Below are 54,833 nucleotides of genomic sequence, written 5' to 3'. Positions count from 1 at the left end.
GCCGGAGCGCGTCCGGGTCCAGCGAGACGGCCTCATTCACTGGATCGGGGGGTGATGGGAGGGAGGGACGTTACTGCGGTCACCGGTGTGTAGTGATGCCGATACTTTCTGTGATGACCAGTCGGCTCGACCAAACAGGGGTTATCGATGAGGAAGTTCGCTACGGCGGTGGTGGCCGCGGGGCTGTTCTTCGGGGGGATGGGGGTGGCGGTGGCGAGTTCAACCCACAAATTGGTCATGCGGACGCCAGGCGTTGCGTTCGTCGGCACGTATGCCTGGCAGCCCACGACCAAGGTGCCGAGCGGCCTTCACGTAAAGGGCGAGCTGCGGGACGAGAAGGACAACGATGGCCACAACGTCTACCTCCGCGTCAAGGTTGAGGAATACCCCTGGGGCGACCTGAAGGGCATCCAGAGGGCTGACATGAAAGTCGACAAGGTCTTCACCGACGGCGCCGTCCTGAAAACCAAGGAAGTGCGCATGCAAGTTTGCCTCGACCGGGGCTCCTTGCGGCCTGACTACTGCTCTCGAGAGCGGCTGTTCTCACGTAACTAGTCAAGGTTCTGGGGCCGCGGACCACGCGGCCCCCCATCCTCCTGGAGCGCACCACGTTGGAAACCATCCTCCGCGCCGATGGCGTGGATCTCTTCTACGGCACAGAGCAGGCCGTCAGTAGCGCAGATTTCATGCTCAAGCGCGGCGAGGTAGCCACCATCATGGGCAGCAGCGGGTCGGGGAAGTCATCGCTGCTGTATTGCCTCGCGGGGGTTCTGCCACCGACCAACGGCACCGTGACCTTCGATGGAATCCCGCTCTCGAGCCTTCCTGACGGCGAGCTGAGCGCCCTGCGTCGCACCCGACTCGGGTTCGTCTTTCAATACGGGGAGCTGCTGCCCGAACTGACCGTCGAGGAAAACGCAGCCCTCCCGCTTCGGCTCGCCGGCATCAGCAAGGCCCATGCCCACGCCGTCGCTGCGCAGGTGCTGGGGCGACTCGGTATGGGGGATCTGCTGCGGCGCAGGACCTCAAAGCTGTCCGGGGGCCAGAGCCAACGCGTTGCGGTCGCACGCGCTCTTGTCCATCGGCCAGACGTGGTGTTCGCGGACGAGCCAACCGGGGCACTCGACAGCGCTAACGCGACTGCCGTGTTGGATGAGTTCCTTCAACTGGCACGGAGGCAGAAAACCGCCGTGATCATCGTGACGCACGACGCCGACGTGGCCACAAGAGCCGATACGCAGTACACGATGTCGGATGGTGTTTTGGCCCAGCGGGTGGCGGTGTGAACCCGTTCGCCCTCGGATTGCGCCTGTTGTGGGGAAGCGGGCGCCGGGGGCGGGTTCGCTTCCTCCTGATGGCGCTGGGCTCGGCGCTCGGAGTGGCGTGCCTTGCCGCAGTCCTCACCATTCCATCGATCCTCGCCGCTCATGACGCCCGCACGGCTGCCCGTGAACCACGGCCAGGCGCGAGTAACGTCCTCTACCAGGAACTTCGCGGGCCATATGGCTCACAGCCCCTCCATAGGGTCTTTGTCGCACGAACGGGTCCTGGGCCAACTCCTTTGCCTCCGGGAATCGACAAACTTCCCAATGCCGGTGAGGCGATCGTTTCGCCGAAGCTAGGCGAGATCCTGGCCGCCTATCCACGCACGGCGGGCCTTGTCCCGGGCCAAGTGACGGGCGTCATCACGCCAGAGGGATTGGGCGATAGCAACGACCTGTACGCCTATGTTGGAACCACTCCAGCCGAGTTGACCGAATCGGAAGAGTTGGGTGGCTTCGGAATCGGGCGGTCCTGGCGGCAGATCGTAGAACCGTCGACCCTCAACATCCTGCGCTTCACCCTCGGGTGCATCGTTCTGCTCCCGCTCGTCATCTTCCTCTCCGTCTGCGCCCGACTCTCCGGAGAATCGCGTGCTCGACGGCTCGCCGCCCTCCGGCTCGTCGGGCTCAGTTTGAAGGACACCCTGAGGGTCAATGCCGGGGAGAGTGCCGCCGCCGCATCGGTCGGGGCTGTGATCGGGGTCGTGGGGTATCTCGGGGTCAACGAGATCACGGCTCGGGTCGGACTACCTGGCTTGCACTGGTACCCCGCGGATGGCCGGCCGTCCGGGACGACCCTTGCCATGTGTGTTCTGGGATGCCCGGCGCTCGCATGGTTCGTAGGGCAGTTCAGCGCACGGCGGGCTGCCATGTCCCCCATCACTGTGCGACGAACTGGGGACCACAAGCCTCCGAGGAAGTTCGGGACGCTGCTCCTGGTGCCAGGACTGGGCATCATCGGTGGCTACTGCTTGCTCAGTGTCACGGGACGGGACCCATCCGGGGGATCGGCCAGCTCGCTGTTGGTGCCAGGTGCCGTCCTGTTGACCGGTGCCGGGCTCGTTTTCGGGCTGGCACCCATCACAGCGTGGATGGCGCGGCAACTGGCCAAGGCAGCGAAATCGCTGCCGATGGCCTTGGCGATGCGACGGACCGAGGTCGACCCCGGGTCCTCGCTGAGAGTCGTCACCGGGCTGGTGTTGCTGGTATTCGGTGCCTCTCTGACCCAGGGCGTGCTCATTGAGCTGGACCAGGTCAGTCGACTGACTGCACCTCTTCAGGAGTACAACATCCGTCTGGACCAACTCAAGCCGGAGCAACGAAAGGCCCTGGCCGGTGTGCCAGGTGTGCGAACACAGGTGATCTCATACAGCTCCTGGGATCCGTTGGACGGCACCGACGTACCCCATGCCGACCTCGTAGTCTCCACCTGCGCTCAGCTCGCCGTGTCCACACAGCGAGCCACGGGATGCGTGGACGACAAGGTCATGTCGCTACGGGACCAACGCGCTCCACTCAGATACGACCCGAAGGCCGGAGAGCGCTATCCCTTCGTGATGAAGAGCGGTCAGAGAGACGTGTTCACCGTGCCTCACGAGCAGATTGACGTGCGTCCCTGGGACCTTTCTGTCTTCGACTCAGGCACTCTGATCGTCCCCCCTTCCCTTCTTCCCTCCCCCCTCGCCGACTCCTCCGGCACCCTCACCCTCGTCAGTGACTCCGACCCCGCCACCATCCGCTCCGTTCTCGACGGCATCGGGGCCATCGCGCCCACCGCCCCCGTCGAGCCCGTCGGGATCGTCATCGACTCGCTCGCCCAGCTCGCCGTCATTCGCAGTCTGCTGGCCGTCGGGATGGTGCTCGGGCTTGTCATCGGGGTGGCCGCGTTCGTCGTGTCCGTGGCCGATCGGGCCATGGAGCGGCGGGCGCAGGTGACTGCGCTGGCGCTTTTGGGGGCTCGGGCAGGGACGTTGCGGGGGGTGCAGGTTCTGCAGGTGTTGTTGCCGCTCGCGGTGGGGCTGGGGGGTGCCATCGTTGCCGGGTGGCTGGCCGAGTCCAGTTACCTGATCACCGGTGGTGGCGCCGTGCACTGGGACTGGGAGGGGCTGCCCCTGCTGTTCGCCTGTGCGCTCGGCGTGCTGCTCGTCGCCGCGCTCGCCTCCGTCCCCATGGTGCGGCGGCACATCGACCCCGAGCACATCCGGCGAGATTGATCGAGCGGAGACCGATGAGTTCTCGGTGGGGTGGGAGTCCTCCTGCTGTCCGCAGTCGTCCGCCCCAACACCTTGGAGTCTCCCGTGGCCGAGAACGTCGTCAAAGGTCCCGCCAGTTACTTCCCCTCCATCGAGAAGAAGCACGGCCGGCCGATCTCCGAGTGGCAGGACCTCATCCGTTCCTCGCCGCTCACCAAGCACATGGAGCTCGTCTCCTGGCTGAAGGCCGAACACGGGCTGGGCCACGGGCACGCCAACGCGCTCGTGGCCCACACCCTTGCCGAGGGGAAGTAGCCCCCGGTCTCACGCAGCCAGGTCGTGGGCCGCGCGGGCGTTCACCCTCGTCGTCAGCGCCGCCGTCGCCACCGCCGCGGCAGTGCCCGCCACCAGGGCCGTCCACCACAGCACCGACGGGCCCAGCGTCGTGTACATCGCCACTCCCAGCGTGAGTGCCGCGAACCGCGCCAGCCCCCACGTCCAGCTGAACGCGCCCTGGTAGCGGCCCCGTGCGTGTGCCGGGGCCAGGTTGGCGACCACGCCCGCGGCGATGCCCGCCACCACCACCTCGCCCAGGGACCAGACGACGACCGACACCGTGTAGCCCGCGACCCCGTCCGCCAGTCCGGTCAGCGCCACTCCTCCGGCGATCAGCGTGCTGCCCGCGCCCTGCACCGCCAGCTGCGGGAACCTCGACAGCCTCGCCGTCACGAACGGCTGCAGTGCCACCACCAGGACCGCGTTGACCGCCGCCATCGCCCCGTACACCGCCGGCGACAGGCCACTGTCGTGGACCGCCAGCGGCAGGGCCACCTCGGTCAGCGAGTACACGAAGAGCTGCACTCCGAGGAGGGGGAGCAGGAGCAGGGCGAGGCGGTCCCGGAAGACCACTCCGTAGCCGATGCCGTCCTTCTCTTGCTGCGTCTCCTCCTCGGCCGTCGCCCTCCGGGCCTTCGGGTCCTTCAGGCGGACCGCCACCACCAGCGCGTACGCCAGCATCGAACCCGCGTCCACCACGAACAGCAGCCAGTAGCCCCGGGCCGCCAGGTAGCCGCCGAGGACTCCCGCCACCGCCGTGCCGATGTTCACTCCCCAGCCGAACAGGGCGTACGCGCGTCGGCGCCGTTCGCTGTCCACGGCGTCCGCGAGGAGCGCGTACGCCGCCGGCGAGACCGTGCTGCCCGCCGCGCTGATCAGCAGCGCCGCCGCCGCCATCGTCCACACACCGGGGGCCAGGAACAGCGCGCCCTGCGCCGCCGACGTCCCGATCAGGCCGATCAGCATCGTCGGGCGCCGCCCGATCCGGTCGGCCAGGACGCCGCCCACGGCCGGGCCCAGGAGGTTGCCCGCGCCCAGGGCTCCCAGGACGTACGAGGTCTCCGTGCCCGTCACTCCGCGCGCGGCCAGGAAGAAGACCAGGAAGGGCGTCACGAGATAGCCGAGCCTGTTGACGATCGTTCCCGCGAAGATCGTCCATACGACGGACGGCAGTCCTCGGAAGGAGGACGGGATGAGGGACGAGGCAGTGAGAGTGGGCATGCGCCGAGGCTGCCCGGGCCGCGCCTCCGCCTCCATTGATTAAGCTCTGGCCGAATCCGATCAGCTCTTCCCTGCCGCTCGTGGACGCTAGGACGTGGATCCCTTGGAATCCGGGCTCAGTTTCTCCGCCGCCGACCTCGCCCAGACCCGCTTCGCCGTCTCCCCCATGTGGGAGGTCGTCACCAGCTACCGCGTCCTCGGCGGCCGGCCCGACTCCGGTCCCCATCGCCGTTGGGTCGCCCAGGTCCGGCCCCGGGTCGTGCGGGCCGGGCTCGATCGCGGGTGGCTCGCCGCGCTGGTCCCCGGCCACGGCTACCTCGCCGACTTCCTCAACCCCACCCCCGCCGGGCCCTTCCCCACCCTCGACACCGAGCTCGACGCCGTTCTCCACACCTCCGTCGAGCAGGTTCGGGACGATATCCGCACCTTGGCGGGAGGCGAGCACCCCGACCGGCTCAGGCTGCTCCATGACGACCCTTCCGCCGTTCTCCGTAAGGTCGTCGACGAGGTCGAGGCCTACTGGGAGCTCGCCCTCGCCCCCTACTGGGCCCGGATCCAGCAGGTCCTGGAGGCCGATGTCTTCCATCGGGCCCGCCAGGTCGCCGAGCACGGTTCGGCGCGGGTGCTGAGCGAACTCCACGAGACCGTACGGTGGGACGACGGCACCCTGCGGCTCGTACGGCGGCACTGCGCGCTCAGCCGCGACCAGACCGGGTCCGGGCTGCTGCTCATCCCCTCCGTATTCGCCTGGCCCCGGGTCCTCACCCGGTCCGTCCCTCCCGACCCGCCTCAACTCGCCTACCCGGCAAGGGGCTTCGGAGCCGTCTGGGAGCCTCGTACCACCGATGCCACCGATGCCGTCGCCGCCGTCCTCGGGCGCTCCCGCACCCTGCTCCTCACCGAGCTCGACACACCCGCGTCGACGACCCGACTCGCCGCCCACTGCGGCCTGTCCGCCGCCGGCGTCTCCCAGCACCTGATCGCCCTGCGGAACGCCGGCCTGGTCACCGCCCACCGCAGCGGGCGCTCCGTCCTCTACGCCCGTACCGCCGTCGCCGACCAGCTCCTCAACCCGTAGGGGATCATGGAGGGATGACGTCTTCCTCCAGTCCCTCCTGGTCAGAGCGGTTCGTGATCCGTGACGGCGTGCGGCTCTCCTGTCGGGACTGGGGCGACCGGAGTGACCGGGACGGCTCCGGGGGCGGCCGGGACGGCTCTGCGGGTGACCGGCGCGGCGGCTCCGGGGGCGACGTCCTTCTTCTTCACGGGCTCGCCGGGCACGCCGGCGAGTGGGACGACCTGGCCCGGCTCCTCCGGGACTCCGGCCATCGCGTCGTCGCCCTCGACCAGCGCGGCCACGGCGGCAGCGACCGGAATCCTTCGGACGGGGACGTCTCGCGGGCCGCGTACGTCGCCGATGCCGTCGCCGTCATCGAGCAGCTCGATCTCGACCGACCCGTGTTGATCGGACAGTCGCTGGGCGGAAGCACCGCTCTCCTGACCGCCGCCGCCCACCCCGGCCTGCCGCGCGCCCTCGTGCTCGTCGAGGCCGGGCCCGACGGGGCGAATCCCGGCGTCCAGGAGCAGATCGGCGGCTGGCTGCGGGCCTGGCCGGTGCCGTTCCCCTCACGGGCCGCCGCCGTCGCGTACCTCGGCGGCGGCACGGCCGCCGTCGGCGAGGGCTGGGCGAGCGGGCTCGAGGAGCGGGCCGACGGACTGTGGCCCCGCTTCGACCCCGAGGTCATGGTCCGGTCCCTCGACGAGCACGCCACCCGCGCCTTCTGGGACGAGTGGGCCGCCGTCACCTGCCCCACCCTCGTGGTCCTCGGTCAGGGCGAACACGGCGGGATCATCGGCGGCGAGGAGTACGCGGAGATGGTCCGCCGCCGGCCCGCGCTGCACGGCACCAGCCTGCCCGGCACCGGCCACGACGTGCACCTGGAGCGGCCCGGGGTCCTCCACCGGCTGATCGTCGACTTCCTCGCGGCCTAGGTGACGGTCGGAACGGCCGTCGGAACGGCCGTCGGAACGGCCGTCGGAACGGCCGTCGGAACGGCCGTCGGAACGGCCGTCGGAACGGCCGTCGGAACAGCGGCCCGGACTACGGCCTGGCGACGTCATGGGCGACGGCCCCGGACGCCGCACGCGGGCCCTTGCCTTCGAGTGCACTCGAATTCCTAGAGTGCGCGCATGCGCTATCGGGTACTCGGCGGGACCGGGTTCGAAGTAAGTACGTACTGCCTCGGCACGATGATGTTCGGGGCCGTCGGAAATCCTGACCACGCGGATTCCGTACGTGTCATCCATGCCGCCCTCGACCGCGGCATCAACTTCGTGGACACCGCCGACATGTACTCCTCCGGCGAGTCCGAGGAGATCGTCGGCAAGGCACTGCGCGACTCCAACCGGCGGGACGCGACCGTCCTCGCCACCAAGGTGTACTTCCCCGTCGGCGGCGAGGGCCCCAACCGGGGCGGCCTCTCGCGCCGTTGGATCACCCGGGCCGTCGAGAACAGCCTCAAGCGGCTCAACACCGACTGGATCGACCTCTACCAGGTCCACCGGCCCGACCACCGCACGGACATCGAGGAGACCCTCGACGTCCTCGGCGACCTCGTCGGCCAGGGCAAGATCCGGGCGTTCGGCTGCTCCACCTTCCCCGCCGAGGAGATCGTCGAGGCCCACGCCGTCGCCGAACGGCGCGGACTGCGCCGCTTCCGCTCCGAGCAACCGCCGTACTCGCTGCTCGCCCGGGGCATCGAGACCTCCGTCCTGCCCGTCGCCCAGCGGTACGGGATGGGCGTCCTGACCTGGGCTCCGCTCGCCTCCGGCTTCCTCACCGGCACGTACCGCAAGGGGCAGCCGGTCGACCTGACGCGCGGACGCGCCGCGCTCACCCCGCACCGCTTCGACCCGGCGCTCCCGGTCAACGCCGCGAAGCTCGACGCCGTCGAGGAGTTCGTCGCCCTCGCCGAGGAGATCGGCTGCTCCCTGCCCGAGCTCGCCCTGGCCTTCGCCGTCTCGCACCCGGCCGTGACCTCCGTCATCATCGGGCCGCGGACGATGGACCAGCTGGAGGGGCTGCTGAAGGGCGCGCCCGTCGTCCTCACGGACGAGGTCCTGGACCGGATCGACGCGATCGTGCCGCCGGGCACGAACCTCTACCGCGCGGACGGTGTCTGGCAGCCTCCCGCCCTCACCCGGCCCGAGCTGCGGCGACGACCGCTGGAGGAGCGGGCGGCCGGGTAGGAGGTAGGGGGAGGGCCCACCCGATCCCGTCGGGGCGGGTGATCCCGTCGGGGCGGGTGATCGCCTCTGTCAGGAGGACGCGTTCGTGGTGACCGTCACCGATCTCCTCGTCCCGGTCCGTGTCTGCGGCCATGCTTGGCCGCATGGGTGAGACGGGGAAGAGGCCGATCGACGCCGCCGAGCGCAGGGCGCGGCTCGGGGTGCGGCATCGGCTGGCCGGGAGTGCGCGGGCCGGTTCGGTGGAGGACGTCGCGGGGTCGCTCGTCGCCCTGCACGGGACCGACCCGGCGAGTGTGTTCCTCGCCGTGGGGGCGCGGCTGGCCGGGATGGCCGGGCCCGTGGCGGACGTCGAGCGGGCGCTGTACGAGGACCGGTCGCTGGTCCGGATGCACGGCATGCGGCACACGGTCTTCGTGGTTCCCGCCGTGCTCGCCCCCGCGGTCCGGTCCTCGACGTCCGACGCGGCCGCCGTCCGCGAACGCACCGCGCTGATCCAGCACTTGGCGGCCGGCAGCGATTTCGACGCGGCGTGGCTGGCGGAGACCGAGCGACTCGTCCTCGCCGAGCTGGCCGCGCGTGGCGAGGCGACCGGCGCCGAACTCGGCGGAGCCGTACCGGCGTTGAGGTCGACGTATCTGTACGGGAAGGGGACGCGACAGGAGGGCGTCCAGTCCGTCGCGAGCCGGGTGTTGCGGGTGCTCGGCATGGAGGGGCGGATCGTACGGGGCCGGCCCCAGGGCACGTGGACGTCCAGCCGGTTCCGCTGGGCGCTTCCCGTCGGGACCCGTTCCGGGGCACCTTCCGCGCTCGATCCGGCCGCGGGGCGCGCCGAGCTGATCGAGCGGTGGCTCCGGGCCTGCGGGCCCGCCACCGAGGCGGATCTGAAGTGGTGGACGGGGTGGAAGGTGACGGATGTGCGCGGGGCGCTCGCCGCCGTCGGGGCGCTGCCGGTGGCGCTCGACGAGGGGACCGGTTTCGTCCTGCCGGACGACGTCGACCCGGTGACGGTGGCGGGACAGGCGGCGGAGTCCGGGCCGTGGTCGGCGCTGCTGCCCGCGCTCGATCCGACGGCGATGGGCTGGCAGGCCCGTGACTGGTACCTGGATCCGGAGCACCGGTCGGCGCTGTTCGACCGCAGCGGGAACATCGGGCCGACGGTGTGGTGGGACGGCCGGATCGTCGGCGGGTGGGCCCAGCGTCCGGACGGCGAGATCGTCCACCGGCTGCTGACCGACGTGGGCGCGGCGGCCGGAAGCGCGATCGGCGCGGAGGCGGAGCGGCTCGCGGGGTGGATCGGGGACGTCCGGGTGACGCCCCGGTTCCGTACGCCGCTGGAGCGGGAGTTGAGCGCCTGAGCTCGCGCTCGACCCGCTTCTCCCTCCCCCCTCGCGCCCGGGACCCGGTGACTCGGGTACGGGCCCGGACGGGCCCCGGACTCAGTGGCGCACGTAGAGGCCCGGGACGCCCAGGTCCGCGAGGCCGTCCAGGACCAGGTCCACGCCGACGGCCGCGAGCAGCAGGCCGAGCAGGCGGCCGAGGAGCTCGATCGTGGCGTGGTGGGTGCGGCGCAGGACGCGGGCGAGCAGCAGGACGCAGATCAGGTCGAGCGCGATGACGGACACGTACGCGCCGACGACGGTCGAGCGCCAGGTGAACGAGTCGCGGGCGGCCGCCTCGATGAGCACGGCCGTCATGGCGAGCGGGCTCACCACGTACGGCATGAGCAGCTCGCGCACGCCGCTGACCAGGTCGGGGGCGTCCTGGTGGGTGGTGTTGGAGCCGAGGTGGAGACCGAGGACGAGCCCGACCGCGTAGATGAAGAAGATGACGCCGCCCGCGAGCTGGAGTGCCGGGGTGCTGATGTGGAAGACGTTCAGCAGCCACGGGGCCGTGATGCCCATGACCAGGCCGACGAGGACGGCGGCGGCGGAGGAGATGAGGGCGATGGTCCGCATCTGGCTCACGGGGTGGACCTGGGCGAGGCCGGCGAAGGCGAGGAGGACCTTCGGGGGGCCGACGACGGAGAAGAAGGTGATGAAGGCGGCGGAGTAGCTGAAGGCGTTCACACCGGAATCATGGTGCGGGCGGGTGATTTCTCCGGTTTTCCCGGCCTGTGTCCGCGCGGTGTCGAGAACCGGCCCTCCGCTCCGACTGTCCTGCGAGAGGCGGTGCGGAGAAGTACCGCAGCACCCCCGCCGAAGGCGGGGAACCCGCCGGACAAGACGTGAGGACGAGGAGGACGTCATGAAGTACCTGGTGATGGTGCAGGGCAGTCAGGCCGACTACGAGGCCATGGTGGGTCGCCCCACCGACAGCAGCCCCGCGTGGACCAAGCCGGACCTCAAGGCGATGTTCGCGCACATGAACGCGATCAACGAGGAGCTGTCGGCGAAGGGCGAGATCCTTGACGCCCAGGGCCTCGCGGCCCCGTCCACGGCCCGGTTCGTGACGGTGGACGGCGACGGCAGGCCGGTCGTCACGGACGGCCCGTACGCGGAGACCAAGGAGGTCGTCGCGGGCTACTGGCTCCTCGACTGCGCCTCCCTGGAGCGCGTGACGGAGATCGCCGCCCAGGTCGCCCGCTGTCCGCAGCCGGCCGGCGCCCCGGAGTACGCGGTGGTCATCAGGCCGGTCGACGAGACAGGTCCGAGCCAGGACTGACCGCACGAGCCCGCTCGCCCGCACCCGGTACTGTCCGTGCCGGGTGCGAGGATCGGCCGCGTGCCTAACGGATCCCTCACTCTTCGACAGTTCACGGCTCCGCAGGACGTCTCCCCCGAGCTGCGGAACGAACTCCTCGACTGCTGGATCGAGGTGACCAACGCGGGTGGGGCGGCCGGCTTCCCCTTCCCGCCGATCGACGCGGACCTGGCCGGCCCCGCCATCGACTTCCTCGTCTCGGGACTCGCCCCCGAGACGAGCCGGCTTCTGGTCGCGTCGATCGACGGCGACCTCGTCGGATGGCTGAACGTCCGCCGCGACGACCACCGGCTCGTCGCGCACTGGGGGACGCTCCACCACGTCCAGACCCGGACGGGTCTGCGCGGGCGCGGGATCGGGGCCGCCCTCGTGCGTGGCGTACGGGAGATCGCCCGCGACGAGATGGGACTGGAGCAGCTCCGTCTGGCCGCGCGCGGTGGCGTCGGTCTCGAGACGTTCTACGGGCGGCTGGGGTGGCGGGAGGTCGGGCGCTGGCCCGGGGCGCTTCGGCTGGCGCCCGGGGACGACCGGGACGAGGTCCTGATGATCCTGGCCCCCCTCTGATCCCGGCCCACTCTGAACCTGGCCCCACTCTGCACCCGGCCCCACTCTGGACCCGGCCGGCTCCGAACCTGGCCCGACCCTCGCTGAACCCGGCCTTTCCCGGCCCCGGACCCGGCCCAGGTCAGTGCATTCCGTGCGGGCCGCCCGTCGTGTGGGGGCGGCCCTTCGGAACGAGGAGCGGGGACGCGAGCGCCGCGGCCGCCGCCGTCACGGTGCAGAGCGTGTACGCGGCGGTCAGGCCGGCCGGGGTGGTCGTGGCGGTCAGGGTGGTCGTGGCGGTCAGGGCGAGGGTGGAGACGAGAGCGACGCCGATGGAACCGCCCAGCTCGTGGAAGGTGTTCACGACGCCGGAGGCGAGGCCCGCCTCGTCCGGGGCGATCAGGCCCAGGGCCGTCGTCGTCGCCGTGACGAAGACCGCGCCGAGGCCGAGCGACGCCGTCGCGAGGGACGGGAGGAGCGTGCTCCAGGGGCCGGACGCGGGGTCGAGGAGGACCAGTGGGAGACAGCCGAGGGCCGCGACCGTCAGGCCGCCCGTCGCGCAGACGCGCGGACCGGCCGTGCTCACCAGGCGGGAGCCCAGGTGGGCACCGATCGCCGTGGTGAGCGCCACCGGGAGGAAGAGCAGGCCGGTGCGGAGGGCGTCGAGGCGGTGGACGTGCTGGAGGTGCATCGAGCCCAGGAAGAAGAACGAGATCAGGAGCGCCGTCGCGACCAGCATGAGGAGTGAGCCCGCGACGACCGGTCGCCGGGTGAACATCCGCAGGTCCATCAGCGGGGTGCGGGTCCCGTGTTCGGTCGCCGCGAAGGCTCCGTAGAGCACGAGCGATCCCAGGAGGGGCAGCAGCGTCTCCGGCGCCGTCCAGCCGGAGTCGCCCGCCGTGACCAGGCCGTAGACGAGTGCGCCGGTCGCCGCCGTGACGAGGAGGGCGCCCGGGACGTCCAGTCCGCCGCGGCGCTGCGTGGGCTTCGGCGTCGCCGGTACGAACCGCGGCAGGGTCACCAGGACCGCGAGGCCCACCGGGACGTTGACGTGGAAGATCCACGGCCAGCCCGGGCCCGAGGTGAGGGCGCCGCCGAGCAGGACGCCCACCGCCGATCCCGTACCGCCGACGGCCGCCCAGGCGCCCAGCGCCCTGGGCCTCTCCGTGCCGTGGAACATCGTCGTGACCAGGGCGAGGGCCGCCGGGGAGAGCAGTGCGGCGCCGATGCCCTGGGCGATCCGGCCGCCGAGCAGGACGCCGGCGTTCGGCGCGAGGCCGCAGGCCAGGGACGCGGCGGTGAAGAGGACCAGTCCGGCGAGGAGGACCCGGCGGGCACCGAGGGCGTCGGAGAGCCGTCCACCGAGGAGCATCAGCCCGCCGAAGCAGAGGGTGTACGCGGTGACGACCCAGGTCAGGGCGGTGCGCCCGAGGTCGAGGTCGGTGGCGAGCGCGGGCAGCGCGACGTTCACCACGGTCACGTCGAGGACCAGCATGAACTGGGCCGCGCAGATCAGTGCGAGGGCCTTCCAGCGGCGGGGGTCCGGCTGCGGGCGGCCGTCGGGCCGGTCCGGGGCATGGGTGTCGGAGGGTGCGGGGGTGTCGGTGGGCATAACTGAACTGTACGGCACAGTACAGTTGAACTCAACAGTACAGTTGGGAGAGTAGGGTGAGCCCATGGACGCCCAGCCCGCGCCGGCCGCCGAACCCGCACCGGCCGCCGAACCCTCACCGGTCGCCAAGCCCGCCCCCACCGGCCCCCGCGCCGCCCGCAAGCGACAGGCGATCGTGCGGGCCGCCCGCGACCTCTTCCTCCGCGAGGGCTTCGGCGTCGGCATGGACGCCATCGCCACCGAGGCCGGCGTCTCCAAGGTGACCGTCTACAACCACTTCGGCAGCAAGGAAGCCCTCTTCACCGCCGTCGTCGCGGGCGCCCTCGACGAACCGCTCGGTGAAGGCGGCCGAGGCGGCGAGGGCGGCGGGCCGCCCGCCGAGGGCCGGACCGACGGGCCCGATCTCGCACGGCTCGTCGACGCCGACGGGCCCGAAGCGCTCAAGGCCGCCCTCACCGACGCCGGCCGCGCCTGGGGCCTGGCCGTACGCGCCGACACCGAGGGGCGCGCCCTGCGCACCCTCGTCGCCACCGAGGTCCACCGCTTCCCCGAGCTGGGCCGCGCCTGGCGCGCGCACGGCCCGGCCGGCCACCACCCGGCCGTCGCGAACGCCCTGCGCACCCTCGCGGACCGGGGCCTCCTCGACATCCCCGACCTGGAGGTCGCCGTCCTCCAGCTGTACTCGCTGCTGGTCTTCCCGCAGATGGTGTTCGAGCAGTACGGGACCGAGATCGGCGAGGAACTGGGCGAGCGCCTCGTCGTCGACGGGGTCGAGACGTTCCTCCGGCGGTACGCGCCCGCATCCGGGACCTGACCCGCCCGCGCGCTCCCGACCGGGCCGCGCGCCCTCCTCCACACGCCCGTTTCCGGACGCAGGTGTCATCCTTGGTCTTCGACGGAACCCCGCGCGGGGAGTAAATTACCCCCTGGGGTATCTAAGGAGTAGCTGTGGAACTGGATCTCGCTGGTGCGGAGCTGAAGTCGGTACTGAACCGGCTCCGCCGGGCTCAGGGCCAGATCTCCGGCGTGATCCGGATGATCGAGGAAGGCCGCGACTGCGAGGAGGTCGTGACCCAGCTGGCCGCCGCCTCCCGGGCCCTCGACCGGGCCGGGTTCGCGATCATCGCGACCGGCCTCCAGCAGTGCCTGACCGACGTCGAGGACGCCCGCCGCAACGGCGAGGACCGTGACGCGATGCGCGCCCGACTGGAGAAGCTCTTCCTGTCGCTGGCGTGACCGCAGCCCGCCGGCGAGATCACAGCTCGCGGACGTGACCACCGCTCACCGGCGAGATCACCGTTCGCCGAGGTGACCACCGCACACCGACGCGACCACCGCTCGCCGAGGTGACCACCGCACACCGACGCGACCACCGTTCGCCGAGGTGACCACCGCCCTTCGAGACGCGGACGCGCGGACGTACCCCCGGGGGAGATCCCCCGGGGGTACGTCCTTCGTGGTGGCCGTTCACGGGTGCGGCCGTCGACCTTCGCGGCGGCGGCCGTCGGTGCGATCAGTCGGTCGCGAGGCCCTTGAGGCGCTTCGCGATCGTCGTCAGACGCCGGCCCTGGTAGCGGGCGGCCGCGAGGACGTTCTCCTCCGGAGCGCCGTTCGCGCCCGGGTGGGCGGTGCCGTACGGGTTGCCGCCGGCCGCGTAGACCGCCGGGTCCGTGAATCCGGGGGAGACGATCACCGAGCCCCAGTGGTGGAAGGTGTTGTAGAGCGCGAGCAGCGTCGACTCGTTGCCGCCGTGCAGGTTGTGGGCGCTGGTGAAGGCGGTCGCGGGCTTGTCCGCCATGACGCCCTGCTGCCACAGGCCGCCCGAGGTGTCGATGTACTGCTTCAGCTGCGCGGCCACGTTGCCGAAACGAGTAGGGGAGCCGAGCGCGTACGCGTCCGCCCACTCCAGGTCGTCGAGGGTGGCGACCTCCACGTCACCGGTGGCGTCCACATGGGCGCGCCAGGCCGGGTTCGAGTCGATGGCGGCGGCCGGGGCGAGCTCGGGCACCCGGCGCAGCCGTACCTCGGCGCCCGTCTTCTCGGCGCCCTCGGCGACGGCCTGGGCGAGCTGGTGGACGGCACCCGTGGCCGAGTAGTAGATGACGGCGACCTTCACGGACATGGCGATCTCCTAAGCGGATCAGTTTCCGTTTCAATGACAGGAGCCTAAACGGATTGCTATCCGCTTTGCAAGGGGAACAGGTATGCTCACATCGAGGGCTACCGGAACGGGGAGACGGGGCGCGAAAAGGGAAACAGCGCGATGCAGCGCGCGACGGGGCGCCCGGGTGGCGCACCAGGAACAGGAGTCGGCAGATGAGCACCGAGATTCCGCGGGCCGGAGGCACGGCGGCACCCCTGCTCGGCCTTCTCCCCACCGTCGGAGCCCCCGCACCCGAGCGCGCCGACGCCGCCCGCAACCGGCGCAAGATCCTCGACGCCGCCGCCCGGATCGTCAGCGAGGACGGCCCCGAGGCCGTCACGATGAACCAGGTCGCCCACGCGAGCGGCATAGGCGTCGGCACGGTGTACCGGCGCTTCGGCGACGTCTCCCAGCTCCTGTGGGCGCTCCTCGACGAACGCGAGCGCCAGTTCCAGGAGGCGTACATGAGCGGCCCGCCGCCGCTCGGGCCCGGCGCCCCGGCCGACGCTCGGCTCGACGCCTTCCTCGACGCGCTCGTCGACCGGGTCGGCGAGCAGCGCGAGATCCTGCTCGCCGCGCACTCCGCCGCCCCCCGCGCCCGCTATCACAGCGGTGCGTACCGCGTGATGCACACGCACGTGGCCCTGCTCATCGGGCGACTGAGGCCCGGCTCCGACAGCACGCTCCTCGCGCACCTGCTGCTCGCGCCGTTCTCGCCGGACGTCATGCACCATCTGACGGCCGAGCAGGAGCTGTCGGCGGACCGCCTCAAGGCCGGGGTACAGGAGCTGCTCCGACTGCGGGCCTGAGCCCCGCGTCGACCAACCCGCGCCTGCCCCCCGCGTCGACGAACCCGCGCCGGCCCCCCGCGTCGGCAGCCACGGATCAGCAGCCCCGGATCGGCCACCCCGCGTCGACCGCCCCGGGTCGACCACGCCGGGCCGGTCAGACCCCGCCCAGTGCCCCCAGGCCGTCCAGCACCCGCGCCAGACCGAAGCGGTACGCGTGTTCCGCGTCGTACAGGCCGTCGTACGCGATCGCCGCCGCCTCCCCCACCCGGGTCGCCAGCGGGAACCTCGCCTGGTCCAACGCCCGGGCCAGCAGCGGCTCGTGGGCGTCCCACCACTCCCCGTCCGACATCGCGGTCTCCCGCTCCACGGCCCGCGCGTCCAGCTCCGCCCGGGCGCCGGACTGGACGAAGCCCAGGACGTACGTCAGCGCCGAGTCCCTGGCCACGTCGTCGAGGCCCAGGCCCTCGAAGGCGCCGAGCTCGTACTCGTACTTGGCCATCACGCCAGGTCCCAACGGGGCGCGCACGATGCGCAGTTCGACCAGCCACGGGTGGCTCAGGTGCAGCGCCCGGTTCGCGTCCGCGACCGCCGTGACACGGGGCCGCCAGGACTCCTCCGGGCGGAACGCCGGCCGGTCCATGCGCAGGAAGACGGCGTCCAGCATGAGGTCGAGGAGCTCGGCCTTGCCGGGGACGTACGTGTAGAGCGTCATCGGGGTCACGCCGAGGTGCTGAGCCACGGCCCGCATGGTCAGCGCGTCGAGCCCGCCGGCGTCCGCGAGGGCGAGCGCCGCGTCGACGACCGCGTCGACCGTGAGGCCCTGCCTCGGCCCGCGGCGCCCCGCCGGGGCCTCCGAGCCGTCGCGCCACAGGAGCTCCAGGGTGCGCGCCGGGTCGCCCGCGCCGCTGCTGCTCCTCCCGCTGCCGCTCTTCCCCTTCGCTGCCGTCATGCCGCTTCCGTTCACTCGCGTTCTCGCAGGTCAGGATAGCTCCCGCTTACTTTATACGCTGTATAGAGTACCCTTTCCGAGCACACAGGACGACCACCGGAGGGCGCACGCATGAACCACCCCGTCGCAGCGGACAGCCACCACGTCATCCAGGTCCGCGGGGCCAGGGAGAACAACCTCAGGAACGTCGACGTCGACCTCCCCAAGCGCCGCCTCACCGTCTTCACCGGAGTCTCCGGCTCCGGGAAGTCCTCACTCGTCTTCGGCACCATCGCCGCCGAGTCGCAGCGCCTGATCAACGAGACCTACAGCGCCTTCCTGCAGTCCTTCATGCCGTCGCTCGCCCGCCCCGACGTCGACGGACTGCACAACCTGAGCGCCGCGATCGTCGTCGACCAGGAGCGGATGGGCGCCAACTCCCGCTCCACCGTGGGCACCGCCACCGACGCGTACACGATGCTGCGGATCGTCTTCAGCCGCCTCGGCACCCCGCACGTCGGCACCTCGGGCGCCTTCAGCTTCAACCTGCCCGAAGGCATGTGCCCGCGCTGCGAGGGCACCGGCCAGATCTCCGACGTCGACGTCGACGAACTCGTCGACCGCACCAAGTCCCTCAACGAGGGCGCCATCACCGTGCCGGGCTACGCCGTCGACTCCTGGATGTGGCAGATCATGGCCCACTCCGGCTTCTACGACCCCGACAAGAAGCTCGCGGACTTCACCGGACAGGAGTGGGAGGACCTCCTCCACAAGCCGTCCTGCAAGGTGAAGGTCGGCACCAACAACTTCACCTACGAGGGCCTCGTGGTGAAGCTCCAGCGGACCGTCCTCGCCAAGGACCGGGAAGCCATGCAGGCCCACATCCGCGCCTTCGTCGACCGGGCCGTCGGCTTCCGGACCTGCCCCGAGTGCGAGGGCGCCCGGCTCACCCGGGCCGCGCTGTCCAGCCGAATCGACGGGGTCAACATCGCCGAATGCTCGGCGATGCAGATCAGCGACCTCGCCGCGTTCGTCCGCCGGATCGAGGACCCTTCCGTCGCCCCGCTCCTCACCGGCCTGCGCGAACTCCTCGACTCGCTCGTCGAGATCGGTCTCGGCTACCTCTCCCTCGACCGCTCGTCCGGCACGCTCTCCGGCGGCGAGGCGCAGCGCGTGAAGATGGTCCGCCACCTCGGCTCCCCGCTCACCGACGTCACGTACGTCTTCGACGAGCCGACCACCGGGCTGCACCCGCACGACGTCCGCCGCATGAACGACCTGCTCCTGCGGCTGCGCGACAAGGGCAACACCGTCCTCGTCGTCGAGCACAAGCCCGAGGTCATCGAGATCGCCGACCACGTCGTCGACCTCGGCCCGCGCGCCGGGACCGCGGGCGGCGAGATCTGCTACAGCGGAAACGTTCCCGGACTGCGCACCTCCGGCACCCTCACCGGGAACCACCTCGCGCACCGGGCCAAACTCCGCACCGAGGTACGGGTCCCCAGCGGCGCGCTGAGCATCACCGGCGCGACGCAGCACAACCTCAAGGACGTGAGCGTCGAGATCCCGGCGGGGGTCCTCACCGTCGTCACGGGCGTGGCGGGCTCCGGCAAGTCCTCCCTCATCCACGGGAACCTGCCGGGCCGCGAAGGCGTCGTCGTCGCCGACCAGTCCCCCATCCGGGGCTCGCGCCGCTCCAACCCCGCGACCTACACCGGGCTCCTCAGCCCCATCCGTACGGCCTTCGCCAAGGCCAACGGAGTCAAGCCGGCCCTCTTCAGCGCCAACTCCGAGGGCGCCTGCCCGCGCTGCAACGGCCTCGGGCTCGTCTACACCGACCTCGCCATCGCGGCGGGCGTCGCATCGGTCTGCGAGGAGTGCGAGGGGAAGAGGTTCACGCCCGAGGTCCTCACGTACCGGCTGGACGGGAAGAACATCCACGAGGTCCTGTCCCTGTCGATCGAGGAGGCGTACGACTTCTTCACCGGCAAGAGCCAGGCCCGCACGATCCTCGGCCGCCTCAAGGACGTCGGCCTCGGATACCTCCGTCTCGGGCAGCCCCTGAACACCCTCTCGGGCGGCGAGCGCCAGCGCCTCAAGCTGGCGATCCACATGGCGGAGAAGGGGGCGGTCTACGTCCTCGACGAGCCCACCACCGGGCTCCACCTGGCCGACGTCGACAAGCTGCTCGCCCTTCTCGACCGGCTCGTCGAGGCCGGCAACACGGTCGTCGTGATCGAACACCACCAGGCGGTGATGGCACACGCGGACTGGCTGATCGACCTGGGTCCCGGGGCGGGGCACGACGGTGGGCGGGTGGTCTTCGAGGGGACGCCGGCGGAACTGGTCGAGAAGGGCGACACGCTGACGGCACGACACCTCCGCGAGTACGTGGCCGGCTGACCTCACAAGCCGTGCGGGGGCGCCCCCTCACTGGAACCCGCCTCCCCCACACGGGCCGCGCCCGCAGGGGGGGGCGCCCCGGCGGGACGGAACGCGGCACGTGGGGGGCTCGCGTCCAGCCGGTGGAACACGGTGGACCCCGCCGCACGTGCGCCCGCAGCATCTCCGTATGACCGACCCCTCCAAGACCTTCCTCGTCCTGCACGGTTTTCAGAACCGGCGGCCCCCCGAGCACTGGCAGCACCGGCTCGCCCGGCAGCTGCGGGACCGCGGGCACGACGTGCGCTATCCGCAGTTGCCCGAGCCCGACGCCCCCGTGCTCGGCGACTGGCTCGATGCGTTGGACGAGCACGGCGCGCGGCCCGCCCGGGGTGAGTTCGTGGTGCTCGCGCACAGCCTGTCCGTGCTGCTCTGGCTGCGGGCGGGGACCCGTCGGCCGGCCGCCGACCGGGTGCTGCTCGTCGCCCCGCCCTCGCCGTCCGTCACCGCCTCGATCCCCGAGATCGCCGCCTTCGCCGACGGGCTCGATCTGGCGGAGGCCGGGCAGGCCGGGCTCGGCGCGCGTCTCGTGTACGGCGACGGGGACCCGTACTGCCCCGGCGGCGCCGACCTGCACTACGGCCGCCCGCTCGGCCTCGACATGGACCACGTACCGGGCGGGGAGCACCTCAATCCCGGTTCCGGGTACGGGGAATGGCCCTCGCTCCTGGAGTGGTGCGAGGACCCGGCGGTGCGGATCAAGGGTCACCGGGCCCTGTCGTCGCACTCCCGCCAGCCCCGCGACGACAGGACCTAGGCTCGGTCGGATGTACTCCGACAGCACCGCACCGTACGACCAGGGCCTGCTCGACGTGGGCGACGGCAACCGCGTCCACTGGGAGGTCTCCGGCAACCCGGAGGGCCGGGCCGCGCTCGTCGTCCACGGCGGCCCCGGTTCGGGGTCCTCGCCGCGCAGCCGGCGCTTCTTCGACCCGGAGGCGTACCGCGTGGTCCTCTTCGACCAGCGCGGCTGCGGCCGCTCCACCCCGCACGCGAGCGACCCGGCCGCCGACATGGGTGTGAACACCACCGCGCACCTGGTCGCCGACATGGAGCGGCTGCGTGAGCACCTGGGGATCGACCGCTGGCTGCTGTACGGCGGTTCCTGGGGCTCCACCTTGATCCTGGCGTACGCGGAGGCGTACCCGGAGAGGGTCACGGGGATCGTGATCGCGGCCGTGACGACCACGCGCCGTTCCGAGACGGCCTGGCTGTACGAGGGTGTGGGGCGGTTCTTCCCCGAGGCCCATGAGCGCTTCCGGGCGGGGGCCGGCGGGGCCGCGGACCTGGTCGGCGCCTACGCGGCCCTCATGGACCACCCCGACCGGGCCGTGCGGGAGAGGGCCGCCGCCGACTGGTGTGCCTGGGAGGACGCGGTCCTGTCGATGGAGGGCCAGGGCACCCCGTACACCGACCGGGTCGACGACACCCGGCTCGGCTTCGTCCGGATCTGCTCGCACTACTTCGCGCACGGCGCGTGGCTGGAGGAGGGGGCCCTGATCCGTGACGCCCACCGGCTCGCCGGCATCCCGGGTGTCCTGATCCATGGCCGGCTCGACATGGGCGGGCTGCTCGGCACCGCCTGGGAGCTGGCCCGGGCCTGGCCGGACGCCGAGCTGCATGTCGTGGAGACCGCCGGTCACCTGGGCGGGAAGGAGACCGGGGAGCTGATCCTGGCCGCCCTGGACCGCTTCGCGATGCGCCTCCCCCTGCTCGGGCGAAGCCCTGAGCTCGGGGGAGGGTGAGTCCACCGGGCGAGCGGCGGGCCGGGGCGGGATGATCGAGGTATGAGCCCCGTCTCCAAGAGCTCCAGGACCTCCGCGGCCTCCACGGCAGCCTCCCAGGCATCCCAGGGCTCCAAGGCACCCCAGGCATCCAGGAGCCCCGGCGCCGCCTCCTCGCGCCGGGGACACCCCGAGATCCATCTCGCCCAGCAGGCGGAGGCCGACGCGCTGCTCGGCCGGTCGCCGCTGGCCGCGCTGGTCGGCATGCTGCTCGACCAGCAGGTGCCCATGGAGTGGGCCTTCTCCGGGCCGTACACCATCGCCCGGCGGCTCGGCGCGGACGATCTCGACGCGCACGAGATCGCCGCCCGGGACCCGGAGGAGTTCGCCGCGCTGCTCTCCGAGAAGCCGGCCGTGCACCGCTACCCGGGGTCGATGGCCCAGCGCGTACAGCAGCTGTGCGCGTTCCTCGTCGAGGAGTACGGGGGCGATGCCGAGGCCGTCTGGGCGGACGCGGCGACCGGGAGGGAGCTGCTCGGTCGCCTCCAGGCGCTGCCCGGCTTCGGCAAGCAGAAGGCGCAGATCTTCCTGGCCCTGCTCGGCAAGCAGTACGGGGTGCGGCCGACGGGCTGGCGGGAGGCGGCGGGCGAGTACGGCGAGCAGGGCTCGTACCGTTCGGCCGCCGACATCACGGGCCCGGAGTCGCTGGTGAAGGTGCGGGCCCACAAGCAGGAGATGAAGGCCGCCGCGAAAGCCGCGAAAGCCGCCAAGGAGTCCAAAGCCGACGGGAATTGAAAATTCCAGATTTCAATCCTGCTCTATGTGACAGGAATTGTGGAGAAGGTGTTCACAGGATGCCCTGTCGATCGCTAACTTCCCCTCAACCTCGTCCGTAACGGGAAGGACTTCTGTGAACGCTACCCAGCGCCGGGCCGCGGCCGTTCTGGCCGCCGCCGCCCTCGCCACCCCGCTGGTCCTCGCCTCCCCCGCCACCGCGGTGAAGGACCCCACGGCCGCACCCGCCCGCGATGCCGCCAGGCTGGCGAAGAAGCTGGTCCGCGAAACCACTGGCCAGGACGCCTACAAGCACCTGCAGAAGTTCCAGGCGATAGCCGACTCGGCCGGCGGTCACCGCGCGGCCGGCACGCTCGGGCACGACGCCTCGGCCGCGTACGTGTACCAGCAGCTCAAGAAGGCCGGCTACGAGGTCTCGTACGAGCAGTTCGACTTCATCTACACGGAGACGCTCGCCGAGAAGGTCTCCGTGGAGGCGCCCACGCCGCGCGCCGTCGAGATCCACGCCATGACGTACACCAAGTCCACCCCGGTCGGCGGCATCAAGGCCGACCTGGCCGCCGTGCCCGTCGACGCCGACGGCACCACCGGCTGCGAGCCGGGCGACTACGCCTCCGGCACCTTCACCGGCAAGGTCGCGCTCATCAAGCGCGGTGGCTGCTCCTTCGCGATCAAGCAGCAGCAGGCCGCCGCGGCCGGCGCCGCCGGCGCGATCATCTACAACAACATCGACGGCGCTCTCTCCGGCACCCTCGGTGAGCCGGCCGCGGGCAAGATCCCGACCGGCGGCGTCACCCTGGCCGAGGGCGAGAAGCTGGCCGCCGACCTCGCCAAGGGCGCCGTCAAGCTCTCCTTCGAGATCCGCCAGCTCCAGGAGAAGCGGATCACGAACAACGTCATCGCGGAGACCAAGGGCGGCAACGCCGCCAACACCGTGATGCTCGGCTCGCACCTCGACTCCGTCACCGCGGGCCCCGGCATCAACGACAACGGCTCCGGCTCCGCCGGTCTCCTCCAGACGGCCCTGGAGCTCGCCAAGTCGAAGGACAAGGTCCGCAACAAGGTCCGCTTCGCCTGGTGGTCCGCGGAGGAGAACGGCCTCCTCGGCTCCGACCACTACGTCAAGAACCTGACCGCGCTCGACAAGAGCGAGATCAAGCTCTACCTCAACTTCGACATGATCGCCTCGCCGAACTACGGCCTGTTCGTCTACGACGGCGACAACTCGGACAACGTCGGCGAGGGCGCCGGCCCCACGGGCTCCGCCCAGCTCGAGCGCGACATCACCGACTTCATGACCTCGCGCGGCCTCCCGCACGAGGGCACCGACTTCTCCGGCCGTTCCGACTACGGCCCGTTCATCAAGGTCGGCATCCCCTCCGGCGGCACCTTCACCGGCGCCGAGGGCATCAAGACCGCCGCCCAGGCCGCCAAGTTCGGCGGTACGGCGGGTGTCGCGTACGACGTGAACTACCACGCCAAGGGCGACGACCTGAAGAACATCAACATGAAGGCCTTCGACGCCAACATCAAGGTCATCGCCAACGCCGTGGGCACCTACGCCCACGACATCTCCTCGCTGCGCAAGCCGGTCGTCTCCACCCCGACCACCGGCGGCGAGAGCAGCGGCGGCGGCCTGCACAGCGACCACCACGAGGTCACCGAGTAGTCGGGCGGGCTCCGCCACCTCCTACGGCGGGGCCACGCCCCTGCGGCAGGGCCACCTCCTACGGCGGGGGCACCGGGCTACCGCCTGCGGCGGGCGGTGCCGAAGATCGAGCGGCTGATCTCCCGGCCCAGCTGGGTGCCGATCGACCGCGCCAGGGACGTGAAGATCCCACTGCCCACCACCTGATCGGCGAGGGAGGGCTCCGGCTTCGGAGCCCTCCCTCCGCCCTGCTTCCCGGCCTTCCCCGCCTTCTCCGCCTCCTCGGCGGCCGCCGCGTCGAGCGCCGCCGCCTCCGCCGCCCGCTGCTCGGCGGTCAGCCTCTCGTACGCCGACTCGCGGTCCACCGCCTCCGCGTACCGCCCGTAGAGCGGCGAGCCCTTCACCGCCGCGTCCAGGGCGGCCGCGTCGATCGGACCCATCAGCGACTCCGGCGCCCGCAACCGGGTCGCCGCGACCGGGGTCGGGGCACCCTTCTCGCTCAGTACGGTGATCACCGCCTCGCCCGTACCGAGGCCCGTGAGGACCTCCTCCAGGTCGTACGGCGAGTTCGGGAACGTCCGTACCGTCGCCTTCAGGGCCTTCGCGTCGTCCGGGGTGAAGGCACGCAGCGCGTGCTGCACCCGGTTGCCGAGCTGCGCGAGCACGTCCGAGGGCACGTCCTTCGGCGTCTGCGTCACGAAGAACACGCCGATCCCCTTCGAGCGGATCAGCCGCACCGTCTGGGTGATCGACTCCAGGAACGCCTTCGACGCGCCCTTGAACAGCAGATGGGCCTCGTCGAAGAAGAAGACCAGCTTCGGCTTCTCCAGGTCGCCGACCTCCGGCAGCTCGGTGAAGAGATCCGCCAGCATCCACATCAGGAAGGTCGAGAAGAGCTGCGGCTCGTCCTGCACCGCGGGCAGTTCCAGGACCGAGACGATCCCGCGCCCGTCCGCGGCCGTCCGCAGGAACTCGCCCGTGTCGAACTCCGGCTCCCCGAAGAAATCGCCCGCGCCCTGCTGCTCGAAGGCCGTGATCGACCGCAGGATCACCCCGGCCGTCACCGTGGAGAGCCCGCCGATCCCCTTGAGTTCGGCCTTCCCGGTGTCCGAGACCAGGAAGGCCACCACCGCCCGGAGGTCCTTCAGGTCCACCAACTCCAGGCCCTTGGAGTCGGCGTAGTGGAAGATCAGGCCGAGCGACTGCTCCTGCGTCTGGTTGAGCTGGAGCACCTTCGACAGCAGTACGGGGCCGAAGCCGGTCACCGTGGCACGCACCGGGATGCCGGGGCCGGTCCCGCCGAGCCCGTAGAACTCGCAGGGGAAGGCCGTCGCCCGCCACTCCTGGCCGACCTGGGCGGCCCGCTCCCGGACCTTCGCGCCGTCCTCGCCGGGGGCGGAGACCCCGGAGACGTCGCCCTTGATGTCGGCGAGGAAGACCGGCACGCCGTTCGCCGAAAGCTGCTCGGCGATCAGCTGGAGCGTCTTCGTCTTGCCGGTGCCGGTCGCGCCGGCGACCAGTCCGTGCCGGTTGAGCACGGGCAGCGGGATGCGGATCGGCGCGTCCGGGTGACACGCGCCGTCCCAGAGCAGTGCCCCCAGATCGAGTGCCGCGCCCTCGAAGGCGTACCCGGCGGCGATCCCGGCGGCGGGGCCGCCCAGCGCGGCCGGTGGCTGCTCGCTCACGCTCATCACGGCACCCCAATTCCGGTTTGTCACGGTTCGCACCAGCATCCCACTGCCCGTGCATGGCTGCGCCGGGAGCCGCTCGCCCGGTAGGCTTTCCGTGTGATCTTCAAGCGCATCGGAAACGGAAAGCCGTATCCCGACCACGGCCGGGAAAGCACCCGGCAGTGGGCGGACGTCGCCCCGCGCCCGGTCCGCCTCGATCAGCTGGTCACCACCAAGGGCCAGCTGGACCTGGAGACGCTGCTCGCCGAGGACTCCACGTTCTACGGCGACCTCTTCGCGCACGTCGTGAAGTGGCAGGGCGATCTCTACCTCGAGGACGGACTGCACCGCGCCGTCCGCGCGGCGCTCCAGCAGCGCCAGGTGCTGCACGCCCGCGTCCTGGAAATGGACTGAGACGGCGCCGACCGGCCCCGCACCCGCTGACCCTTTCGGGGTCAGTTCGCCCCCATCCGGACGCGATCACATGATCATCAAGTAGGCATCGCCGACGGGCGGCATTACGCTGCGTTCATGAGCATGCTCACTCCCCCCGGAATGGGCGGAAAGTACCGCATCACGGGGGACGTCTACCCGCGCATGCGCCGCCCCCACCGCCGGCGCAGGATCATCCTCGCGTCCGCCGCCGCCGTGGTCGTGCTCGGCGCGGCCGGCTGGGGCACGCTCCAGCTCGTCGACGTCTTCTCCGGCGACGAGGGCACCAGGGCGACGGCCGGCAAACAGGCCGACTGCAAACCCGTCGCCCGGGCGACGACCGCACCCGCCGCCGCCCTCCCCAAGCCCGCGCAGATCACGGTCAACGTCTACAACGCGACCCCGCGCAGCGGGCTCGCCAAGACGACCGCGGACGAGCTCAGGAAACGCGGCTTCAAGATCGGCAAGGTGGGGAACGCGCCCGCCGCCTACGACAAGAAGGTCCCCGGCGCCGGTCTGCTCCTCGGCGCCACGACCGCCGCCAAGGGCGCCTTCCCGGTCCTCGGCACCCAGCTCGCGGGCGCCACGACGAAGACGGACACCCGGGGCACGGCGGACGTGGACCTGATCATCGGGACCGCCTTCAAGAACCTGTCCCCGAAGACGACGGCGGACGCGGCCCTGGTCGCCCTGACCAAGCCCGCGCCCGTACCGACAGGAAAGTGCTGAGGCCTCACGCGGCCGAGCCGGCTGTGCCCCACGGGGCAGAGCCGGCTCTGCGCTGCTCGGCGGAGCCGGCTGGGCTCTGTTCGGCGGAGCCGGCTGGGCTCTATTCGGCGGAGCCGTACATGCGGTCGCCCGCGTCGCCCAGGCCCGGAACGATGTAGCCGTTCTCGTTGAGACGCTCGTCGACCGAGGCCGTCACGACGGTGACGGGGGTGCCCGCCAGCTCGCGCTCCATGATCTCGACGCCCTCCGGGGCGGCGAGGAGCACGACCGCGGTCACGTCGTCGGCGCCGCGCTTGATGAGCTCCCGGATGGCCGCGACGAGCGTGCCGCCGGTCGCCAGCATCGGGTCAAGCACGTACACCTGGCGGCCCGAGAGGTCCTCCGGCATCCGCGTGGCGTAGGTCGACGCCTCCAGCGTCTCCTCGTTGCGGATCATGCCCAGGAAGCCGACCTCGGCGGTCGGGAGCAGCCGGACCATGCCGTCGAGCATGCCGAGCCCGGCGCGCAGGATCGGGACCACCAGCGGACGCGGGTACGACAGCTTCACGCCGGTCGTGGGCGTGACGGGGGTCTCGATGTCGACCTGCTCGGTCCGGACGTCCCTGGTGGCCTCGTAGGCGAGCAGGGTGACCAGCTCGTCGGCAAGCCGACGGAAGGTCGCGGAATCCGTGCGCTTGTCGCGCAGCGTGGTGAGCTTGTGGGCGACCAGCGGGTGATCGACGACGTGGAGACGCATGACTCAACAGTAGCCCGCCGCGCACTGGCGTCGACCCACGCCACTGGGGGAAGGTGGGTGGCACGGGGACCCAGCGATGGGGTTGGAGTGGCCCATGCCGCACCTGGAAGAACCGGCTGACGGCGCCGCCGAGGGGGCGGCCCGTGGACCGGTACAGGAGACCGACGCGGAGCGCCGCAGGCGCCGCGCCCAGTTCCTCCGTGAACTCGGCGAGGCGAAGGCGCTGCGCGAGCGCGTCCAGCCGCGACGCGCGCGGGCGGCCCGGATGCGCCAGGCCATGCGCATGCGCACCTTCCGCTGGTGAGAAGTCCGTCGGAAGCCCGCCACGAACCCCCCGGACGCCCTGTGGGGCCTGCCGTGCCCGGCCTGGGCTCCTGCCCGCTCCGTCCCCGCCCGCGCCCCCGCCCCGTCCCCTTGTGCGCCCCCTGCGTGCGCCGGGGTCGCACGCCCGCCCGATCGCGGGGTCGTTCAGACTGATGCACGACGCAAGAGCCGAAGACCTCTCCTGCGGGCGCCGTATCTGTCACGATGCCGATTGGGCGGGGCATCAGGAGCGCGCCGCCGGATCGTCACACCTCTGATCAGTGGGAGAGAGTCAGGTGTACTTCGCCGCACTGCTCGCGCGCACCGAAGACGGGTGGGAAGCGAGCGACACGGAGCTCGACGACGTGGAGACCCTGTCGGATCTGACCGAGCTTGCCCGCGAGGCCTCGGACGACGACACGGTGATCGTCTTCATCGAGCAGGAGGACGCGTGGTTCGGGATCGTACGGATCGAGGGTGAGGAAGACCCTCGCATCTACGTCTCGGACGGCGCCGCCGCCGCCCGTTCCTCGTACGGGGAGATCCTCACCCGGGAGATCCTCGGCGACGACCTGGACGACATCGTCGACGAGCTCGAATCGCTGGACCTGGACGGTACGGAGGACGGGGAGCCGCTCGACGGCGACACGGACGACGACGAGGAGACGAGCGTCGCGGCCGAGGCCGTGCCGGCCGCTCCCGTCGGCGACCGGCTGATCCTCGCGGACCTCGGCATGCCGCCGGCCGATCTGCTGGCGCTCGAGAGCGACGCGCTCGCGGAGATCGCGGACGCACTGGGGGCCGCCGAGGTCCTGGAGGCCGTCCGCTAGTGGCACGCGCTGTACCTGTCGTACCTGTACCCGACCCCGTTCGGGACCCCTGGCGGGACGCCATGCGGCTCGCCATCGCCGAGGCCGACGCGGCCCTGCCGGCCGGTGACGTACCGGTCGGCGCGGTCGTGCTCGGCCCCGACGGCGCCGTGCTCGCCCGCGGGCACAACGAGCGCGAGGCGACCGGTGACCCCACCGCGCACGCCGAGGTGCTCGCCCTGCGCCGGGCGGCCGCGGCGACCGGGGAGTGGCGGCTGACGGGCTGCACGCTGGTCGTGACCCTGGAGCCGTGCGTCATGTGCGCGGGGGCACTCGTCCAGTCGCGGGTCGACCGGGTGGTGTTCGGTGCGCCGGACGAGAAGGCGGGCGCGACGGGTTCGCTCTGGGACCTCGTACGCGACCGTCGGCTCAACCACCGGCCCGAGGTGATCCAGGGCGTGCTCGGCGAGGAGTGCGCGGAGCAGTTGACGGCTTTCTTCCGCACCCGCTGACCTGCTGCGGGATACGGATTTCATCGCAGCGCCAGTTTCGGCTAAGCTCTCTCTCGGTAGCGTGTCCGAGCGGCCGAAGGAGCTCGCCTCGAAAGCGAGTGTGGCGCAAGTCACCGAGGGTTCAAATCCCTCCGCTACCGCCAGCAGGAACCCCCCGATCCGTGGAAACGGATCGGGGGGTTCTTCTTTTGCCGCCTGCCGGTGACGCGGCTGGGCCTGGGCCGGGACCCTGGCAGCGCCCTGGCCCTCCGTCAGTCGGAGTCGCCCGGTGTCGGTCGGATTCAGTCGGCGGAGAGCAGGGCCATGATCCGGTCGTACGCCGTGCTGTTCGACAGCAGGATGAAGCCCGCGAGGGCGATGAGCCAGGCCGTGTTCTCCCGGGCGTTGTCCCTGAGCCAGATGTCGATCCTGCGCAGCGGCCGGTGGACCGCGCCCTTCGAGACCAGCCGGGCCAGGGTCACGAGCACGGCCGGGGCGACCATCACCAGGCAGTGGACCGCCAGGACGGCCGCCCGGGACGGCCACGGCAGCGCCGATTCGCCCAGGGTTCCGATCGCCGCCAAGTAGGGGAACATCGTGGCCGCTTCGAGGAGGACGGCCAGGATGGAGACGGTGACCAGTCCCTTCGCCGTCGAGGACCGGCCCACCGCCTGTTCCCGCCGGCGGGCGAGCCGGCCGGAGCCGGGCCTCTCCCGGCGCAGCAGTCCGTACCAGGCGGCGAGAACGAGCAGCGCGCCGCCCACCGCCCCCATCGCCGTGTCGCCGGCCGGTGACTCCAGCGCGGCCTCCAGGTCCTCGCGTACGGCCGCCAGGGAGCTCAGGAGCACCAGGCCGAGCACGAGGTAGCCCAGCGAGACGAGGGCGAGGTAGCCGAAGACACGGCCGATCCGCAGCCCCGACGGCATGAGCAGGAACCAGACGGGGACGGCGATCGTGGACACACCGAGGGAGTCGAGCAGGGCGAGGGGCAGGACCTGGCCCAGGACGTCGCCCACTACCCGGCTCCGGGGGGCCACACGTCCGGCGCGGTGCCGGGCGAGCCGAACTCAGAGTTCGGGCCCGCCGCGGCGCTTCCGCGCCTCACGCTCCACCTCCTGATCGAACTCCCGCACCATCTCCCGGTCCCGGTCACGCTCGTGGTCCCGGTCATGGTCCCTGCCGCTGATGCCGTCCCGGCCCTCGTCCCTGGCGCGGTTCCGCGAACCGAGGCCCAGGTCGGCGCGCAGCTCCTCGACGAAGCCCTTCGGCCTGCGGCGGCGTGTGCTCTCCAGGAGTTCGATTCCGCCGATGACGACCAGGACGATTCCCAACGGGCGTCCCTTGAACCAGCCGAATTCGAGATCCGGGAAGAACAGGGCGAGCACTCCGCCCGCAATGATCGCCGCGAGGCCGAAGATTCGCTTCATGCCTGTGAGCCCCCCTGGTGCATGTCTGCGCTCGGTAAAGAAACCGCCAACTTGCCTGCACGTTACGCCCAATGACGAGCTCGACACCAAGGTCGATGGCCGAATGGCGGGGACCAGGCCGAAAACCGACTGCCGGGGCGGGCCGTCCGGTCACCGGAGGCCGGGACGGGGCCGCCAGGCGGGCTCCACGCAGCTACGGGCGCCCCCGCGGTACCACTCCGCGCCGTCGAGAAGACTCCGCCAAGGGCCTTCGGACGCGTCAAAGGGCCACGGCGAGTTCGTTCGGTCGCGGTCCGCCGCATTCCACGAAGTACCGAACGAGGAGATGCCGAATGTCTTCCCGAAGAGAACGAAACCCACGGAGCAGCGAAACCCACGGACGAAACCCACGGACGAAATCCACGGAGCGGAACGCACGGACCGGACGCACCGAGCGGAACGCACCGAGCGGAACGCGCGGAGCGAGAGCCTCGTCGCCGATTCCCGGGAGGGTGAGGGGAAAAGGGACGGCTCGATTCCGGGAGGCGCGTACGACTCGTGGCGGAAGCCCGGCCGGGGCGGAGGGCCAGGACCGGGCGGAGGGCCAGGACGGGAGGGGGAGGGTTAGGACGGGGAAGGGCTAGGACGGGGGGGAGCGGCATCGGGGGGACAAGCCGCTCCCCCCGATGAGAACCGGTCCTACAAGTCCTGCGCCGCAGTCAGGGGGAAGCTCGCGGCGCGGACCCCGCAGTGCGGGCCGGTTCCAGGAGCCCTTCCGATTCCTGCCAGATCCTCCGGGCTCGACATCCATCCTGCTGCGCCGTCACTCTTCCGGGGGGCGGCGAAAGGCCCCGATCACCGGGTCCTTGGTCCATAAAGCCTCGGTTAGAGTGGCGCGGTCGTACGGCGGGGGAACAGGCGGGGGAACAGGGGAGGGCTGGCAATGGCGCAGGCGAAGAAGGTCGCGCTCTACGCGGTCTCGGTCTTTGTGCTGTACACGATCATCACGTCCCCTGCCCGGGCCGCCGATCTCGTGCAGGTAGGGTTCGAGGGCATTTCCAGCGCCGCCCAGGGTGTCGGCGAGTTCATGACCGAACTCATCAACTAGGAGCCCTTCGTGATCCGCCATCTGGTCCTCTTCAAGCTCAACGAAGGTGTCGCACGCGACGAGCCGCGTGTCGTCGCCGGTGTCGAGGCGTTCCGCGCCCTCGGCGACCAGATCCCGGAGCTGCGCTTCTGGGAGTGCGACTGGAACATCACGGACCGGCCGATCGCGTACGACTTCGCCATCAACTCGGCCGTCGAGGACACCGACGCGCTCCAGCGCTACCTGGACCACCCCGCGCACCAGGCGGGTGTGGCCCAGTGGCGCGAGTTCGCCACCTGGGTGATCGCGGACTACGCGTTCTAGTCCTCGGTCGACGCCAGGCCCCCCGCCGTCGAGGTGGGGGGCTTTTTCGTGTGTGATTCCACGCGTGACCTCCCCTTTTTCCGTCAGTATGCCCTCAACACGTCACTATGCGGTGCTTGCACACAGTGGACATGTCTTGTGATGCTATGACCGCTTTTGACGGATGAGTTGACCGTAGTTGACCCAGTCGACCAGCAAGACCAGCCAAAGGGGTGGCGTGAACGTGCCGGCCAGTACAGCGCCTCAGGTCCCGCCCCAGCACGAGGCGGGCGCGGAGGCTCCGCGCCCGCGCCCCCAGAGCACCCGTGGCGCCGACACCCGCGCCCTCACCCAGGTGCTCTTCGGGCAGCTCAAGAACCTGGAACCGGGCACTCCGGAGCACCACCGGGTGCGCGGGGCCCTCATCGAGGCCAACCTGCCGCTCGTGCGGTACGCGGCGGCCCGCTTCCGCTCCCGCAACGAGCCGATGGAGGACGTCGTCCAGGTCGGCACCATCGGCCTCATCAACGCCATCGACCGCTTCGACCCCGACCGCGGCGTCCAGTTCCCCACGTTCGCCATGCCGACCGTCGTCGGCGAGATCAAGCGGTACTTCCGCGACAACGTCCGCACCGTGCACGTGCCCCGCCGCCTGCACGAGCTCTGGGTCCAGGTGAACGGCGCCACCGAGGACCTCACGACCGCCCACGGCCGCTCCCCCACGACCGCCGAGATCGCCGAGCGGCTGCGGATCGGCGAGGACGAGGTGCTCGCCTGCATCGAGGCCGGGCGCTCGTACCACGCGACCTCCCTGGAGGCCGCGCAGGAGGGCGACGGGCTGCCCGGACTGCTCGACCGGCTCGGCTACGAGGACCCCGCACTGGCCGGCGTCGAGCACCGCGACCTCGTCCGGCACCTGCTCGTCCAACTGCCCGAGCGGGAGCAGCGGATCCTGATGCTGCGCTACTACAGCAATCTGACGCAGTCACAGATCAGTCAGGAACTCGGCGTCTCCCAGATGCATGTGTCAAGGCTCCTCGCCCGCAGCTTCGCGCGTTTGAGATCCGCAAACAGAATCGAGGCGTAGCTGAATCGGGTAGACCGGTTCGGAGCAGTTCTGCGGCGCCCCAAATGCCGTGCACCCCTTGTTTCCTGCGGATATGCACCCTCAGCTTGTCGACATGTCACTACAGCGTGTTGCCGACATGTGACATTCTGCTGGAACCGAGTTTGCCGCAGCCCCGCCGCCGGTATTCAGGTGGTGGCTGCGTTCCTCAGATGGTCGCGGCCACCGCGACCGTCCGCGACCTCAAGGGGGTGGCATGTCCACAGAACTGGGCAGCTCGAAGGTGCTCACGCTCACGCCCGTTCCCGTGCCCACGCAGACGACGGCGCCGACCGCGACCGACAGCGCGCAGGCCACGCCTCCGCCGATGCCCGTCACGTCGGGAGCCCTCGACACCCGCACCCTCTCGCGCTCCCTCTTCCTGAGGCTGCGCGCCCTCGACACCGAGGGCGCCGCCGCGGACAGCCCGGAGCGGACCTACGTCCGTGACACCCTCATCGAGCTCAACCTCCCCCTCGTGCGCTACGCGGCGGCCCGCTTCCGCTCGCGCAACGAGCCGATGGAGGACATCGTCCAGGTCGGCACCATCGGCCTGATCAAGGCGATCGACCGCTTCGACTGCGAACGGGGCGTGGAGTTCCCTACGTTCGCGATGCCGACGGTCGTCGGCGAGATCAAGCGCTTCTTCCGCGACACCTCCTGGTCCGTCCGCGTCCCGCGTCGGCTCCAGGAGCTGCGCCTGGCCCTCACCAAGGCCAGCGACGAGCTCGCGCAGAAGCTCGACCGCTCCCCCACGGTGCCCGAACTCGCGGCCGTACTCGGGGTGTCGGAGGAGGACGTCGTCGACGGCCTCGCCGTGGGCAACGCGTACACCGCCTCCTCGCTCGACTCGCCCTCGCCCGAGGACGACGGCGGCGAGGGCTCCCTCGCCGACCGCCTCGGCTACGAGGACACGGCGCTCGAAGGCGTCGAGTACCGCGAGTCGCTCAAGCCGCTGCTCGCCAAACTCCCGCCCAGGGAGCGGCAGATCATCATGCTGCGCTTCTTCGCCAACATGACCCAGTCGCAGATCGGCGAGGAGGTCGGCATCTCCCAGATGCACGTCTCGCGGCTGCTCACCCGCACCCTCGCCCAGCTGCGCGAGGGCCTCATCGCCGACTGAGTTCCGCGAAGGGCTCCCTTGTTGACGGATCGTCAGACACACTGGCGGTCATGAGGCGACGGAAGCCCGTACTCATGGCGGTGGCGCTCTGCCTCGGCGGGGCGCTGACCGCCTGTGGCGGCGGAGGAGACCGAGAGGGCTACGCGGCGGTGGGCGCCGGCCCCTCCCCGGGAGCGGCGGGCACCCCCACGGGCGCGGTCGCCCTGGTGCCCCTGGACGGCCCCACGACGAGCGGGGACACGTCCAGTACGTCGTCCCCTTCACCGGCACCGGGCACGGACCCGGGCGGACCGGCCGCGCCACCGCCGGGGGACGGCACCACGCCCCCCTCGGGCACATCCGGGTCCTCCGGGACCGGATCGGGTACGGGGTCCGGCCCGGCCCCGACGACCGCGCCGGCCGACTCGGGCTCAGGTACGGACTCAGGTACGGGTACGAGCTCGGGTGCGGGCTCAGGCTCCGGCGGCACGTCCTCGCGCCCCGGCACCGGCACCCCTCCCCGTACACCCTCCGCCCCTCCCGCGAAGCCCGCGCCCGGCACCACCTCCCCGGCACCCCCCGCGACCCCGGCGCCCACGCCGACGCCCGCCCCCGGGCCCGCCGTGGTCACCGTCTCCGCCCCCGTCCTCGCCGACGGCGACCGGCGCTGGTGCGAGAAGGTGACGGTCACCTTCCGGAACAGCGGGGGAACCGCGGCCCGTTCGGGCACGGTCACCTTCGCCACCCATGTCATCGGAGCCCTCGGCGTCGACTGGGCGACGCTCACGTCCACCCGGCCGCTGCCCGCGCCGATCGCCGCGGGGGCGGCGCGGACGGAGACGTACACCGTGTGCGTGGACTCCTGGCGGGTGCCGCTCGGGATGCGGATCGACACCCGGAAGGTCTCCGCCACCTGGCGGTGACGGGGAAGCTCACCCCGGTCAGGCCCTCCGAGAGCTCCCACTCCGTCGCTCCCTGAGCGCGCGAAAAGAAAGGTGGACCGGGTCCGCGTGACGCGGATCCGGCCCACCTCGGGGCTCGGTGACGTACGGGTCGGTCAGCGCATGGCCAGCCAGGCGACGGCCGCCAGGACGACGATCACCGCGACGACGCCCACGATCAGGCCGACCTTGGGGCCGCCCGACGTGGCCGCGACCTGCGGCTGCCGCTGCTGCGGGGCGCCCTCGTCGACGAAGGCGCGGAACATCTGCGTGCTGCCGGCGGGGTCGTAGGAGCCCTCGGGACCCTGGCCGTGCGGTGCTTGGGGGTTGTGTGCCATGGGTCAGGACCCTAGCGAAGTACGGGTGAGGGTCCCAAGCCCCGTACCCCCACCTCTGCGGAACCGTCCGCGACCCACACCTCCGCTCCACCTTTGCCTATTCTTTAGCGCCGTTTGACCGATTTAGTTTGCCTGGAGCAACCATCGATCTCTATGGTTGCCCTAAGCAACAACATCTGAGGAGTGTCCGATGGGCGACTCGATGGGCAGCTCGATGGACCGGGGCAATCGCTACGAGAACCTCGCCCGCCAGGTGAGCGCCATCGGAGCGGTGAAGCGCGGACTCGCGCGGGTCCTGCCCGCCGAGTGCCCCAGCGGATCCGCCATCGTCCTCGCTCTGCTCAACCACCACGGCGACATGCGGATGGGCCGGGTGTCCGAGCTGATGGCCGTCGACATGTCGGTCAGCAGCCGTCACGTGGCCCACACCGTGGACCGCGGCTGGGTCGAGCGCCTGCCCGACCCCGCCGACCGGCGCTCCCGGATCCTGCACCTGACCCGGGCGGGCGAAGACATGCTCGCCGTCCTCGACCGACGGCTGACCGACATGCTCGCCCGCAACCTCGCGGAGTGGTCCGACGACGACGTCGAACTGCTCACCACCCTGCTCGCCCGCCTCCGCGATTCCTTCGGGGACTGCCGGGCCCACCACGCTTGAGAACGAAGGAACTTGATGGCTACGACCACCACACCAGAGACCGGTGTGAGCGGCGGGAGCGCCAAGCAGGGGGACACCGCCTCCGGCGGCGCCCCGATGACGCACAAGCAGATCATGGAGGCGCTGTCCGGGCTGCTGCTCGGCATGTTCGTCGCCATCCTGTCCTCGACGATCGTCTCCAACGCCCTCCCCCAGATCATCACCGACCTCGGGGGCGGCCAGTCCGCCTACACCTGGGTGGTCACCGCCGCACTCCTCTCGATGACCGCGACCACCCCCCTCTGGGGCAAGCTCGCGGACCTCTTCTCCAAGAAGCTGCTCGTCCAGATAGCCCTGGTCATCTACGTGGCGGGCTCGGTCGTCGCCGGCCTCTCGCAGAGCACCGGCATGCTCATCGCCTGCCGTGTCGTGCAGGGCATCGGCGTCGGCGGTCTGACCGCCCTCTCCCAGATCATCCTGGCCGCGATGATCGCCCCGCGTGAGCGCGGCCGGTACAGCGGCTACCTCGGCGCGACCTTCGCCGTCGCCACCGTCGGCGGCCCGCTGCTCGGCGGCGTCATCACCGACACCGACTGGCTCGGCTGGCGCTGGTGCTTCTACGTGGGCGTGCCCTTCGCGATCATCGCGCTGATCGTCCTGCAGAAGACCCTCAAGCTCCCCGTCGTGAAGCGCAGGGTCAAGGTCGACTGGGCAGGCGCCTTCTTCATCAGCGCCGCGGTCTCCCTGCTGCTCATCTGGGTCACCTTCGCGGGCGACAAGTACGACTGGATGTCCTGGCAGACGGCCGTGATGGTGCTCGGCGCGATCGCGCTCGGCGGGATCTTCCTGCTCGTCGAGTCGAAGGCCAGCGAGCCGATCATCCCGCTCCGCCTCTTCCGCAACCGCACGATCACCCTCGCCTCGCTCGCCTCGCTCTTCGTGGGTGTCGCGATGTTCGCCGGCACGGTCTTCTTCAGCCAGTACTTCCAGCTGGCGCGGAACGAGTCGCCGACGATGTCCGGCGTCCTCACCATCCCGATGATCGCGGGCCTGTTCGTCTCCTCCACCGTCTCGGGTCTGATCATCACCAAGACCGGCAGGTGGAAGGCGTGGCTGGTCAGCGGCGGCGCCCTCGCCGCGGGCGGTCTCGGCATGCTCGGCACGATCCGCTACGACACGGCGTACTGGCACATCGCGCTGTTCATGGCGGTCCTCGGCCTCGGCCTCGGCATGATGATGCAGAACCTGGTGCTCTGCACCCAGAACCAGGTGGCTCCCGCCGACCTCGGCGCCGCCTCCTCCGTCGTCACCTTCTTCCGCTCCCTCGGTGGTGCGATCGGTGTCTCGGCGCTCGGCGCGGTCATGGCCCACCGGGTCACGGACTACGTCAAGGAGGGCTTGGCCGAGCTCGGCCCGAAGGCCGCGGCCGCCATGGGCCAGGGCGGCACGGGCGGCGGCATCCCCGACATGGACAAGCTGCCGGCCCCGATCCGCACGGTCATGGAGAGCGCCTACGGGCACGGCGTCGGCGACGTCTTCCTCTACTCGGCGCCGTTCGCGCTGCTGGCCTTCGTGGTGACGCTGTTCATCAAGGAGGTCGCCCTGAAGAGCAGCTCGGCGAAGGGCTCCGAGGAGGGCTAGAGAGACTCCCGGCCGCGCTTCGAGCGGAGGCGCGGCCGGGTCCGGTACGGAGCGGCGGGCAGGGGACGGCCCGCCGCTCCGTCATCTCCCGGTTTCCGGGGCCCGGCCCCTCGGGCCTCGGTGTAAGCGGGTCCCGGTGTCACGGGCCCCGGTGTCAGGGGGCCCCGGTGTCACGGGCCCCGGTCTCACGGGCGACCATCGTCTCGATGCCGGCCACCAGGACGTCCAGGGCATAGGCGAAGTCACGGTCCCAGATCTCGGTGACGCTGCCCTGTGAGGCCCGCTCGTCGAGGATCTCCGCCATGGGTTCCAGAGCCTCCACGAAGCCCGGGTCGTCGCGGAAGGCCTTGATCGACTCCACGTAGAAGTCGTCCTGCGACATCCCGGCCTCCGCCGCACGCCGCCGGAACTGGGACTCGATCGTCCCGTAGCCGTACACGAACTGGAAGACCGCCGAGGTCGCACTGGGCTGACGGTCCATCGGCAGACCGGTGCCCTTGATCGCCTCGTGGATCTTGCCGCCGACGGCGATCGCGTGCGGGCCGATGTTCAGGTACTGCCCCGCGCTCGGCGACATCCACGGGTGGCGGACGAGCATCCGGCGGTACTCCAGGGCGAGCACCCGGACCATGTCCCGCCAGCCGTCTGCGGCGTCGACGGCCGCGAGGTCGAACTCTCCGTACACGCTGTCCACGGCGAACTCGATGATGTCGTCCTTGGTGTCCACGTACCAGTACAGGGACATCGCGGTGACGTTCAGCTCGGCCGCCAGCTTGCGCATCGACAGGTTGGCCAGGCCCTCCTCGTCGAGCATCCGGATCGCGGCGGCGACGATCCGGTCCCGGTCGAGACCGGCCGGACCGCCGCCGCTCCGTGGCGTCCGGGTCTCCAGCCAGACGCTGGAACGCGCCGGGTTCTTGGCCCGGTCGGCTGCCTTGACCATCGCGTTCCTCCGTCTGTCAGTTCTCCGTGACCATGCTAGGCAGCGATCGACTGCTCGGGCGTCCGGGCCTTCTCCGTCCGCTCGGCCCGCCGGAGCAGGGCCGCCGCCACCAGACCCCCGGCGAAGACGGCGATCGCGCCGACCAGCTGGCTGGTCTGGAGGCCGGAGGCGAAGGCGTCCGAGATCTCCCGCCGCTCGGCCTCGCTGCCGGCTGCCGCCAGGGCGGCCGGGAGGGAGGTCGCGGTGACGGCGACGAGCGCGGCGAAGCGCGCGTTGAGGACGGCGCCGAGGACGGCGACACCGAGGCCGTTGCCGAACTCGGCGAGGGTGCCGTTGATCCCGGCGCCCACGCCCGCCTTCTCCGGCGGGATCGAGCTCATGATCGCGTTGGCCATGGCCGGGGAGGAGACGGCGATGCCGCCGCCCATCAGGACCAGGCCGAGGAGCATGCCCGCGTAGCTGCCGTCGGTGCCGCCGCCGAGCAGCGAGATCGACGTCAGACCACCGGCGACCAGGGTCATGCCGAGGACGACGGTGGGCGGGGTGCCCAGCTTCATGACGATCTTCGGGCCGATGCCGGTCAGGTTGAGACCGACGATCGTCAGCGCGAGCGGCGCCATCCGCAGACCGGCCTCCAGCGGCTCGTAGCCGAGCACGAACTGCAGGTGCTGGGTGAGCAGGAAGAGCGAGCCGCCCATGCCGAAGACGACCAGGATCGAGCCGCCGATGGCACCGATGAACTTCTGGTTCCGGAAGAAGTGCATGTCGAGCATCGGGTACGGGGTGTGCAGCTCCCACAGCGCGAACGCGCCGAGACCGAGCAGCCCGATCGCGGCCGGGACCAGCACCTGGGCGGAGACCCAGCCGTGCTCGGGGCCGCTGATGATCGCGTACACGACGGCGGTCATGCCGACGGTGGAGAGCAGCGCGCCGAGCAGGTCGGGGCGCTCACCCTGCGGGTTCTTGGACTCCGGTACGAGCTTGAGGACGGCGACCAGGGCCACGACCGCGACCGGGATGTTGATCAGGAAGATCATTCCCCACCAGAAGTGATTCAGGATCACGCCGCCGATCAGCGGCCCGCCGGCGAAGCCGAGGGAGGCGACGGTGGACCAGAGCGCGATGGCCTTGACCCGCTCCGAGTCGTCGAAGATCTGCATGACGACGGCGAGGGTGGTGGTCATCAGGAGTGCGCCGCCGACACCCATGCCGGCGCGGGCGGCGATCAGCTGCGTGGTCGAGTCGGCGAGTCCGGCGGCGAGCGAGCCGATGCCGAAGAGCGCGAGTCCGAGCGCGAGCAGCTTCTTGCGGCCGTAGCGGTCGGCGGCGTTGCCCGCGCTGAGCAGCAGGCCGGACTGGACGAGCGAGTACGCGTTGATCATCCACTGGATGTCGGTGGTGGTCGCGTGGAGTTCGGAGGTCAGCGACGGGATGGCGACGCTGAGCACGGTGTTGTCGAGCAGCACGGTGAGCTGGGCGAGGCAGATGACGCCGAGGATCAGCCAGCGCTGAGGGTGACCGCCGGCGGCGGTCGGTTCGGTCGCGGCGGTCGTCGCCGTCATGGGCAGGGCTCCTTGTACGGTGTACGGGAACAGGTCTCGTACACCGTACAAGGGACTCTCGTACGCTGTATAGCGCTTATCTACTTCCTGGCGGTCAGGTCGTAGAAGGTGGCGTTGCCGACGGTGACCTTCTCGAAGGTCTCGGCGACCCAGGCGGAGATCTCCGAGTTGCCGCCGGGGCCACCGCCGCCGCCCATGCGACCCCCGCCGTCCTCGCCGGTGCCGCCGGTCTCACCGGTGCCGCCGCTCTCGCCGCTGCCGATGAAGTAGTGGATCTTCCCGTCGGCGACGTACTGCTTGAACTGCGCGAGCGTGGGGGACGGGTCGCTCCCGTTGAAGCCGCCGATCGCCATGACCGGCTTCTCGGTGGCGAGCTGGTAGCTGGCCGCGTTCTGGGCGCCGACCGTGGCCGCGACCCAGGTGTACGTGTCGGCGTCCTCGAGGAGCGCGGCCTCGGCCTCCGTACCGACGCTGGCGCCGTTGAGCAGCCCTCCCATGCCGCCTCCACCGCCGCCCGGGCCTTCGCCCCGGGTCATGCCCTGGGGCGGGGTGCCGCCGGGCATCTGGCCCTGGCCCTGCGTCTGGCCCTGGGCCTGGCCCTGGCCTTGTCCGTTGGGCATCTGACCGCCGCCCCGACCACCCTGACCACCGGGCATCTGTCCACCCTGGCCACCGGGACCGCCGGGCATCTGACCGCCCTGGCCGCCGCCGGGGAATCCCCCGCCCTCGAACATCCGCATGCCGCCACCGCCGCCGGGACCCCGGCCGCCCATCGCGCCCACCGCCGGCCCCGCCGTGACGATCGAGCCCTGGTGTCCGGCGTCCACCGTCGCCAGGGTGTAGGCGAACGGGCCGGCCAGCCCCGCCGCCAGACCGAGGCCCGCGACCCCGAGACCGAGGCGCCGGTCCACCCGGCCCACGAGCAGCAGCCCGAGCGCCGCCACCACGCCCGCGACCAGGACCGTCCAGCGCAGCCACGGCAGCCAGTCCGGCGTCCGCCCGAGCAGGGTCCAGCCCCACCCGGCGGTCACCGCCACCGTCACCGCGAGGGCCGCCGAGGCGAGCAGCCGGGTGCGCTCCTCCCAGAGCACCGCCGCGCCCATGCCGACGAGCGCCGCGAGGTACGGGGCCAGGGCCACCGTGTAGTACTCGTGGAAGATGCCGGCCATGAAGCTGAACACGGCCAGCGTGATCAGCAGCGAACCGCCCCACACCAGGAACGCCGAGCGTGCCGTGTCCGTCCGGGGCGCCCGCCAGGTGACGACGAGCCCCGCGACGAGCAGGATCAGCGCGGCCGGCAGCAGCCAGGAGATCTGGCCGCCGATGGAGTCGTTGAACATCCGGAGGACGCCGGTCTCACCCCATCGGCCACCACCACCGGCAGCACCGCCGCCTCCCCCGCCGCCGACGCTGCCGGTCTCGTTGCCGTTGATGCGGCCGAGTCCGTTGTAGCCGAAGGTCAGCTCCAGGAAGCTGTTGTTCTGCGAGCCTCCGACGTACGGACGGGAGGACGCAGGCCACAGCTCGACCAGGGCCACCCACCAGCCCGCCGACACCAGCATCGCGAGCCCGGCGAGGGCGAGGCGGCCGATCCGGCGCCCGATCCCGCCCGGCGCGCACACCCCGTAGACGAGCGCCAGCGGCGGCAGGATCAGGAAGGCCTGGAGGGTCTTCGCGAGGAACGCGAACCCGAAGGCCACCCCGGCCCACACGAGCCACTTCGCCGCGCCCCTGTCCTCTTCGAGAGCACGCAGCACGCAGTACACGGCCACCGTCATCAGCAGGGCGAGCAGCGCGTCCGGGTTGTTGAAGCGGAACATCAGCGCCGCCACCGGCGTGAGCGCCAGGACGGCACCCGCGACCAGTCCCGCGCCCGCGCCGAACCGGCGCCGAACCGCCGCGTAGAGCACGGCGACGGTCGCCACGCCCATGAGCACCTCGGGCACGAGGATCTGCCAGGAGCCGAGGCCGAAGAGGCGGACGGAGAGGGCCATCGGCCAGAGGGCGGCCGGCGGCTTGTCGACGGTGATGGCGTTGGCCGCGTCGAGCGAGCCGAAGAAGAAGGCCTTCCAGCTCTCGCCGCCCGCCTGGACGGCGGCGGAGTAGAAGGAGTTGGCGTAACCGGAGGCGCTCAGGTTCCACAGGTAGAGCGCGGTGGTGACGGCGAGCAGGCCGAGGAACGCGGGCCTGACCCAGCGGGCGTCCTCGGTGCGGCCGCGCCACAGCCGGGCGAGCGGGCCGCCACGGGACGACGCGGCATGGGCTGCGCCGGCCGGTGCGGCCAGGGAGGTCGAAGTCATCGGTCGTTCCTTGGGTCGTTCCTTGAGAGGGAGCGCTCGGGGAAGACCCAGAGCCGGAAGAGGAGGAAGCGCAGGACGGTCGCGGCCAGGTTGGCGACGACCAGGACGGCGAGTTCGGTGGAGTGCGCCGGATCGCCGGTCGCCGCGCCGAGGGCGGCGAGCGAACCGCTGGTCAGGGCCAGGCCGATGGCGAAGACCACGAGCCCCTGCGCCTGGTGGCGGACGGCCCGGTCCCGGCCCCGTACCCCGAAGGTGAGCCGCCGGTTCGCGGCCGTGTTGGCGACGGCGGAGACGAGGAGCGCGGCGGCGTTGGCGAGCTGCGGGCCGACCCCGAGCCGGAAGAGCGAGTACAGGGCGAGGTAGAAGAGCGTCGACAGGGTCCCGACCACGCAGAAGCCGACCAGCTGCCGGGCGAGTCCGCCCGGCACACCGGGGAGTTCACGGTCCCGGGGGTCGTCCCCGAAGGGCCTGGCCAGCCGGTCGAGCGGCAGCGAACCCGTCGCGAGGGCCCGGCCCACCCGCCAGACGCCCTTCAGGTCGTCGGTGGCCGTGCTCACGATGTGCACGGTCGAGTCGGGGTCGTCGACCCAGTCGACGGGCACCTCGTGGATGCGCAGCCCGGCACGCTCGGCGAGGACCAGCAGCTCGGTGTCGAAGAACCAGCCGGTGTCCTCCACCATCGGGAGCAGCCGCTCGGCGACATCGCGCCGGATCGCCTTGAACCCGCACTGCGCGTCGGAGAACCGGGCGGCGAGCGAGCCGCGCAGGATCAGGTTGTACGCGCGGGAGATGAACTCCCGCTTCGGGCCGCGCACCACCCGCGAGGAGCGTGCCAGCCGGGAGCCGATGGCCAGGTCGGAGTGGCCTGAGATGAGCGGCGCGACCAGCGGGAGCAGCGCGTTCAGGTCGGTGGACAGGTCCACGTCCATGTAGGCGAGGACGGGAGCGTCCGAGCCCGACCACACCGTCCGCAGCGCCCGGCCGCGCCCCTTCTGCTCCAGTCGCACAGAGCGCACCTCGGGCACCTCGGCGGCGAGACCGGCGGCGACCTCGGGGGTGCTGTCGGTGGAGGCGTTGTCGGCGACGGTGATGCGGAAGCCGTACGGGAAGGTCCGGAGGAGGTGTTCGTGGAGCCGGCGGACGCACGGCTCCAGGTCCTTCTCCTCGTTGTAGACGGGGATCACCACGTCCAGGACGGGCCGTCCCGCGGTGTTCACCGGCAGGTGTTCCCGGGCGGGGAGGGCCCCGGACGTGGGTCCCGCGATCGTTGGGGTTCGCATGCCACCGACACTCGCCGGGGCCGCTGTCACGGCTGTGTGATCAGCCTGTGGCCTGCCTGTGAGTGGGCTTCCGCCGGGTGGGCGGCGGGCAGCCGGACGGTGAAGACGGTCCGTCCGGGGACGCTCTCGACGGTCACGTCACCGTCGTGGGCGACGACGACCGCCCGGACGATGGCGAGCCCGAGGCCGGTGGATCCGGCGTTGCGGGAGCGGGAGGCGTCGCCGCGCGCGAACCGCTCGAAGACGGCGGGCAGGAGCGCGGCGGGGATGCCGGGCCCGTCGTCCTCGATCCGGACGGTCACCGCGCCGGGTTCCGTACGGACCCGCGCGGTGACGACGGTCCCCGGCGGGGTGTGCGTACGCGCGTTGGCGAGGAGGTTGACGAGGACCTGCTGGATCCGGGCGCCGTCCGCCCGTACGGGGTCGGCGCCGTCCTCGGGCAGTTCGAGGCACCAGTGGTGCTCGGGCCCGGCGGCGCGGGCGTCGCTCACTGCGTCCACGACCAGCGGGACGAGGTCGGTGGGCTCGTACGAGAGGGGGCGTCCGGCGTCGAGCCGGGCGAGCAGCAGCAGGTCCTCCACGAGGCCCGTCATCCGGGTCGCCTCGGACTCGATGCGGCCGAGGGCGTGCCGGGTGTCGGGCCCGCACTCCTCGCGGCCGCGCCGGGTCAGCTCCGCGTATCCCCGGATCGAGGCGAGCGGGGTGCGGAGTTCGTGGCTGGCGTCGGCGACGAACTGCCGGACGCGGGTCTCGCTCTGCTGGCGGGCGTCGAGCGCCGAGTGGACGTGGTCGAGCATCCGGTTGAGGGCGGCACCGACCTGGCCGACCTCGGTCCGCGGATCGGCCTCCGCGTCGGGGACCCGCTGGTGGAGCGCCACCTCGCCGCTGTGCAGCGGCAGCCGGGCGACCTGCCGTGCCGTCACGGCGACCCGTCGCAGCGGCCGCAGGGCCACCCGGACGAGCACGGTTCCGGCGAGCGAGGCGGCGAAGAGGCCGGCGCCGGTGACGCTGAGCTCGACGAGGATCAGGGTGGAGAGGGCGTTCTCGACCTCGGCGAGCGGTATGCCGGTGAGGAAGGTGCCCTTGCCGCCCTTGACGTACGCGACGCGGTAGCTGCCGAGGCCGCCGGGCAGATCGACGGTGTGCGGCTCACCGTCGCGCGGGACGGCGGCGAGCGCGGCCCGCTGGACCTCGTCGAGCGGCTTGATCCGCTCCGGCGGCCCGTACACCCCGCTGTCCTCGGCCTCCGCCGAGTAGCCCGCCACCGTGACCTCGCCGTTCGTGAGCACCGCGCCGAGCGTGCCCGGCTTCGTGCCGGGCCCCACGACGAACCGGAGCGAGTCCTCGCCGCCCCGGCCCGGTTCGGGTCGGGCGGTCGGCGGGCCCGCGGCCCAGAGGGAGACGGCACGGACCTCCTCGTCGGCCCGGTCGTACAGGTACGAGCGGAACGCGATCGTCGTGACCGTGCCGATGACGGCCGCGACGACCGCGATCAGCGCGACCGCCGAGACGACGAGCCGGGTCCGCAGCGACCACGGCCCCCGTGTCCGCGGAGACCGTGGCCGCTGTCCTGCACCTCGCACCACGAGCCGCTACTCCCCCGGCTTGATGAGGTAACCGGCCCCGCGCCGGGTGTGGATCATCGGGGCGCGCCCCGCGTCGATCTTCCGCCGCAGGTACGAGATGTAGAGCTCGACGACGTTGGCCTGGCCGCCGAAGTCGTACGACCAGACACGGTCGAGGATCTGCGCCTTGCTGAGCACCCGCCGCGGATTGCGCATCAGGTACCGCAGCAGCTCGAACTCGGTCGCCGTGAGGTGGATGGAGTCCCCGCCCCGGGTGACCTCGTGGCTGTCCTCGTCGAGGGTGAGGTCCCCGACGGCGAGCAGCGATTCGCTGCGCGCGAGCGCCGCCCCCGACCTGCGGATGAGCCCACGCAGCCGGGCCACGACCTCCTCCAGACTGAAGGGCTTGGTGACGTAGTCGTCGCCGCCGGCCGTGAGCCCGGCGATGCGGTCCTCGACGGCGTCCTTCGCCGTCAGGAACAGCACCGGCACGTCGGGCAGTTCGCGCCGGATCCGGCCGAGCAGGCTGAGTCCGTCGACGTCGGGCAGCATGATGTCGAGGATGACGGCGTCGGGACGGAACTCCCGCGCGGAGCGCAGGGCGGTGGCGCCGTCCCCGGCGCTGTGCACCTGCCAGCCCTCGTAGCGCAGGGCCATGGAGAGCAGCTCGGCGAGCGAGGCCTCGTCGTCGACGACGAGGACACGGACGGCGGTTCCGTCGGCACGGAGCATGTCGGCGCGGGTGCCGGTACGGCGTGTGGTGACGGTCATGGAGCCCACGCTGTCGGCCGCCGCTGAGAGGCCTCTTTCCCTTTCCTGTGAATTGCCTGAGAAACCCGGGAAGGGGAGCCCGAGCCCTCAGGGTTTCACGTGAAACAACGCGGCGCCGTTCTCGTACAGGACACCCCGGAGCCAGTCGTCCCCGAGCCCGAGGCGTTCGAGCGCGTGGAGCTGGTGCGCGTAGGGATACGGGATGTTCGGGAAGTCGGAGCCGAGGAGGATCCGGTCGCCGACGTCCACGAGCCGCTTGAGCTCCGCCGGGGGGAACGGCGCGAGGCGCTCGCTGAAGTCGGTGAAGGCCATGGTCGTGTCGAGGCGGACGCCCTCGTACCGCTGGGTGAGGTCGAGGAAGTCGCCGTACTCGGGCATCCCCATATGGGCGACGATCACACGGAGCCGGGGATGACGGGCGAGCAGCCGCCCCATGGGCTCGGGTCCGGTGAACCTGCCCGGGGTGGGCCCGGAGCCGCAGTGCACCACGACCGGGGTCCCGGAGTCGGCGAGCGCTCCCCACACCGGGTCCAGCAGAAGGTCGTTCGGGTCGAAGCCGCCGACCTGGAGGTGCACCTTGAAGACCCGGGCCCCCGCGTCGAGCGCCTCCCGGACGTACCCCTCGGCGCCCGGCTCGGGGAAGAAGGTCGCGGTGTGCAGACAGTCGGGGGTACGGGAGGCGAAGTCGGCGGCCCAGGAGTTCAGCCAGGCGGCCATGCCGGGCTTGTGCGGGTAGAGCATCGCGGTGAAAGCGACCGCCCCGAAGCCCCGCAGGAGGGCGAGCCGGCGCTCCTCCTCCTCGCGGTAGGTGATGGGCCACTCCATGCCGGTCAGGGGACTGACGGCGTCGAAGTAGGCCCAGACCTTGTCGAGGACGTTCTGCGGCATGAAGTGGGTGTGCACGTCGACGAGCCCGGGAAGCCCGAGCCGCGTGACGAGCGCCCGGATGTCGCCCCGCTCGCGCTCCTCGCCGCTCAGGTCGCTTCCGCGGTCCTCGCCGCCGCCTGCGCTGCCGGCACCGGCTGCACCGCTGACGCCACCGACACCGCCGGCACCGCTGACGTCCTCGGCACCGCCGGCACCGCTCTCGCTATGCGCGCTCAAAGCTGTAACTCCGCTCGACCTTGCCGATGTGGACGCTGAAGCTGTCGTACCAGTGCTCCCGCCCGTACGCCTTCGCGGCCTGGTGCTCGGAGTGCAGACGCCAGGCGTCGAGCGACTCCAGGTCCCGGAAGTAGGCGACGGTGATGCCGATACCGCCGGGAGTGCGGGCGGACTCGTGGCCGAGGAAGCCGGGCATCTTCCGGGCGAGTTCGTCCATCCGGGCGGCCGTCTCTGCGTAGCCCTCGGGCGCCTCGGGACGGATCGACGTGAACACAGCGGTGTAGTAGGGCGGTTCGAGGTCCGCCACCAGCTTGGGGGTCATGTGATCACCCTCGCCGGGCCGGCGGGGGGATGTCCACGGCCCTGGGGAAAGGGATCCAAGACTTTACGAAGGGGCTGTACGAGGGGACCGGAGGCCCTCAGAAGAGCTCCCCCTGGCTGCTCGGGTCGACGGCGGCCACGGGTTCCGACACCGGCACGGAGACGCCGTCCCCCTCCCCGGCGCCCTGGAGCACCCACCCGCCCATCAGCCTGGTGTCGAGGGCGAGACAGCGCCCGCCGGAGTCGAGCAGGTGCAGATCGGGCCCGGCCGCGGCGAGCAGCCGCCCGCTGACGGCACCTCCGTCGACCAGCTCCGTGACCGTGCCCGCGAACGACGCCGGCAGCCCGTCGAGACCGAAGGCCGCGGCGTGGTCGCGCGCGGCGAACTCCAGCGGCTCCAGGGTCTCCGTCCAGCCGCCGACCCCCCGCGCCCGCCCGTACAGCTCCTGGACCTCCAGGGCCCGGTCCGGGGCGGGCGGAAGGGTGTAGCGGGCGGCACGCTTCCGCTCGTACGCCACCCGGTCGGGAACCCCGAGCGCCTGCCGCAGCACCTCCTCGGTCCGTCGGGCGGCCATCAGGGGCCCCCGCCCGAGCCAGCTGAACGTGACGGCGCCCTGTTCGAGCAGCCGAGCCTCGCCCCGGGCCTCAGCCGTGATCCCGACCTTGGTCATCCCGGGCCCGAACCAGGCCAGGTACACGCGGTACGGCTGGGGATCGTCCAGGAAGGTGTCGGCGGCGACGGAGTGGGCCCGGTCGAGCCGCGCGCACTCCGCGCACCGCCCTCCGGTGGCCCGGCCGGGCACGACCGCCTCCAGCGGGCAGGGATTTCCCCGGGCCCCCGGGCACCGCCGCTCCCCCACGGCCCGGAAGGCGAGCCCCTGCCCGTACGCGAGGGCGCTGACCCGCCCGCCCCGCCACCGCAGCCCGGGCACGCCTCCGCTCCAGGTGATCCCCCGACACCGCCACTCCACGCCCGCGCCTCCCTATGCTCCCCGGATGTCCAGTCTCCGCCACATCCGCTTCCAGTCCCCTACCCCGGGCCCCCGGGGCAACCGTCCCGGAGTCTTCGGCCTGACCAACCTGCTGGCCCGGGAGGGCAGGCTGTCCTCCGAGGAGTGGGCGATCTGGCGCTCCTCGAACGACTGGTACGACGCCCACTTCCCGAACCCGACCGCGGTCGACCCGACGGTCTACGACCCGGAGCTGAACCCGGGCGCGGCCGCCTGGTTCCGCCCGACGGCGACCGAGGCACTGGCCCGGGTCGCCCCGTACCTGCGCATCCTGCGTGACCACGGGGTGCCCTGGGTCCGTCTGGAATCGGCGGACCCGGGCCGGGTCGTCTACACGGACGCGTTGCAGATCGTCGTCGTGCCGGCTCAGGGCAGGACGTAGATCCGTGCCCCGTCGCGGTCGGGCCCGCCGACCTCCCGCATGTACCCGCGTTCGATGAGGAGACGCACGCAGTCCCGGACGCGCTCGCCGGAGAGACCGGTGCGCCGGGTGACGTCCTGGGCCCGGTAGCGGACGCCGCCACGGATCAGGGCGGGGGCGAGACAGCTCGCGACCGTGTGCATGTCCCCGGTGATGGCCCAGGACTCGACGAGCTGCTGCGGGGTGAGCGCGACGGCGGCGCCGGCGCGCTGGCGGGGCACGGAGAGCCGTTCAAGGGAGTCGGCGACCCTTGAGAGGCTCCGCCGGGTCTCGCGGAGCAGCTCCGCGTACTCGGTGTGCTCGGCGTACGCGACGGCCCGCTCGTCGAACTGCCCGTCGAGCCGTACGAGGACGTCGACGAGCTCCGGCGGCAGCACGAACCCGCTGTGCACCGGGGAGGGTTCGAGCCCGTACCCCCCGTATCGCTGGACCGCCGCTATGACCTCGGCCGTCCACGCCCGGAACGGCCCCGCCTCCGGTCTCCGACAGGCCCCGACGAGCTGGACGAGCCCCTGCAGGCTCACCATCCGCGTCGTGGCCCTGATCCCGGGCCGGCCGGAGAACTCCTCGCCCCCGGCGATCTCCCGCGCGGGCGCCAGGCACGCCCCGGGCAGCGCCACCGTCCGCAACGCCTCCCGGGTCCCCGCGTATCCCAGCCGCTTCGCCACGTCCACGACGGGGAACCAGTGGGTTCCGTCGTGCGCGGTCAGCCTCCGCAGGGGCGCACCGGTGGCGGCGTACACCATGTCATCGATGTCGATCGCGTCCATCGATCATCACCTCCGCCTCGCAAGCTAGGACGAAGGCATATTCAACTGACATGCAAATCAGACAGGTTCACCCAAAAGGGGAGGGATTCCCGGGTATACCCCCGGAAATCCCTCCCCAGCACCTACGAAGGCGCCTCGCCGCACAGGGCTCAGCGGGCGACGAACTGCGTGAGGATCGCCTGCACCTCGTAGATGTCGACACCCTTGGTGAAGGTCTTCTGGACGGGCAGCTGGCTGCCCGAGATCCAGATCTTCAGCTCGGCGTCCAGATCGAAGGTGCCGGCGGTCTCGACCGCGAAGTGCGTGATGCTCTTGTACGGGATCGAGTGGTACTCGACCTTCTTGCCGGTGATGCCCTGCTTGTCGACCAGCACGAGGCGTCGGTCGGTGAAGAAGATGGTGTCGCGGATCAGCAGGTACGCGGCGTGCACCTGCTCCCCCTGCCCGAGCAGCCGCGCGTAGTCCTGCTGCGCCTGCGCCGGATCAATCGCGTGCGCGTTCCCGAAGAGCGCCATGCCCCAACCCCCACATTCGATAAGAAAGAACGATCATCCGACCCTAACCCCCCGACCCCCCGCCACCGAAGGCTTTCGAGAGGCCTGGACTCCCGCCCGGGGCCTCGTCGATGCGCCAGGTCCAGCGCGCCGGGCGCCAGCTCCTCCACCGGAACACCGGCACACGTGCAGCTCGCTTCTGGTCGCGCTCAAGGTCCACCCGGAGGTGGCACAGAGGATCCTTCGGCACGCGCAGATCGCCATGACGATGGAGGTCTACGCCGAGGCGAGCGAGGAAGAGGTGCGTGCCGCAATCGGCAAGCCGTCCGATGTGATGGGCAGGGCTGACTGAACCGCCCCAAGGTGCGTTGACGTACGGAAGAGACCCCGAGGTACATCCCGGGGCCTCTTCCGCATGCGGCTCGCCTAGGCCGACAAGGCGGCGACGGTCAGCGCGTAGTCGACACCGGTCGAGAAGTCGCCTGACCGTCCGCGGATCTTCAGGGAGTGCTTCCCGGGAGCGAGGGGCGGCAACTGCACCCACAGGCCGCACCCCGTAGCTGCAAACTGCCCTTCCTCCCCGGTGAGCGGGTTGCCTTGAGCGCCTTGCACCGTGATCGAGTCGTCCGTGTAGGTCTCCGGCTCGACCACCTTGCCGTCGAGGAGCACGGTCCCCTGCGCGCTGCTCATGAAGGCCGCACAGCGCTCAGGGTCTCCGAACATGTTGACGACAGGCGCGGCGATCAGACGCCCGCTGGGAACCTCGCACGTGCGCTTGACCTGGCCGCCGAAGGTTCCGGCCAGGAACCACACGTCGTGCGGTTGGTTGCGGCCGCACGCGCGCCCGTCCATGTCGGCGACAGGGTTGGTCGCTTCGGGCTCCGAGGCTGCCCATGTCCACCATCGGCCTTGCAGCTCGGCAGAGGGAAGGCGTACGTCCTCCTTCACCGGAGCCGTGCTCGGCAAGGTCGTGCCCGGGGGAGCGGTGCTCGCCGACGCCACTCGATTCGTACCCTCCGGGCCCGCGCCAGCCTGGGTCCCGCACCCCGCCAAGGCCGCCATCACTCCAGCGGTCAGGCCCGCCACTCCAGCTGTGAACCTCATACAGCCCCTCCCGATCGGACGCGTCACCTTGTCCCCCACCCCGACGCGACATGAGCGGACACGCTACCCACGGGGTAGGACCGGACTGCTTCTGGGCCCGTTGCTGTACTTCGCTGCTGTACGCCCGACAACGCAAGAGGCCCGGACTCTCGTCCGGGCCTCTTGTCTCTGTGCACTCGGCAGGATTCGAACCTGCAACCTTCTGATCCGTAGTCAGATGCTCTATCCGTTAAGCTACGAGTGCTTGTTCTTTTGTCTTGCCTCCGCTCCCCGGTCTTTCGACCCGCTCGCGGCGACAGACAGAACATTACATGACTGCCGCCGCCATGTGAAATCCATTGGCCTCACCCCTTGTGACCTGCGGAAACGCCGTACGGGCCGCGAGTGCGGCCCGTTGGCGGAGGAGTCGGGGCGGGGTTCGATCGGCCCGGAAACGGCCGAAGCCCCGGCCTGTGGGGCCGGGGCTTCGGTAGGGGCGGAGGCGGAGGGATTTGAACCCTCGATGGGCTTTAAGACCCAAACCGCATTAGCAGTGCGGCGCCATAGACCGGACTAGGCGACGCCTCCATGCACCCCGCGCATACGCGAGTGGTGCGTGCAGATGATGACACAGGCGAACCGGCTGTCACCAATCGATTCTCACCGTACTAGCCCTCCGGGGTCGAGGGCAAAGCCCAGCGGCCCCGACGTGGCGCCCATCGAAGCCGTCGAAGCCGTCGGACCCGCCGCACCCGCCGCACTCGCCGGAGTCACCTGACCCATCGGGCCCACCGGAGTCGTCGCACCCACCGGGCTCATCGGCAGGCGCCTCCCGGCCTCGCCAGCCGACCGCCGCCGGCCGCCCGGCGCCCGCCCGGCGCACCCCGCTTGCGCAACGACCCGGCGCCCGGAGCGTTAGAGGGGGCGGGGGCACGTCGTGCGCCCGCGTCCGTCGTACACCGCCGCTCCCCGCTCCCCCCGCTCCTGGAGATCCGCATGCTGCGCCGCCTCGTCCTCGCGTCCCTCGCCACCGCCGCCGGCACCTCGGGGCTCGGCCCGCTCCCTCCGCTGCCCCTGCTCTCTCCGCCCGAGCAGCTGACCGTGACCGTCTCCGAGAGCGGCTACCCGGACGCCGACGGCACCTTCGAGCTGAGGTGCGACGACCGGTCCGGCGGAAGTCACCCGGCGCGCGAGCCCGCGTGCGAGCGCCTCGATCAGCTCGCGAAGGAGGGCGTGAACCCCTTCGCGCCCGTGCCCGCGGACCAGTTCTGCGCGCAGGTGTACGGCGGCCCCGCCCTCGCCCATGTCACCGGCACCTGGCAGGGCCGGACGGTCGACGCCCGCTTCTCCCGGGCCGACGGCTGTGAGATCAACCGCTGGGAGAATCTGGAGCCGGTCCTTCCTCTTGTCCGGGGATGAGAGGGGATGGGACGGGATGAGACCGGGGTCACCCCCCGGAGGCTCCCTTAGACTCCCTTCCGTGACAGGGTGCGGCCCGAGGGGCAAGATGGGGCCGGCCGGCCGATAGGGCATGCACGTTGCAGTGCGTCAGGGAGGAACGTCGTCGTGAGCAGCAGGCCATCCCGGGGCGCTGCTCGCCTCGCAGCCATACTCGACGCCCTCCCCGACGGCCTCGTGCTCGTCAACTGCAACGGCACGGTCGTCAACGCCAACACCATCGCCCTCGGCATGTTCGAGACCCCGGGCACCGCTCTCGTCGGACGCGGCCTGCTCGATCTCCTGCCCGGCTTCGACTCCCGGCTCATCCCCGGCTCCATGCGCCGCCCCGAGGGCACCGACGAGCGCGGCCGCACCAAGCCGACCCGGATGATCGCCCGCCGCACCGACGGCAGCGAGTTCGCCGTCGAGGTGACCAGCGCCAGCCTGGAGGACGGCCGCGAGGCCTACGACTCGTACGGCGGCTACACCGGCGACGAGCTGCTCATGCTGGTCGTCCGGGACCTCACCGGCACCCTCGACACCGAGGCCGAACTCGCCCGCTCGCAGCGGCAGACCGAGATGATCCTGCGCGCCGCGGCCGAGGGCGTCGTCGGCACGGACACCGACGGCCGCGTCGTCCTCGTCAACCCGGCCGCCGCCCAGATCCTCGGCTACCGCGCCGGCGAACTCGGCGGCCAGGAGCTGCACCCGCTGATCCTCGCCAAGCGACCCGACGGGGAGCCGTTCCCGTACGAGGAATCGCCGCTCGCCGACACCCTCAAGTCCGGCCGCAAGCACCGCGTCCGCGGACAGGTCCTCTGGGCGAAGAAGGGCGACCGCGTGCCGGTCGACCTGACGACCGCCCCGGTCCGCGACGGCGACCAGCTCGTCGGCGCCGTCATGACCTTCACCGACCGCAGGCCGTACGAGCAGCTCGTCGAGGAACACGCCGCCGAGATCAAGGAACTCACCGAGCGGAACGCCGCCGAACTCGCCGACCGCGCCGAGCGGAACGCCGCCGACCGGGAGACGCAGCAGGAGCGGTACGCCTCCCTCGCCGCCCGGCACGAGCAGCTCACGGCCGTCCTCGCCGAGTCCCTCCGCGGCCCCCTCCAGGAGCTGCGCACCCAGCTGGGCGCCCTCGCCGCCGACGACGCCGGACAGCTGTGGCCCGAGGCCAACCAGGTCCTGCACCACCTCGCCGCCGGGTACGCCCGCATGACGGCGCTCGTCGACAACGTCCTGGGCTACCAGCGCCTGGACGCGGGCGCGGAAGGGCTGGACAAGCGCGTCGCGCTCCTCGACGGGGTCGTGACGGCGGGCATCGACGGGGCGGTCGACCTGATCGGTCCCGGCCGCGCCCAGTTCGCCGTGCACGCGCCGCCCATCGAGGCCGAGGTCGACGCGACCCGGCTCGCGACCGCGCTCGCGCACCTCGTCGCGGACGTCGCCGGCGTCGACGCGACCGGCAAGAACCGCGCCACCGCCCAGGGCTCGGGGCCGGCCGACTCCACGATCGTCGTCGCGGCCGCACAGCGCGGTGACGTCGTACGGATCGAGGTCCGCGGCCCGTACGCGGGCGGCGACCCGGTCCACGGGCCGGTCGTGCGCGGCATCGTGGCGGCGCACGGCGGTGTCGTGCAGACCCATGAGGTGCCGGGGACGGTCGGCGGCGCGTACGTCCTCGAAGTCCCGCTCGGTACGGGGCGGGGCACGGTCCCCGCGACGGAGACGGGCCGTCGAGGGGCAGCGGGCGGACCGGGCGGCGCGCCCGCACTCGGACCGGTCGGTGGACCGGTCGGTGGACCGGTCGGTGGACCGGTCGGTGGACCGGTCGGTGGACCGGTCGGTGGACCTGTCGGCGGGCCGTCCGGCGGTGTTCGGGAGGCGCTCGCGCTGCCCGCGCAGGCTTCCGCGCCCGTCTCGGCTCCGTCCGATTCCGTCGGCGCCACCGGTTCCGTCGGTTCCACCGGTTCCGTCGGTTCCACCGGTTCCGTCGGTTCCACCGGTTCCGTCGATTCCGTCAGTTCCGTCGGTCCGGTCGGTTCCTCCGCTTCCTCCGCTCCGCTCGCGCTCCCCGGCGACGCCTCGGAGGGCTCCGGCGGAGGACGGCGACGCGCCCGGCGGGGCTCCACGGACGCCTTCCTGGAGAGCTCGGTCGCCCCTGAGGCCGGAGCCGAGCCCAGTGGGCGTCGCCGCGCCCGTACGGGAGAGGCCGCCGGGGGACCTGCCGAACTGATCCCGGCCCAGCAGAACTCGGGCGTGGAACAGGCCGTTCCCGCCACCGGTCCGACCCAGGGCGCCCCCGGTGCCTCCGGCACCTCCGTCGGCGGGGGGGAAAGGGGGGGGGGAGGTGGCCGGGGGGGAGAGGGGGGGGGGAAGGGAGGGGGGTG

The 54,833-nt window shown here is 71.4% G+C and carries 55 protein-coding genes, 3 tRNA genes and 1 pseudogene; 35 read left to right on the top strand and 24 right to left on the bottom strand.

Annotated elements, in window-relative coordinates; translation table 11 throughout:
- Positions 1-147 precede the first annotated feature (147 nt).
- The 4 genes from ACZ4XX_RS17645 to ACZ4XX_RS17630 all read left to right on the top strand — a co-directional run bounded on the left by ACZ4XX_RS17645 (position 148) and on the right by ACZ4XX_RS17630 (position 3,829).
- Positions 148-555, top strand: a complete 408-nt coding sequence (locus tag ACZ4XX_RS17645; protein WP_468508795.1) for a hypothetical protein — start codon at positions 148-150, stop codon at positions 553-555.
- Positions 556-611: 56 nt separating this feature from the next.
- A complete protein-coding gene (locus tag ACZ4XX_RS17640) occupies positions 612-1,286 on the top strand; it encodes an ABC transporter ATP-binding protein (RefSeq protein WP_468508794.1) in 675 nt (224 codons plus the stop codon).
- Positions 1,283-3,535, top strand: a complete 2,253-nt coding sequence (locus tag ACZ4XX_RS17635) for an FtsX-like permease family protein (protein WP_468508793.1) — start codon at positions 1,283-1,285, stop codon at positions 3,533-3,535. Before ACZ4XX_RS17640 ends, ACZ4XX_RS17635 begins: the two co-directional genes overlap by 4 nt.
- An 84-nt stretch (positions 3,536-3,619) precedes the next feature.
- On the top strand, positions 3,620-3,829 hold the full coding sequence (locus ACZ4XX_RS17630; RefSeq protein ID WP_383045282.1) for a DUF4287 domain-containing protein: 210 nt from the start codon (positions 3,620-3,622) through the stop codon (positions 3,827-3,829).
- Positions 3,830-3,838: 9 nt separating this feature from the next.
- On the opposite strand, the gene ACZ4XX_RS17625 is transcribed toward ACZ4XX_RS17630, so the two are convergent.
- Complete coding sequence (locus tag ACZ4XX_RS17625) at positions 3,839-5,071, bottom strand: MFS transporter (RefSeq protein WP_468508792.1); 1,233 nt, start codon at positions 5,069-5,071, stop codon at positions 3,839-3,841.
- 94 nt (positions 5,072-5,165) lie between these two features.
- Between ACZ4XX_RS17625 and ACZ4XX_RS17620 the strand changes: the two genes are divergently transcribed.
- The 4 genes from ACZ4XX_RS17620 to ACZ4XX_RS17605 all read left to right on the top strand — a co-directional run bounded on the left by ACZ4XX_RS17620 (position 5,166) and on the right by ACZ4XX_RS17605 (position 9,675).
- A complete protein-coding gene (locus tag ACZ4XX_RS17620) occupies positions 5,166-6,149 on the top strand; it encodes an ArsR/SmtB family transcription factor (protein ID WP_468508791.1) in 984 nt (327 codons plus the stop codon).
- A 14-nt stretch (positions 6,150-6,163) separates the two neighbouring features.
- Positions 6,164-7,063, top strand: coding sequence for an alpha/beta fold hydrolase (locus tag ACZ4XX_RS17615; RefSeq protein ID WP_468508790.1), 900 nt, complete (start codon positions 6,164-6,166; stop codon positions 7,061-7,063).
- 198 nt (positions 7,064-7,261) lie between these two features.
- Entirely contained in the window at positions 7,262-8,320 is a 1,059-nt protein-coding gene (locus tag ACZ4XX_RS17610) for an aldo/keto reductase (protein ID WP_468508789.1), read from the top strand.
- 143 nt (positions 8,321-8,463) lie between these two features.
- Complete coding sequence (locus ACZ4XX_RS17605; protein ID WP_468508788.1) at positions 8,464-9,675, top strand: winged helix DNA-binding domain-containing protein; 1,212 nt, start codon at positions 8,464-8,466, stop codon at positions 9,673-9,675.
- An 81-nt stretch (positions 9,676-9,756) separates the two neighbouring features.
- On the opposite strand, the gene ACZ4XX_RS17600 is transcribed toward ACZ4XX_RS17605, so the two are convergent.
- On the bottom strand, positions 9,757-10,386 hold the full coding sequence (locus ACZ4XX_RS17600; protein ID WP_468508787.1) for a MarC family protein: 630 nt from the start codon (positions 10,384-10,386) through the stop codon (positions 9,757-9,759).
- Between the two features lie 178 nt (positions 10,387-10,564).
- On the opposite strand from ACZ4XX_RS17600, the gene ACZ4XX_RS17595 reads away from it, so the two are divergent.
- On the top strand, positions 10,565-10,981 hold the full coding sequence (locus ACZ4XX_RS17595; RefSeq protein WP_468508786.1) for a YciI family protein: 417 nt from the start codon (positions 10,565-10,567) through the stop codon (positions 10,979-10,981).
- A 60-nt stretch (positions 10,982-11,041) separates the two neighbouring features.
- Entirely contained in the window at positions 11,042-11,584 is a 543-nt protein-coding gene (locus ACZ4XX_RS17590; RefSeq protein ID WP_468508785.1) for a GNAT family N-acetyltransferase, read from the top strand.
- A 121-nt stretch (positions 11,585-11,705) separates the two neighbouring features.
- Here the strand turns inward: ACZ4XX_RS17590 and ACZ4XX_RS17585 are convergent, their stop codons facing one another.
- The gene (locus ACZ4XX_RS17585) at positions 11,706-13,175 is read right to left on the bottom strand and encodes an MFS transporter (RefSeq protein WP_468508784.1); all 1,470 of its coding nucleotides are present in this window, start codon (positions 13,173-13,175) and stop codon (positions 11,706-11,708) included.
- A 64-nt stretch (positions 13,176-13,239) separates the two neighbouring features.
- On the opposite strand from ACZ4XX_RS17585, the gene ACZ4XX_RS17580 reads away from it, so the two are divergent.
- Entirely contained in the window at positions 13,240-13,989 is a 750-nt protein-coding gene (locus ACZ4XX_RS17580; RefSeq protein ID WP_468508783.1) for a TetR/AcrR family transcriptional regulator, read from the top strand.
- A gap of 134 nt (positions 13,990-14,123) precedes the next feature.
- A complete protein-coding gene (locus ACZ4XX_RS17575) occupies positions 14,124-14,411 on the top strand; it encodes a metal-sensitive transcriptional regulator (RefSeq protein ID WP_030318196.1) in 288 nt (95 codons plus the stop codon).
- 277 nt (positions 14,412-14,688) lie between these two features.
- Here the strand turns inward: ACZ4XX_RS17575 and wrbA are convergent, their stop codons facing one another.
- Positions 14,689-15,297, bottom strand: coding sequence for an NAD(P)H:quinone oxidoreductase (wrbA, locus tag ACZ4XX_RS17570; RefSeq protein ID WP_468508782.1), 609 nt, complete (start codon positions 15,295-15,297; stop codon positions 14,689-14,691).
- Between the two features lie 194 nt (positions 15,298-15,491).
- Between wrbA and ACZ4XX_RS17565 the strand changes: the two genes are divergently transcribed.
- On the top strand, positions 15,492-16,127 hold the full coding sequence (locus ACZ4XX_RS17565) for a TetR/AcrR family transcriptional regulator (RefSeq protein WP_468508781.1): 636 nt from the start codon (positions 15,492-15,494) through the stop codon (positions 16,125-16,127).
- A gap of 136 nt (positions 16,128-16,263) precedes the next feature.
- Here the strand turns inward: ACZ4XX_RS17565 and ACZ4XX_RS17560 are convergent, their stop codons facing one another.
- The gene (locus ACZ4XX_RS17560) at positions 16,264-17,058 is read right to left on the bottom strand and encodes a TetR/AcrR family transcriptional regulator C-terminal domain-containing protein (RefSeq protein WP_468508780.1); all 795 of its coding nucleotides are present in this window, start codon (positions 17,056-17,058) and stop codon (positions 16,264-16,266) included.
- A gap of 111 nt (positions 17,059-17,169) precedes the next feature.
- Between ACZ4XX_RS17560 and ACZ4XX_RS17555 the strand changes: the two genes are divergently transcribed.
- From ACZ4XX_RS17555 to ACZ4XX_RS17535, 5 genes are all read left to right on the top strand, one after another.
- Positions 17,170-19,440 carry an ATP-binding cassette domain-containing protein gene (locus tag ACZ4XX_RS17555; RefSeq protein WP_468508779.1) on the top strand — a complete coding sequence of 757 codons (2,271 nt, stop codon included), beginning with the start codon at positions 17,170-17,172 and terminating at the stop codon, positions 19,438-19,440.
- A 169-nt stretch (positions 19,441-19,609) separates the two neighbouring features.
- The gene (locus ACZ4XX_RS17550; protein ID WP_468508778.1) at positions 19,610-20,236 is read left to right on the top strand and encodes an RBBP9/YdeN family alpha/beta hydrolase; all 627 of its coding nucleotides are present in this window, start codon (positions 19,610-19,612) and stop codon (positions 20,234-20,236) included.
- Between the two features lie 10 nt (positions 20,237-20,246).
- Positions 20,247-21,224: a prolyl aminopeptidase gene (pip, locus tag ACZ4XX_RS17545; RefSeq protein WP_468508777.1), complete on the top strand. Its 978-nt coding sequence runs from the start codon at positions 20,247-20,249 to the stop codon at positions 21,222-21,224.
- Positions 21,225-21,266: 42 nt separating this feature from the next.
- On the top strand, positions 21,267-21,998 hold the full coding sequence (locus ACZ4XX_RS17540) for an HhH-GPD-type base excision DNA repair protein (RefSeq protein ID WP_468508776.1): 732 nt from the start codon (positions 21,267-21,269) through the stop codon (positions 21,996-21,998).
- Positions 21,999-22,113: 115 nt separating this feature from the next.
- Complete coding sequence (locus ACZ4XX_RS17535) at positions 22,114-23,667, top strand: M28 family metallopeptidase (protein ID WP_468508775.1); 1,554 nt, start codon at positions 22,114-22,116, stop codon at positions 23,665-23,667.
- A gap of 77 nt (positions 23,668-23,744) precedes the next feature.
- On the opposite strand, the gene ACZ4XX_RS17530 is transcribed toward ACZ4XX_RS17535, so the two are convergent.
- Complete coding sequence (locus tag ACZ4XX_RS17530) at positions 23,745-25,337, bottom strand: helicase HerA-like domain-containing protein (protein ID WP_468508774.1); 1,593 nt, start codon at positions 25,335-25,337, stop codon at positions 23,745-23,747.
- Positions 25,338-25,433: 96 nt separating this feature from the next.
- Between ACZ4XX_RS17530 and ACZ4XX_RS17525 the strand changes: the two genes are divergently transcribed.
- Together ACZ4XX_RS17525 and ACZ4XX_RS17520 are read left to right on the top strand one after the other, a co-directional pair.
- Positions 25,434-25,730 (top strand): type II toxin-antitoxin system VapB family antitoxin, encoded by a 297-nt coding sequence (locus tag ACZ4XX_RS17525; RefSeq protein WP_015034993.1) that lies wholly within the window; start codon positions 25,434-25,436, stop codon positions 25,728-25,730.
- 117 nt (positions 25,731-25,847) lie between these two features.
- A complete protein-coding gene (locus ACZ4XX_RS17520) occupies positions 25,848-26,477 on the top strand; it encodes a LytR C-terminal domain-containing protein (RefSeq protein ID WP_468508773.1) in 630 nt (209 codons plus the stop codon).
- 100 nt (positions 26,478-26,577) lie between these two features.
- Here ACZ4XX_RS17520 and upp read toward each other — a convergent pair whose 3' ends face one another.
- Positions 26,578-27,213, bottom strand: coding sequence for a uracil phosphoribosyltransferase (gene upp, locus ACZ4XX_RS17515; protein WP_024756127.1), 636 nt, complete (start codon positions 27,211-27,213; stop codon positions 26,578-26,580).
- A gap of 94 nt (positions 27,214-27,307) precedes the next feature.
- On the opposite strand from upp, the gene ACZ4XX_RS17510 reads away from it, so the two are divergent.
- The 4 genes from ACZ4XX_RS17510 to ACZ4XX_RS17495 all read left to right on the top strand — a co-directional run bounded on the left by ACZ4XX_RS17510 (position 27,308) and on the right by ACZ4XX_RS17495 (position 28,980).
- Positions 27,308-27,517, top strand: coding sequence for a hypothetical protein (locus tag ACZ4XX_RS17510; RefSeq protein ID WP_468508772.1), 210 nt, complete (start codon positions 27,308-27,310; stop codon positions 27,515-27,517).
- Between the two features lie 295 nt (positions 27,518-27,812).
- Complete coding sequence (locus tag ACZ4XX_RS17505) at positions 27,813-28,346, top strand: tRNA adenosine deaminase-associated protein (RefSeq protein ID WP_329280992.1); 534 nt, start codon at positions 27,813-27,815, stop codon at positions 28,344-28,346.
- Positions 28,347-28,408: 62 nt separating this feature from the next.
- Positions 28,409-28,837 carry a tRNA adenosine(34) deaminase TadA gene (tadA, locus tag ACZ4XX_RS17500; protein ID WP_468508771.1) on the top strand — a complete coding sequence of 143 codons (429 nt, stop codon included), beginning with the start codon at positions 28,409-28,411 and terminating at the stop codon, positions 28,835-28,837.
- Between the two features lie 55 nt (positions 28,838-28,892).
- Positions 28,893-28,980, top strand: a tRNA-Ser gene (locus tag ACZ4XX_RS17495).
- A 138-nt stretch (positions 28,981-29,118) separates the two neighbouring features.
- Here the strand turns inward: ACZ4XX_RS17495 and ACZ4XX_RS17490 are convergent.
- Both ACZ4XX_RS17490 and ACZ4XX_RS17485 read right to left on the bottom strand, forming a co-directional pair.
- Positions 29,119-29,832 (bottom strand): GAP family protein, encoded by a 714-nt coding sequence (locus ACZ4XX_RS17490; protein ID WP_468508770.1) that lies wholly within the window; start codon positions 29,830-29,832, stop codon positions 29,119-29,121.
- 51 nt (positions 29,833-29,883) lie between these two features.
- Entirely contained in the window at positions 29,884-30,243 is a 360-nt protein-coding gene (locus ACZ4XX_RS17485) for a hypothetical protein (RefSeq protein WP_468508769.1), read from the bottom strand.
- Positions 30,244-31,165: 922 nt separating this feature from the next.
- Between ACZ4XX_RS17485 and ACZ4XX_RS17480 the strand changes: the two genes are divergently transcribed.
- The 5 genes from ACZ4XX_RS17480 (at position 31,166) to ACZ4XX_RS17460 (ending at position 34,742) form a co-directional block, all read left to right on the top strand.
- A complete protein-coding gene (locus ACZ4XX_RS17480) occupies positions 31,166-31,330 on the top strand; it encodes a hypothetical protein (protein WP_167346861.1) in 165 nt (54 codons plus the stop codon).
- Positions 31,331-31,339: 9 nt separating this feature from the next.
- On the top strand, positions 31,340-31,633 hold the full coding sequence (locus ACZ4XX_RS17475; RefSeq protein ID WP_467711410.1) for a Dabb family protein: 294 nt from the start codon (positions 31,340-31,342) through the stop codon (positions 31,631-31,633).
- A 223-nt stretch (positions 31,634-31,856) separates the two neighbouring features.
- Positions 31,857-32,699: an RNA polymerase sigma factor SigF gene (locus ACZ4XX_RS17470; protein ID WP_468508768.1), complete on the top strand. Its 843-nt coding sequence runs from the start codon at positions 31,857-31,859 to the stop codon at positions 32,697-32,699.
- 235 nt (positions 32,700-32,934) lie between these two features.
- Entirely contained in the window at positions 32,935-33,840 is a 906-nt protein-coding gene (locus ACZ4XX_RS17465; RefSeq protein WP_468508767.1) for an RNA polymerase sigma factor SigF, read from the top strand.
- Between the two features lie 50 nt (positions 33,841-33,890).
- Positions 33,891-34,742: a hypothetical protein gene (locus tag ACZ4XX_RS17460; protein WP_468508766.1), complete on the top strand. Its 852-nt coding sequence runs from the start codon at positions 33,891-33,893 to the stop codon at positions 34,740-34,742.
- Positions 34,743-34,876: 134 nt separating this feature from the next.
- On the opposite strand, the gene ACZ4XX_RS17455 is transcribed toward ACZ4XX_RS17460, so the two are convergent.
- Entirely contained in the window at positions 34,877-35,098 is a 222-nt protein-coding gene (locus tag ACZ4XX_RS17455; protein ID WP_468508765.1) for a hypothetical protein, read from the bottom strand.
- Between the two features lie 214 nt (positions 35,099-35,312).
- Here ACZ4XX_RS17455 and ACZ4XX_RS17450 point away from each other — a divergent pair, with 214 nt between their 5' ends.
- Together ACZ4XX_RS17450 and ACZ4XX_RS17445 are read left to right on the top strand one after the other, a co-directional pair.
- Positions 35,313-35,756 carry a MarR family winged helix-turn-helix transcriptional regulator gene (locus tag ACZ4XX_RS17450; RefSeq protein WP_468508848.1) on the top strand — a complete coding sequence of 148 codons (444 nt, stop codon included), beginning with the start codon at positions 35,313-35,315 and terminating at the stop codon, positions 35,754-35,756.
- A gap of 96 nt (positions 35,757-35,852) precedes the next feature.
- Entirely contained in the window at positions 35,853-37,376 is a 1,524-nt protein-coding gene (locus ACZ4XX_RS17445) for an MDR family MFS transporter (protein ID WP_468508847.1), read from the top strand.
- Between the two features lie 154 nt (positions 37,377-37,530).
- Here the strand turns inward: ACZ4XX_RS17445 and ACZ4XX_RS17440 are convergent, their stop codons facing one another.
- The 9 genes from ACZ4XX_RS17440 to ACZ4XX_RS17400 form a co-directional block, all read right to left on the bottom strand.
- A complete protein-coding gene (locus ACZ4XX_RS17440) occupies positions 37,531-38,319 on the bottom strand; it encodes a TetR/AcrR family transcriptional regulator C-terminal domain-containing protein (protein ID WP_468508764.1) in 789 nt (262 codons plus the stop codon).
- Positions 38,320-38,354: 35 nt separating this feature from the next.
- Complete coding sequence (locus tag ACZ4XX_RS17435; protein WP_468508763.1) at positions 38,355-39,881, bottom strand: MFS transporter; 1,527 nt, start codon at positions 39,879-39,881, stop codon at positions 38,355-38,357.
- An 80-nt stretch (positions 39,882-39,961) separates the two neighbouring features.
- Entirely contained in the window at positions 39,962-42,181 is a 2,220-nt protein-coding gene (locus ACZ4XX_RS17430; protein WP_468508762.1) for an ArnT family glycosyltransferase, read from the bottom strand.
- Positions 42,178-43,461 (bottom strand): bifunctional glycosyltransferase family 2/GtrA family protein, encoded by a 1,284-nt coding sequence (locus ACZ4XX_RS17425; protein WP_468508761.1) that lies wholly within the window; start codon positions 43,459-43,461, stop codon positions 42,178-42,180. Before ACZ4XX_RS17425 ends, ACZ4XX_RS17430 begins: the two co-directional genes overlap by 4 nt.
- A gap of 26 nt (positions 43,462-43,487) precedes the next feature.
- Complete coding sequence (locus ACZ4XX_RS17420) at positions 43,488-45,047, bottom strand: sensor histidine kinase (protein ID WP_468508760.1); 1,560 nt, start codon at positions 45,045-45,047, stop codon at positions 43,488-43,490.
- Positions 45,048-45,053: 6 nt separating this feature from the next.
- Complete coding sequence (locus ACZ4XX_RS17415; protein WP_468508759.1) at positions 45,054-45,797, bottom strand: response regulator transcription factor; 744 nt, start codon at positions 45,795-45,797, stop codon at positions 45,054-45,056.
- Positions 45,798-45,884: 87 nt separating this feature from the next.
- Positions 45,885-46,775, bottom strand: coding sequence for an amidohydrolase family protein (locus tag ACZ4XX_RS17410; protein ID WP_468508846.1), 891 nt, complete (start codon positions 46,773-46,775; stop codon positions 45,885-45,887).
- 112 nt (positions 46,776-46,887) lie between these two features.
- Positions 46,888-47,223, bottom strand: coding sequence for an antibiotic biosynthesis monooxygenase family protein (locus ACZ4XX_RS17405; protein WP_468508758.1), 336 nt, complete (start codon positions 47,221-47,223; stop codon positions 46,888-46,890).
- A 97-nt stretch (positions 47,224-47,320) separates the two neighbouring features.
- The gene (locus ACZ4XX_RS17400; RefSeq protein ID WP_468508757.1) at positions 47,321-48,154 is read right to left on the bottom strand and encodes a DUF2797 domain-containing protein; all 834 of its coding nucleotides are present in this window, start codon (positions 48,152-48,154) and stop codon (positions 47,321-47,323) included.
- Between the two features lie 64 nt (positions 48,155-48,218).
- Here ACZ4XX_RS17400 and ACZ4XX_RS17395 point away from each other — a divergent pair, with 64 nt between their 5' ends.
- Positions 48,219-48,614 (top strand): hypothetical protein, encoded by a 396-nt coding sequence (locus ACZ4XX_RS17395; RefSeq protein ID WP_468508756.1) that lies wholly within the window; start codon positions 48,219-48,221, stop codon positions 48,612-48,614.
- On the opposite strand, the gene ACZ4XX_RS17390 is transcribed toward ACZ4XX_RS17395, so the two are convergent.
- Both ACZ4XX_RS17390 and ACZ4XX_RS17385 read right to left on the bottom strand, forming a co-directional pair.
- Positions 48,599-49,423, bottom strand: coding sequence for a BRO family protein (locus ACZ4XX_RS17390; protein WP_468508755.1), 825 nt, complete (start codon positions 49,421-49,423; stop codon positions 48,599-48,601). The genes ACZ4XX_RS17395 and ACZ4XX_RS17390 overlap by 16 nt on opposite strands.
- Before the next feature lie 149 nt (positions 49,424-49,572).
- Positions 49,573-49,938, bottom strand: coding sequence for a PH domain-containing protein (locus ACZ4XX_RS17385; protein ID WP_030318096.1), 366 nt, complete (start codon positions 49,936-49,938; stop codon positions 49,573-49,575).
- 124 nt (positions 49,939-50,062) lie between these two features.
- On the opposite strand from ACZ4XX_RS17385, the pseudogene ACZ4XX_RS17380 reads away from it, so the two are divergent.
- A pseudogene (locus tag ACZ4XX_RS17380) lies at positions 50,063-50,269 on the top strand (site-specific integrase); the annotation flags it as partial.
- A 74-nt stretch (positions 50,270-50,343) separates the two neighbouring features.
- Here the strand turns inward: ACZ4XX_RS17380 and ACZ4XX_RS17375 are convergent.
- From ACZ4XX_RS17375 to ACZ4XX_RS17365, 3 genes are all read right to left on the bottom strand, one after another.
- A complete protein-coding gene (locus tag ACZ4XX_RS17375) occupies positions 50,344-50,865 on the bottom strand; it encodes a signal protein (RefSeq protein ID WP_468508754.1) in 522 nt (173 codons plus the stop codon).
- A gap of 327 nt (positions 50,866-51,192) precedes the next feature.
- Positions 51,193-51,265: transfer RNA gene (locus ACZ4XX_RS17370), tRNA-Arg, on the bottom strand.
- Positions 51,266-51,497: 232 nt separating this feature from the next.
- Positions 51,498-51,588, bottom strand: a tRNA-Ser gene (locus tag ACZ4XX_RS17365).
- A gap of 408 nt (positions 51,589-51,996) precedes the next feature.
- On the opposite strand from ACZ4XX_RS17365, the gene ACZ4XX_RS17360 reads away from it, so the two are divergent.
- Both ACZ4XX_RS17360 and ACZ4XX_RS17355 read left to right on the top strand, forming a co-directional pair.
- Positions 51,997-52,419, top strand: a complete 423-nt coding sequence (locus ACZ4XX_RS17360; RefSeq protein WP_468508753.1) for an SSI family serine proteinase inhibitor — start codon at positions 51,997-51,999, stop codon at positions 52,417-52,419.
- Between the two features lie 147 nt (positions 52,420-52,566).
- Positions 52,567-54,833 (top strand): PAS domain-containing protein (locus ACZ4XX_RS17355; protein ID WP_468508752.1); only part of this gene is annotated, 2,267 nt, incomplete at its 3' end.

The sequence above is a fragment of the Streptomyces sp. NPDC029956 genome (genome assembly GCF_055574655.1).
The sequence above is the reverse complement of the archived record's forward strand: the minus strand, read 5'-3'. Positions and strand labels throughout refer to the sequence as shown.

What these genes read in the sequence shown, in the direction of transcription:
- ACZ4XX_RS17645 (WP_468508795.1), top strand. Translation starts at nt 148, where the DNA reads ATGAGGAAGTTCGCTACGGCGGTGGTGGCCGCGGGGCTGTTCTTCGGG.
- ACZ4XX_RS17625 (WP_468508792.1), bottom strand. Translation starts at nt 5,071, where the DNA reads ATGCCCACTCTCACTGCCTCGTCCCTCATCCCGTCCTCCTTCCGAGGA.
- ACZ4XX_RS17615 (WP_468508790.1), top strand. Translation starts at nt 6,164, where the DNA reads ATGACGTCTTCCTCCAGTCCCTCCTGGTCAGAGCGGTTCGTGATCCGT.
- ACZ4XX_RS17610 (WP_468508789.1), top strand. Translation starts at nt 7,262, where the DNA reads ATGCGCTATCGGGTACTCGGCGGGACCGGGTTCGAAGTAAGTACGTAC.
- ACZ4XX_RS17605 (WP_468508788.1), top strand. Translation starts at nt 8,464, where the DNA reads ATGGGTGAGACGGGGAAGAGGCCGATCGACGCCGCCGAGCGCAGGGCG.
- ACZ4XX_RS17595 (WP_468508786.1), top strand. Translation starts at nt 10,565, where the DNA reads ATGAAGTACCTGGTGATGGTGCAGGGCAGTCAGGCCGACTACGAGGCC.
- ACZ4XX_RS17585 (WP_468508784.1), bottom strand. Translation starts at nt 13,175, where the DNA reads ATGCCCACCGACACCCCCGCACCCTCCGACACCCATGCCCCGGACCGG.
- ACZ4XX_RS17580 (WP_468508783.1), top strand. Translation starts at nt 13,240, where the DNA reads ATGGACGCCCAGCCCGCGCCGGCCGCCGAACCCGCACCGGCCGCCGAA.
- wrbA (WP_468508782.1), bottom strand. Translation starts at nt 15,297, where the DNA reads ATGTCCGTGAAGGTCGCCGTCATCTACTACTCGGCCACGGGTGCCGTC.
- ACZ4XX_RS17565 (WP_468508781.1), top strand. Translation starts at nt 15,492, where the DNA reads ATGAGCACCGAGATTCCGCGGGCCGGAGGCACGGCGGCACCCCTGCTC.
- ACZ4XX_RS17560 (WP_468508780.1), bottom strand. Translation starts at nt 17,058, where the DNA reads ATGACGGCAGCGAAGGGGAAGAGCGGCAGCGGGAGGAGCAGCAGCGGC.
- ACZ4XX_RS17555 (WP_468508779.1), top strand. Translation starts at nt 17,170, where the DNA reads ATGAACCACCCCGTCGCAGCGGACAGCCACCACGTCATCCAGGTCCGC.
- ACZ4XX_RS17550 (WP_468508778.1), top strand. Translation starts at nt 19,610, where the DNA reads ATGACCGACCCCTCCAAGACCTTCCTCGTCCTGCACGGTTTTCAGAAC.
- pip (WP_468508777.1), top strand. Translation starts at nt 20,247, where the DNA reads ATGTACTCCGACAGCACCGCACCGTACGACCAGGGCCTGCTCGACGTG.
- ACZ4XX_RS17540 (WP_468508776.1), top strand. Translation starts at nt 21,267, where the DNA reads ATGAGCCCCGTCTCCAAGAGCTCCAGGACCTCCGCGGCCTCCACGGCA.
- ACZ4XX_RS17530 (WP_468508774.1), bottom strand. Translation starts at nt 25,337, where the DNA reads ATGAGCGTGAGCGAGCAGCCACCGGCCGCGCTGGGCGGCCCCGCCGCC.
- ACZ4XX_RS17520 (WP_468508773.1), top strand. Translation starts at nt 25,848, where the DNA reads ATGAGCATGCTCACTCCCCCCGGAATGGGCGGAAAGTACCGCATCACG.
- upp (WP_024756127.1), bottom strand. Translation starts at nt 27,213, where the DNA reads ATGCGTCTCCACGTCGTCGATCACCCGCTGGTCGCCCACAAGCTCACC.
- ACZ4XX_RS17510 (WP_468508772.1), top strand. Translation starts at nt 27,308, where the DNA reads ATGCCGCACCTGGAAGAACCGGCTGACGGCGCCGCCGAGGGGGCGGCC.
- tadA (WP_468508771.1), top strand. Translation starts at nt 28,409, where the DNA reads ATGCGGCTCGCCATCGCCGAGGCCGACGCGGCCCTGCCGGCCGGTGAC.
- ACZ4XX_RS17485 (WP_468508769.1), bottom strand. Translation starts at nt 30,243, where the DNA reads ATGAAGCGAATCTTCGGCCTCGCGGCGATCATTGCGGGCGGAGTGCTC.
- ACZ4XX_RS17480 (WP_167346861.1), top strand. Translation starts at nt 31,166, where the DNA reads ATGGCGCAGGCGAAGAAGGTCGCGCTCTACGCGGTCTCGGTCTTTGTG.
- ACZ4XX_RS17465 (WP_468508767.1), top strand. Translation starts at nt 32,935, where the DNA reads ATGTCCACAGAACTGGGCAGCTCGAAGGTGCTCACGCTCACGCCCGTT.
- ACZ4XX_RS17460 (WP_468508766.1), top strand. Translation starts at nt 33,891, where the DNA reads ATGAGGCGACGGAAGCCCGTACTCATGGCGGTGGCGCTCTGCCTCGGC.
- ACZ4XX_RS17455 (WP_468508765.1), bottom strand. Translation starts at nt 35,098, where the DNA reads ATGGCACACAACCCCCAAGCACCGCACGGCCAGGGTCCCGAGGGCTCC.
- ACZ4XX_RS17450 (WP_468508848.1), top strand. Translation starts at nt 35,313, where the DNA reads ATGGACCGGGGCAATCGCTACGAGAACCTCGCCCGCCAGGTGAGCGCC.
- ACZ4XX_RS17445 (WP_468508847.1), top strand. Translation starts at nt 35,853, where the DNA reads ATGACGCACAAGCAGATCATGGAGGCGCTGTCCGGGCTGCTGCTCGGC.
- ACZ4XX_RS17440 (WP_468508764.1), bottom strand. Translation starts at nt 38,319, where the DNA reads ATGGTCAAGGCAGCCGACCGGGCCAAGAACCCGGCGCGTTCCAGCGTC.
- ACZ4XX_RS17435 (WP_468508763.1), bottom strand. Translation starts at nt 39,881, where the DNA reads ATGACGGCGACGACCGCCGCGACCGAACCGACCGCCGCCGGCGGTCAC.
- ACZ4XX_RS17430 (WP_468508762.1), bottom strand. Translation starts at nt 42,181, where the DNA reads ATGACTTCGACCTCCCTGGCCGCACCGGCCGGCGCAGCCCATGCCGCG.
- ACZ4XX_RS17425 (WP_468508761.1), bottom strand. Translation starts at nt 43,461, where the DNA reads ATGCGAACCCCAACGATCGCGGGACCCACGTCCGGGGCCCTCCCCGCC.
- ACZ4XX_RS17415 (WP_468508759.1), bottom strand. Translation starts at nt 45,797, where the DNA reads ATGACCGTCACCACACGCCGTACCGGCACCCGCGCCGACATGCTCCGT.
- ACZ4XX_RS17405 (WP_468508758.1), bottom strand. Translation starts at nt 47,223, where the DNA reads ATGACCCCCAAGCTGGTGGCGGACCTCGAACCGCCCTACTACACCGCT.
- ACZ4XX_RS17395 (WP_468508756.1), top strand. Translation starts at nt 48,219, where the DNA reads ATGTCCAGTCTCCGCCACATCCGCTTCCAGTCCCCTACCCCGGGCCCC.
- ACZ4XX_RS17390 (WP_468508755.1), bottom strand. Translation starts at nt 49,423, where the DNA reads ATGGACGCGATCGACATCGATGACATGGTGTACGCCGCCACCGGTGCG.
- ACZ4XX_RS17385 (WP_030318096.1), bottom strand. Translation starts at nt 49,938, where the DNA reads ATGGCGCTCTTCGGGAACGCGCACGCGATTGATCCGGCGCAGGCGCAG.
- ACZ4XX_RS17360 (WP_468508753.1), top strand. Translation starts at nt 51,997, where the DNA reads ATGCTGCGCCGCCTCGTCCTCGCGTCCCTCGCCACCGCCGCCGGCACC.